A 46,710-nucleotide genomic window follows, 5' to 3' on the forward strand; every position below is an offset into this window, starting at 1 on the left:
TTCGGGCGTTCCTGGAGTATGGCAATGCCTTGGCCCAAGAGCCGCGTTGGTATCACACGCTCTGGACCAATTGCACGACGATGCCTTATCGGCTTGTGCGGCGGGCGTCTGATCAGGTGGTGTTTGATCCACGTGTCATTCTATCGGGCCGTCTGCCGGGGTATTTGTATGACTTGGGTGTCCTGCCTGGTGCAGGCACCGAGCCGCTGGACGTGCTGAAAGAGCGCGCTGCCGTTCCACGCCGTCCGGTGACCGGGCTGAGTGGCGTGGAATATTCGCGACTGCTGCGTGAGGGGTGGCGCGATTAGAGCTGCGCGATGCCTCACATGGTGACATTGCGTAACTCTTTGTTTCTGACGTGTTAGTTCAACACCGCTGCTGCTGCACCGATCAGGTCCAGAACCTCTCGGGTTTCGCGGTTGACGCGGTAAACCTCATCGCCGACGCGGTAGTAGGTGCTGTCACGGTCGAGGCCGTAACGCCCGGGATTGCGAATGATGATGTAGTCATCGCCGATCCGGTCGCCGACGCGATAGTAGCCCTGCTTTTTGGCCTGACCGGGGGGCTGGCAGCCATTGTGCTTTTTCGCAAGACCGGGCGGGCAGTCGCGGCCGCCGGCGATAACAGGCGTACCGCCCAACGTGATGCCCATCAGCAAAAGGGCTAATATTTGTTTCATGGCCTGTCCTTTCGTTTCACCGTAAGACATGGCCCTTGTCACGCCCGATGCCAAGGCCGGGCGTGACAGATGCGCGAAACGCCGCCGTTACTTCTTGAGCGGGCAGGTGGAGAGGCCAAGGATCGAATAGAGCGGGCAACTGGACATCAGGCCTGTCACCAGCGGGATCACACCGATCAGGTAGAGCCAGCTATAGGCACTGTCACGGTTGAAAAAGAAGCCAATCAGCAGGCCGAGGCCGAGGAGGATGCGCAGGGCGCGGTCGATGGAGCCGACGTTTTTCTTGAGCATGGGAACACCTTTGACATGAAGGGGCGGAATAGCCCGGGATCATGTGGTCAGTATGTCCTGCCTTCGGTCGCGTGGTCTGTGATCTGGTCACAGAGGCAGCCGTTATTTGAAGTTGCGGCTTTCCTTGATCTGCTCCCAGGCCCAAACGACCTGTTGCAGCTGCTCTTCCTGGCTGCGGTCGCCGCCGTTGATGTCGGGATGCAACACCTTGATCAGCGATTTGTAGGCCTTGCGCAGGTCCGCCTTGGTCCAGGTGTCTTCTGCCTCGAGGATCTCGATGGCGCGACGCTCGGTGGGGGGCAATTTCCGCGTGCCACCCTTTTTCTTGCCGGGGTTCTGAGTGGCATTGACGCCCAGAACCTGATGCGGGTCTTCGATGCCCAAGCGGGCCCAGGCGCGGGCCTCGGGATCGGTGATGCGGCGGGTTTCACGCTCCCACACCTTGTCCTTGGACATTTGCGCATTGAGTTCGGCCTCGGTGGTGCCGTCAAAGAAATTCCACTTGAGGTTATACTCGCGCACATGTTGCTGGCAGAACCAGAAATAGTCGTCGAGCACATCCGGGGCTTTGGGCGCGCGGTATTTTCCCGCTTCTTGGCAGCCGTCATGGTCGCAGAGCCGGGTCGAAGTTTCGGATGCACCGGACATCCCGCGCCGACCACGCGGATTTTTCTTTTTGGCCGAGGACACGGACATATCGAAACCGAAGGGATCTGATTTGGACATGGGGCAAACCTTTGCGAGTCGGAGACGAGAGTGTATGCCAAAACGCGGCAAATTGAAGGGGCGGGCGGAAAAATATTCCGGGTCAGGCGGGCAGGATCGGTCCTTGAAACTGGCCGTTGTCCTTGGGGTGGTCGATCCTCTGATTGTGCCGTCGGGTTAAGAGGTCTCGGAGAGATCAGCGTCCTGTTCCTCGGTCGGCACGGTCTCGCGGAGTGGTGCGGGCGGCCGTGAACCCTCGGGCAGCAGCACCTCGCGGCGAAAGACCGAGACCGAGCGATAGACAGTATGGGTTGACGTGAGCCCCTGACGTTCTTCGCTGGGCAGGATGTCGGTGCGTAGATACTCCCACCCTGCGCGGGCCATGTCATTGAGCAGATCCTCGACACCCAAGGCAAAGCGCGCCTCGGGGGTCTTGACGCCGGGGGCCTTGCGGCCGCGTGTGGGGGCGGGCAGGACCTTGTATTCGTAAAGGGGCATGAACGGCTCCGGTCTGGGGCAGGCGCCATATCCTACGCGACTGGGCCGGGGGTGCAAGCGAAAGACGAAACCCCGGACCACTGATCCGGGGTTTCCTGGTGTCTTTGGTCGTCGGAGCAGGTTATTTGGGGCCCGGTCCGATCACCATGATCATCTGACGCCCTTCCATCTTGGGCATATTCTCGATCCGACCGACGTCTTTGATATCTTCGGCGATGCGTTCAAGAAGCTGGCGGCCCAGATCCTGATGCGCCATCTCTCGGCCCCGGAAACGCAGGGTGATCTTGACCTTGTCGCCGCCTTGCAGGAATTTCACGACGCTGCGCATCTTGACGTCATAGTCATGCGTATCGGTGCCGGGGCGGAACTTGATTTCCTTGACCTCGATCACCTTCTGCTTTTTGCGCGCTTCGGCTTCGCGTTTCTGCTGTTCGTATTTATATTTGCCGAAATCCATGATCTTGCAGACCGGCGGCGTGGCGCTCGGTGAGATTTCGACCAGATCAAGTCCCGCCTCTTCGGCCATTTCGAGCGCACGTTGCGGGGTCACAACCCCGACGTTTTCGCCATCTGCGCCGATAAGGCGGATTTCATCACAGCGAATGCGGTCATTGATACGGGGGCCGGTTTCGCGCGTGGGAGGCGCGTTGTGGGGTCTGCGGGCTATGGCTTTGTTCCTTCGATCGTTTGTGGGTATGGGTGAATTCGACGCTGCAAGGTAAACGCGGGAAGGCGGGCTTTCAAGCTGCAAATCGGCCGATCTGAGCCGAAAGCCGGTCAATTTCCCCTTGCGCCTTTTGCTATAGACCTACATTTGAAGAGACGTTGACACGATGGGCCGTGCGGTGAGCGTGCGTGTCCGACAGTTTTGGAGAGACGGTTATGAAAAACCTGATTTGGATTTTGGTCGCGGCCGTTGTTCTGGGTGGCGGATATTTGCTGTTCAGCGGCAAATCGGTGACAGAGGTCGTGGACAGCGTGAGCGAGAGCACGCAAGAGGTCGAGGCCCCGGCGGCATTGGAAGATGCCGCAGCTGCGGTTGGTGAGGCCGCTGAGGCCGCTGCCGAGACGGCGAGCGATGCCGCAGCCGCAGTTGCCGAGACCGCAACCGAGGCGGTTGAGGCCGTCAGCGACACCGTGACAGGGACGGTTGACGCAGCCACGGAGACTGCGACAGAGGCGACGGATGCTGCGCAGGATGCGGCAGCGGCGGCGACGGACGCGGCTACGGAGACCGCGACAGAGGCGGCGGACGCTGCGCAGGATGCGGCAGCAGAGGCGGCGGACGCGGCTACGGAGACCGCGACAGAGGCGGCGGACGCTGCGCAGGATGCGGCAGCGGCGGCGACGGACACGGCTACAGAGACCGCGACGGAGGCGGCGGACGCAGCGCAGGATTCGGCAGCAGAGGCGACGGACACGGCGACGGAGACCGCGACAGAGGCGGCAACGGATGCTGTGTCCGCGACGGCGGATCAACCGGCAACGGCACCCGAAGTGGCGCCCGAGGCATTGACGGTTGAGGGGTTCGACATGAGCGAAGTCGAGACCTTGATTGAAGAGTCCGATCTTGGGGCGTTGCAAAAGACAATGCTGGTTGAAGGCGTCCGGGTGGCGCAGGACAATCCCGAGTTGCTGCAGGCGGCGCTTGAAGCGGCCCGCGCGGCGCTTGGATACTGAGCTATATCTTTACATGAAGAAACCCGCGCACGGCTTTGGCTTTGCGCGGGTTTTTTATGTCAGTTGTTCTGATTTCTCAGTCCAGAAACGCCTTTTCGACGACGTATTCCTTGGGGTCGGAATTGGCCCCTTCGCGCAGGCCGTAACCTTCGAGCATATCCTTGATTTCAAGGTTGAAGGCGAGATTGCCGCAGACCATGGCGCGGTCGGTTTCGGGGCTGAGCGGGGCCACGCCCAGATCGGCAAAGACCTCGCCCGAGCGCATGAGATCGGTGATGCGGCCCATCTTGGGGCTCTCTTCGCGCGTGGTCGTGGGATAATAGCGCAGCTTGTCGGCAAAGCCCTCGCCGATCAGTTCGGCCAACATTTCGTCGTTGCGGATGCTCTCGATCAGGTCGGCCCCATATTGCAACTCGCCCAGTTCGCGGCAGGTGTGGGTGATGATCACCTCGTCATAATCGCTATAGGTCTGCGGGTCGCGCAGGAGCGAGGCGAAGGGCGCAAAGCCGGTGCCGGTGGCAAAAAACCAGATGCGTTTGCCGGGAAGCAGCGCGTCATGCACCAGCGTGCCCACGGGTTTGGGGCGCAGAATGATCTCATCGCCCACCTCGATATGTTGCAGGCGCGAGGTCAGCGGGCCGTCCTGTACCTTGATCGAGTAGAATTCCAACTCGTCATCCCAAGAGGGCGAGGCGATGGAATAGGCGCGCAGGAGCGGCTTTTCCTTGCCGGTTTTCTCGTCGGTCTGCATCAGGCCGATCATCACGAATTCGCCCGAGCGAAAGCGCAACGAGGCGGGCCGGGTCACGCGGAAGGAAAACAGCCGGTCCGTCCAATGCGTGACCTGCGTCACGATCTGCGCATCGGGAATCGCAAGGGTTTTAGGTGCTTTCGCGGTCGCTTGGGTCACGGCGGTCATCTCATTCATGGGGCCATCTGCCGGTGAGTTAAACCGACATCCTCTTCTAATCTTTGATTCAGGTCAGGTGAAGGTAATAATCAGCCGCGCAGCCGCGCCTGATAATCATGCGCCTGCCAATCGGCCCGAAAGAGCCAATCGGATTCAGGCTGACGGGTGGCGAGGGCGTCAGAGATTTCCACCTCATCAAAGCCCGAACGCCGGGCCATCGCATATTGATCAGCGATGACATGGCCGCGCGCGCGCAGCCGTCCGGTAAAGCCCATCAAGCGCAATTGCCGTGCGATGGAAAAGCCGCGCCCATCAGCGGCAGAGGGGAAATCGACGCGGATCATCTCAAGTGCGTCCAGCCGCCCGGCCAGCGTGGCGGCGTTGGTGTCATTGGGCAGATCGAGCGCATTTGCCTCGGTGCCCGCCTCGGCCAAGGGCGTGATGGGGGTGGTCCAATCGTCGGGGCCAAAGCCCCGGTCGGTGACGAGTACGGTCATGCGGAAACTCCTCTTCGCACCATCTTGCCGTTGACAAAATGGATGCCACATTCGGTTTTGTCCTGATCGCGCCAGCGGCCCGATCGGGGATCTTCGCCCGGTTTGACGGGCGTGGTGCAGGGCATGCAGCCGATGGACGGATAGCCACGCGCCACCAGCGGATGCCGGGGCAGGCGGTTTTCGTCCATATAGGTGCGGATATCCTCGGGCGTCCAATGCGCCAGCGGATTGACCTTGATCCGGCCAGTATCGTCCTCGACCTCGAAGAAATCGAGGGCGGCACGCGTGCCCGCCTGATAGCGTTTGCGCCCCGTTATCCAGCCGTCAAAGCCCGTGAGCGCGCGTTGCAGCGGCGCGGATTTGCGCAGGGCGCAACAGGCATCGGTGTCGCGCTGATGCAGGGTGGCGTCCGGGTCTTGGGCCCTGAGATCGCCCGCATCCGCGCGGATGATCCGCAGGTCGCTCAGGTTGAGGCGCTCTGCCAGTTCCTGTTGGTAGACCAGCGTTTCGGCAAAGAGCATTTGAGTGTCGATGAAGATCACCGGCGTGTCGCGGCGGGTGACTGAGACCATGTGCAAGAGCACGACGGATTCCGCGCCAAAGCTCGAGACAAGCGCCAGCTTGCCCGCCTGTGGATCGCGCAACGCATGCTCGAGCACCGACACCGCCGAATGATGGCGGTATCGGTCATTGAGCGCGTGAACCCGTGGTATCAGGTCACTCTGCGGCATGGGCGCGGGCCTCTTGGTCGTAGAGCGCGGATTTGAAGGGGGCCATGCCGAGGCGATTATAGGCTTCAAGGAAGGTCTCCTCCGGTCCGTCGCGCAGGTCGAGATAGGCGAAGATCAGGCGCTCTATCGCGGGCACAATTTCGTCATAGGCAAAGCCCGGCCCGGTGCGGGTTCCGATGGCTGTGCGCTCAGAGGGATCGCCACCAAGGGTGATCTGGTAGTTCTCCACCCCGGCGCGGTCGAGGCCAAGGATGCCGATATGGCCGACATGGTGATGCCCACAGGCGTTGATGCAGCCCGAAATCTTGATCTGAAGATGGCCGACCTCATGCTCGATCTTGAGCTCTTCGAGGCGGGTGGCGATGCCTTGGGCCACGGGAATCGAGCGGGCGGTTGCCAGCGCGCAGTAATCCATGCCGGGGCAGGCGATGATATCCGAGGCAAGGCCGATGTTGGCAGTGGCAAGCCCGGCGGTTTTAAGCGCTGCGTGCACTGCGGGAATGTCCGCCAGAGCCACATGCGGCAGCACGAGGTTCTGCGCGTGCGTGGCGCGGATATCATCATGGCCATAGCGCTCTGCCAGATCCGCCACGAGGCGCATTTGGTCGGCGGAGGCGTCGCCGGGAGTTTCGCCATGCGCCTTGAGGCTGATGGTGACGATGCCGTGATCGGCGTGTTTATGCGGCGTCACGTTGGTATCGGCCCAGGCGCGGAACACCGGATCGGCATCGCGGGCGGCATAGTAGGCGGCGGCGTCCCGCTCGGAGAGCTTGGGCGTGACAAAGGCCGCGTTGATACGCGCAAGCCAGTCCTGATCGACACCGGTGAAGGCGGCACGGCGGCGGGGGAATTCCTCCTCGACCAAGGCGCGGATCTCATCAAGACCGTTCTCATGCACGGTGATCTTGATGCGCGCCTTGTATTTGTTGTCGCGCCGTCCGATGCGGTTGTAGGTGGCGAGCACAGACTCGAGATAGGGCAAAAGGTCGGCGCGCGGCAGGAAGTCGCGCAAGAGCTTGGCCACCATCGGCGTGCGGCCCATGCCCCCGCCAACCCAGACCTCAAAGCCGCGCACGCCGTCGCGCTCGACGATCTTGAGGCCGATGTCGTGGCTCTTCATCACCGCGCGGTCGGCGTCGGAGGCGATGACGGCGATCTTGAATTTACGCGGCAGGAATTGGAATTCGGGGTGATCGGTGGACCATTGCCGGACCAGTTCGGCCACCGGGCGCGGGTCTTCGATCTCATCCGCCGCGGCGCCTGCGAAATGGTCCGAAGTCACGTTGCGGATGGTGTTGCCGGAGGTCTGGATGGCGTGCATCCCCACCTCTGCCAGTGCATCGAGCATGTCGGGCACGTCGCGCAGCTGCGGCCAGTTGTATTGGATATTGGTGCGGGTGGTGAAATGGCCATAGCCTTTGTCCCACCGCTCTGCCAGATAGGCCAGTCGGCGCAGCTTGGCAGGGTCGAGCGAGCCGTAAGGGATCGCCACGCGCAGCATATAGGCATGCAGTTGCAGGTAGAGCCCGTTCATCAGGCGCAACGGCTTGAACTCGTCCTCGGTCAGGTTTCCGTTGATGCGACGGTCCACCTGAGCCCGAAACTGTTGGTTGCGTTCCGCAATGAAAGCGGCGTCGAAGTCGTTGTATTGATACATTTTAGTCTCCTGCGCGTGTCGCGTGGGTCAGGCGTGGTTCAGGCCATCAGCCTGTTTGCCGTGAAAGAGGTTCGAGGGGCCCTTGCGGCGAAAATCCTCGCGGAAATGGGTGGGCTCGGGGCCGTTCTGGCCGGGATTGACCTCGGCCAGATAGGCACCGACGATTTCGCCCACGCGGGCCTGTGCCTGCAGGAGCCGATAATCGGCATCGGCCTCGTCGGTCAGCACCTCGGCCTCAGCCAGATCGCGCGCCCATGTGTCGGCGGCGGTGAGGTAGACGACATCGCCCTCGATCAGGGCATTGGCGGTGACGACCTTGGGGGTAAATTCGCGGGCCATATCAGGCAAGCTCCTGTTTCGATTGGTCAATCTGGGCCTCTGCCGCGCGGGGCGCGAGACCGAGGAAGGTGAGTGCGGGGCCGGTGATCGCGGCCTGGGCCAGATCGGCGGGCAGGCGGTCCAGCGTCGTAGCCACGATGCGTTGATCGGGGCGGCTGGCGTTTTCGATCACGGTCACGGGGGTGGCGCGGTCGGCCCCGTGCATGATCAGGCGACCTTGGATGAAGCGGGCAGATTTCTTGCCCATGTAGATCGCCGCCACTTCGCCCGGACGAGCCAGCGCGTGCCAGTCGTGATCGGCAAAGCCCTTCATGTCATGGCCAGTGAGAAAGCGTACCGAGGCGTTGCGGCCGCGTTTTGTGAGGCTCTGACCGATGCTGGCGACCGAGGCGGAGGCAGCGGTGATGCCGGGGACCACATGCCACGAGATACCGGCGGCGGTGACGGCCTCGATTTCCTCGTCCAGGCGGCCAAAGACGGTGGGATCGCCACCCTTGAGGCGCACGACCTGCGCGCCGGTGGCGGCATTTTCGACGATCAGCGCGTTGATGGCGTCTTGCGACATCGAGGCACCGAAGCCCTCTTTGCCCGCGTCAATCAGGATCGCTTCGCGGCGGGCGAGTTCGAGGATTTCGGGCGTCACGAGCCGGTCGTGGATCACCACATCGGCGGTGTCGAGCGCCTTGCGGGCCTTGAGAGTCAAGAGTTCCGGATCACCGGGACCGGCACCGACAAAGGCCACATGCCCCTCGCGTTCTTTCTCATTTTTGTGTTTTTCAAGAATGGCTTGAAGCGCGACTTTAACGTGCTCCTCACCCCCCTGATCCATCGCGCGGGGACCGGCGTTGAAATAGTAGTCGGCCCAGAACTCGCGGCGGCGGCGGCCCATCGGCAGCACATCGGCGGCCTTGCGGAAGGCCTTGCCGAGGCGGGCAAGGGGGCCGAGGGTGGCGGGCAGGCGCGCCTCGAGATCGGATTTGATCGCGCGGGCGAGCACCGGCGCCGCGCCTTCGGTCCCGATGGCGATCGTGACCGGGTCGCGGTCGACAATGGCGGGGGTGATGAACTGACTATCCATCAGATTATCAACGATATTCACCAAGGCACCATCTGCGCGGGCGAGGGCGGAGGTGCGGGCATCCTCGACGGCATCCTCATCCGCGGCGTAAAACAGAACGGCGCAGAGGGTATCGCCGGGCTGCATGGCGCGTCGGATCAGGTGCAGACGCCCCTCGGATGCCCATTGCTCGATCTCGGGTGCAGGATTTGGTGTGAGAACGGTCAGATGCGCCTCGGTCTTGAGCAGGAGGCGCAGTTTCGCCAGCGCTGCCTCGCCGCCACCCGACAGGACGATGCGGCGGCCCTCTACGGCGAGAAAGATCGGAAAATGTTTCATCTGACGGGTCCCGAGATCGGTTTGACTTCACCTGTAATATAGGAAATATTCCCACCTGAGCGCCATATGCTGGCGTCAATAAGGACATGCGTTCCATTCTGTATCAGAGTTGGATGGAATGTTTCGACATAAGGAAGAAATGAGAATGGCTGTTCGCCTTGATGATCTGGATCGGAAAATCCTCATTCAGTTGCAGGAGGATGGCGGGCAGTCGCTGGACGACATCGCCAAGAATGTGGGCAGTTCCAAGACGCCGGTGTGGAACCGGATTCGAAAGATGCGTGAGGCGGGGGTGATCCGACAGCAGACCTATCTGCTCGATCCCGAAGCGCTTGGGTTTGAGGCCTGTTTTTTCGTGCTGATCCGCACATCAGAGCATGATGCAGGCTGGCAGGCGGCGTTTCTGAAGGCACTCAAGGAGCGACCCGAGGTGCAGGAGGCGCATCGGTTGGCAGGGGATATCGACTATATCCTCAAGGTGCGAGTGGCCAATGCGCGGGCCTATGACGTGTTCTATCAGGCCCTGATTTCAGAGGTGAAGGTGCATAATGTGACAGCACTCTTGTCGATGGAAGAGATCAAGTCGACCACCATGTTGCCGCTCTGAGCGGGGTGTTATGGGACGGCTACCGTCTATGTTTCATGGGGTCAACGGCCGCGATTTAGTGATATGAATAAAAGGGTTACACGGCGTTCTCAAGCGCTGTGATGATTGGCGAGAAGTCGTGAGCGGTCAGGCTTGCGCCGCCGACGAGCGCGCCATCGACATTGGGAATGGCAAAGATGTCGGCGGCATTGCCGGGTTTGACCGATCCGCCATAGAGCAGGCGAAATCCCATGGCAGCATCGCGGCCGAAACGGTCGCCAAGTTGCGCGCGCAGGAAGGCGTGCACTTCGGCGATCTGAGCGGTGCTCGGGGTGAGGCCGGTTCCGATGGCCCAAATCGGCTCATAGGCGATGACGGTATTGGCGGCGGTGGCGGTGTCGGGCAGCGACTGGCGGAGTTGGTCCGCGATCACATCAAGGGTTTGAGCCGCCTCGCGTTGAGCCAAGGATTCGCCAAGACACAGGATGGCGATGAGGCGGGCGGCATGCGCAGCGGACACCTTATTTGCAACCAAGCCATTGGATTCGTTGTGATCCTGGCGACGCTCAGAATGTCCCAAGAGGACGGCGGTGGCCCCTGCATCGGCGAGCATTGGGGCAGAGAGATCACCGGTATGGGCACCGGAGGCGGCGCTGTGACAGTCTTGCGCGCCAATCTGGAGGGGGCTGTCGGCAGAGAGGCCGGCAGCCTGCACAATCAAGGTGGCGGGGGGGCAGATCAGGATGTCGATCTGAGGGGCGGGATGAGCGGAAATGAGAGTTTGAAGCTCTGTCAGGCTGGCGTTGGTCCCGTTCATCTTCCAATTGCCAGCGGCAAGCTTGCGTCTCATGCGTGTATTATCCAGTAATATCAGATTCTAGTGAGGCAAAGCTCACGTGTCCGCAAACTTGATCGACTCGCCACAGCCGCAGGCTTCGGTCACGTTGGGATTGTTGAAGACAAAGCCGGATTCGAGCAAGGAGGTCTTGTAATCAATCTCGGTGCCGAAGAGGAACATCTGGGCCATGGGCGCAATCATCACGCGCGCGCCCTCCTGTTCGACGACTTCATCATGGGGGTCGATGTTCTTGACGTACTCCATCGTGTATTCCATGCCCGCGCAACCCCCTTTCTTGATGCCAATCCGCAGCCCCTCGTGGGCGTCGCGTTGCATCAGGAGCATGATCTGTTCCGCGGCGGCGGGAGTCATGGTGACGGCTTGTTTTCCGGGAATGCCAAACATTAAGTTTGCCTTTCAATCGGTTGATTTGGTTACATGAAACCAAGTTCGAGCTTGGCTTCGTCGCTCATCATGTCCATGCCCCATGGCGGCTCCCATACGAGAGCGACATCGACCTGCTTGATCCCGGCCAAGGGTTCAATTGCCTCGGCCACCCAACCGGGCATCTCGCCGGCGACAGGACATCCGGGAGCGGTCAGGGTCATGGTGATTGAGACCGTGTTTTCGGTATCAATATCAATGGTATAGATCAGTCCGAGGTCGTAGATGTTCACCGGAATCTCGGGGTCATAGACCGTGCGGCACGCCTCTACGATCTGATCGTAGAGCGGGTGATCGGTGCTTGAGGGGGCGATCAGGGGTGCCCCCTCGAACGGCTCTGAACTGTTCATCATATCGTTTCCTGCCGGTTATCCTGACCAAACATATAGGATTTATAATGGCCCGCGTCCAGAGGGGAGCGGGAGAGGGCATAGGGATCTGCGGGTATACCGTAGGGGCATGCAGTGACTATCTGCTTAGTCGCTGGATGTGTTGGATTTGCGCCGTCTGACTGGAACCGGGCGGACGCGGGTTTCGATCATCTCGTAGAGCGCGCCGGTGATATTCTTGCCGGTCGACCCTTCGATACCCTCAAAGCCGGGGGAGGAATTGACCTCGAGCACCTTGGGGCCATTGTCGGACCGCAGCAGGTCCACGCCTGCCATGTTGAGATCAAAAACACGGGCCGCGCGAATGGCGGTGTCGCGTTCATCCTTGGTGATGCGGATGGTCTTGGCGGTGCCGCCCCGGTGCAGGTTGGAGCGGAAGTCGCCCTCGGCACCGGTCCGCTTCATGGACGCCACGACCTTGCCGCCAATCACGAGGCAACGGATGTCTTCACCGGCGGCTTCCTTGACGAAATCCTGCACGAGGAAATTGGCCTTGAGGCCGCGAAAGGCGTCGATCACCGATTCGGCGGCCTTTTTGGTCTCGGCCAGAACCACGCCTTTGCCTTGGGTGGATTCGAGCAGTTTCACGATCAACGGTGCTGTGCCAACGAGGCCCATCAGGTTGGCGGTGTCCTTGGGCGAGGCGGCGAAGGCGGTGTTGGGCATGCCGACCTGCGCGCGTGCCATCAGTTGGTGGGCATAGAGCTTATCACGGCTGGCGATGATGCCTGCGGAGGTGTTGACGCAGAACGTGCCGATGGTTTCAAATTGGCGGATCACGGCGGCACCGTAGGCGGTGACGGATGCGCCGATGCGCGGGATCACCGCGTCATAGCGCGGCAAGCGTTTGCCGTCGTAATGCACCTCGGGGGCAAGGGCGTTGATCGCCATGTAACAGCGGGTGGTGTCGATCACCTCGACGGTGTGGCCGCGCGCCTCGCCTTCTTCGACAATGCGACGGGTGGAATAATTATCTTCGCGGCTGAGCACGGCGATACGCAGGGCACGCTTGGGTTGGGCCGTGCGCATTTTCGAGGTGTGATAGACGTCATAGCTGAGTTCGGGTTGCAAAAAGCGGTCGGTGGCGACGATCGAGATGTGATCCTTGAGCGCCTGACGGCCCAAGAGCATGCGCGAGGCCATGGTGGAGCGATTGGTCAGGGTGATCTCAATCGGCCATGTGTCGCCATTCACCGAAAGTTTGGAGGCGATGACATAGCGCAGTTCGCGCTCGCCATTGGACGAGGTGACATCGCGCCGGTCGATGATCGGGGCAGAGCAGGGGATGATCAGATCGTCGCGACCAGGGATCGGGTGGACGGTAAAGCGGACCTTGGGGCGGGCCGAGGGGCCAAAGGTTTCGATGTCAAAGGCATGCAGGGCAGAGGTACGCGCGCCGGTATCGACCTTGGCCTTGATCGCAGGCACGCCGAGATCGGGCAGAGCCACCCATTCCTCCCAGCCGAATTGCAGGGGCTGGGGCATTTTGGGGTGGTCGTCGGTCATCGAGGCGGGCTCCTTGTCTTGGGCGCGGTGGGTCGGTGGTGTCGTGTCGGACCGTATGGGGGAAGTATGACAGCATTATTCAACCTGAATCTCAAGCACACGGGCGGAATGCCGCGCGCCGGAGTGGCTATCTGGCTTGGTGCTAGTCTACTACTTGTTGATGTCGTCGTGGATCACGCGGGTCTGATCATCAGTGGATTTGAAGAGCCTGCGCAGGATCACCCAAGTGACCAGCGACAGGCCCGCAAAGACCGCGAGCAAAGCGGTTAGCCCCAACTGGAGTGGTAGAAGGACCAGAAGCGCGGTCACGGCGGCCCCGATGGCGAAGCCGAGAAAAATGAAGCCGGGCACGAGCACTTCAAGGATGGCAAGGCAGAGGGCGGCGGCCAGCCAGACCCACCAGAGACCCCAAATCGCAAGGCCCGCCATCAGCCGCGCCCTTTGAGCATGTTGAAGGCATTGCCAAAGGCCTCGAGCGCATGGGCTGGCACGAGGATGGTGTTGGAGGAGGGGCTGTTGCCAAGGGTGTTGAGGGCCTCGACCTGTTTCAGCGCGACCTGATATTGCGCGGCCTCCAACCCGTTGGCGGCGATGGCGGCGGCGACGACGCCGGTGGCATAGGCCTCGGCGTCGGCCTCGATGCGGCGGGCCTTGGCGGCCTGTTCGGCGGCGTAAAGCTCGGCGTCGGCCTGAAGTTCGACGGCGCGCTTGTGGCCTTCGGCCTCGGTCACCTGCGCGCGGCGGGCGCGTTCGGCGTTGAGCTGTTGCAGCATGGCCGATCGGGTCGCCTGATCAAGGTTGACATCAAGGATCTCGGCGCGGGTCACTTCTATACCCCAGTCATCGACTGCGTCTTCGACCAGTGATTTGATGGTGGTAATGAGCTGCGAGCGGTTGGATTGCACCTCGTCGAGGTCCATCTTGCCGATTTCGGCGCGCACGATACCGGCCACGGTGGTGGCAATCGCACCGTCGACCTCGCGGATGCGGTAGACGGTCTTTTCGGGATAAAGGATGCGGTAGAACACCGAGGTTTCGACCTGCACCAGCACGTTGTCGCGGGTGATGGCATCCTGGCTCGCGTTGGGCAACTGGCGCTCAAGAATTGAAATCTTGTGCCGGACCACATCGAGAAAGGGCACGATCAGGTTGATGCCGGGGCCAAGCACCTTGTGCAGCTTGCCAAAGCGTTCGACGACATATTGCTCGGACTGGGGCACGATCTTGACCCCGCGAAAGATAACGATGATCCCCAGAAGCGCGATGAGGAGCCAGACGATATTTGCGGAAATCAGGTTTAGGATCATGTCTTCGGTCATGGGAAGTCTCACAATGGGTCAGCAATGGGGCGGCCAAGACGGCATTTTACAAGGCAGGGTAAACCGCTTTAAAGGGGGGCAAAAGGGCTAAAGCGATGGGAAGCAGGGGCATGCGGTTCGGGTTCGAGAAACTGGCACAGGATGGGGCGGCGCGGGCGGGGGTGATCCACACGCCGCGCGGCGAGATCCGCACGCCGGCCTTCATGCCGGTGGGTACGGCGGCGACCGTCAAGGCGATGATGCCTGAAAGCGTGCGCGCCACGGGGGCGGATATCCTCTTGGGCAATACCTATCATCTGATGCTGCGACCGGGGGCCGAGCGGATTGATCGGCTGGGCGGGTTGCACCGGTTCATGAACTGGGAGCGGCCGATATTGACGGATTCGGGCGGGTTTCAGGTGATGAGCCTTGCCGGGTTGCGCAAGCTGACGGAGCAGGGTGTGACCTTCAAGAGCCATATCGACGGGTCCAAGCATGAGCTGACGCCGGAGCGGTCGATGGACATACAGCGGCTGCTTGGGTCTGACATCGTGATGTGTTTTGACGAATGCCCCGCCTTGCCCGCGAGTGACAAGGCCGTGGCCGAAAGTATGCGGCTGAGCATGCGGTGGGCGGCGCGGTCCAAAGACGCGTTTGGCGACCGTCCCGGTCATGCGCTCTTTGGTATCATGCAGGGGGGTGTCACGCCGGAGTTGCGCGAAGAGAGTGCCGAGGCGCTGAAGGCCATCGGCTTTGATGGGTATGCCGTGGGCGGTCTGGCCGTAGGGGAAGGGCAGGAGGCGATGTTTGGCGTTTTGGATTACGCCACGGGGTTCTTGCCCGAGGATCGCCCGCGCTACCTGATGGGGGTGGGCAAGCCGGATGACATCGTTGGGGCCGTCAAGCGCGGCATCGACATGATGGATTGCGTTCTGCCCAGCCGGTCGGGGCGCACGGGGCAGGTGTTTACCCGGCATGGCGTGGTCAATATCAAGAACGCGCGGCATCAGGACGATCCGAGGCCATTGGACGAGGCCTGTGGCTGTCCGGCCTGCCGCAATTATTCCCGCGCCTATCTGCATCATGTGTTCCGCAGTCAGGAAATCATCAGCTCGATGCTGCTGACATGGCACAATCTGCATTATTTCCAAGTGATCATGGCGGAGATGCGCGCGGCAATTTCCGAGGGGCGGTTCTCCGCTTGGGAGGCGGCGTTTCACGCGGCGCGGGCCGAGGGGGATATTGAACCGCTGTGAAGACTGCGCGCCGGTGGTCAGGGCGTGGTGGTCTCGATCTTGTGCACGATGTTGCCGAGCCCGTCTGAGCCGGTGATCTCGACGAGATGCTTTCCAGCATACTGGCCTTCGGTGATGTATTCGATCTCGAATGCAGTGGTCTTGCCGTTGAACCCGTCGGGCAGGTCGATCTTGCCCCCGGCGCAGGTCGTCTGGAATTTCTGGAGCACCTGGCCGCGACGCTTGCGCGCCTTGCCGACATGGGCGAATTCTCCGATCTTTCCGCCCATGCAATATGCGCGCATCAGCGAAACGATTTGCGCGGGCGTGTAGCCGCCGACGAAATAGACCCCCTCGACATTGGCCGAGTCGCGCTTGAGCTGGAAGAAGAGACCCTTTTTCGGCTCTGCATGGGCAGGCGCGGCGGCAAGGAGGGGCGCGGCGAGGAGGGGGCGAAGATGAGGGGGCACATGATGACAAATCCCTTGTTACAGAGCCGCAGAGGCAGCCGCGCATTGCGCGGGCGTCAAGTGCGGGACGTATGGCGCGGGACGTCGCGCCACTCGGGGCCAGACTGTGCGTTCCTGCGGTATGGGCTGTGGAAAAAGCCATAGGTCGCAAGGCTTGGACAGGCCGGGGGTGGGGACTTAGGTACGAGAGGTACGGATTTACGGATGCACAAGGAGCGCACCCCATGAGTGACAAACTGTTTTCCCCCGCCAAGGCCGGTGATCTTGATCTGGCCAATCGGGTCGTCATGGCCCCGCTGACGCGCAACCGCGCGGATAATGAGACGGGCGAGGTCGGTGATCTGCACGTCACCTATTACGCGCAGCGCGCCGGGGCCGGGTTGATCATCACCGAGGCCACGCAGATCAGCCCTGAGGGCAAAGGCTATGTCGGGACGCCGGGAATCCACAGCCCCGAACAGGTGGCGGCGTGGAAGAAGGTGACGGACGCGGTGCATGCCAAGGGTGGCAAGATCGTCATTCAGCTTTGGCATGTGGGGCGGATCAGCCACACGTCCTTGCAGCCGGATGGGCAGGCCCCGGTCGCCCCCGTGGCCGTCGCGGCCAAGACGCAGACCTTTACGACCGCCGGGTTCGAGGACACATCGACGCCGCGCGCGCTGCGTGCTGATGAGATGTCGCGCGTGGTTGCGGATTATGTTCACGCGGCCAAAGCGGCCAAAGAGGCCGGGTTTGACGGGATCGAATTGCACGCTGCCAATGGCTATTTGCTGGATCAGTTCCTGAAGGATGGGCCGAATACGCGCGAGGATGCCTATGGCGGATCGGTCGGAAACCGCGCGCGATTGCTGTTCCAGGTGTTGGACGGGCTGGAAACGGTCTGGGCACCGGGGCGGATCGGCATTCGCCTGTCACCGTGGTCGGGGTTCAACGATGCGACGGACAGCGATCCCGATACCAGCTTTGGCTGGGTGGTGGAGCAGCTCAATCGGCGCGGTCTGGCCTATCTGCACCTGATCGAGGGCAGCACCGGTGGGGCGCGTGAGGGGGCGTTTGACGCGCTCCGCGCCAAATGGACCGGTGTCTACATGGCCAACAATGGCTATGACCGCAATCTGGCGCTGACCCGCGTCGAGGGGGGCAAGGTCGATCTTGTGGCCTTTGGCCGGCCCTATATCGCCAATCCCGATCTGGCCGAGCGGTTGGAGCAGGATGCGCCGCTCAATGACGGTGATCAGGCGACCTATTATGGTGGCGGGGCTGAAGGGTATATTGATTACTCGGCGCTTGAGACCGTCTGAGATCTGATGCCTGCGCGCGGTCCCACGGGCCGCGCGCAGAGTTGGCGCGATAAATGCAGTGTCGAAGCATGTCTCTTGGGACGACTGGGTCGTGGCGATGCGCGTGGAGTTCTGCGCGCGTCGGGGTGGCCCTAAAGTTGTAAGGCGCATGACCGTTGATACGAGAGCGCAGCCTGCTATCGCTGAGCTGTCGGTCCATGAAACGATGCTGCACGAGGTGGAAATGCACTCAAGCGTCCCAGATTCCGGCCCACGGGCCGATGCAATTGTGATTGATCAAGACGTTCCCTTTGGGATTGGTGAGTTATTCTTTTCGCGCACCGATACGCGCGGGGTGATTCAGGCGTTCAATCCTGTGTTCCTCCGGGTCGCGGGATATAGCGCGGCGCAGTTGACCCATGCCCCGCATAAGGTGATCCGGCATCCGGACATGCCCAAGGGCGTGTTCTGGTTGATGTGGGACGGGTTGAAGCGTGGGCATTCCGTCGGGGCCTATGTCAAGAACCGGGCCAAGGATGGCCGGTTCTATTGGGTCTTCGCCGTGGTGTCGCCGGTTGCGGGGGGCTATTTGTCGGTGCGGTTGAAGCCGACGAGCCCGCTCTTTGCCACTGTAAGAGAGGTCTACGCGCGCGCGTTGGAGCGGGAGCGGCTGGAGCGGTTGACGCCCGAGCAGAGCGCGCAGTCGATCGAGGCCGAGATCGTCGCGGCGGGGTTTGCCAATTACGGGGCGTTCCAGATTGATGCATTGCGGTCCGAGCATGGTGCGCGGGAGACGCAAAAGCACGCGGTCTGTGCCGATAATTTGCTGGCCTCTGGGCATCTTCTGGACGTCAAACGGCAGATTGACACGGAACTGCGGTCGCTTTGCCTCAATCTCAAAGAGGCCGAGTTGATCACCACGAATATGAAGATCCAAGCCTGCAAGCTGCGGTCGGACAGTGGGCCGATCAATGAGATTGCCAAGAACTACGAATTGATGATGCGCGAAATCCGCAGTCATCCGCGCGTGGTCTACACGCTGCGCGAGGATCGCGGCACCTGGGAGGTGAATGACGAGGCGCGGTCTGTGTTTCTGATTGTCGTGGCCGATCTCATGGCGGAAATGTTCGAGTTCTTCAGTGTGGAAGACACCGGGTGCGCGCGCGACGGCGAGACCAGTGAGGTTGCTGTGATTGCCGAGTTGAGGGATCGGTATCGGCGCGAGGCGGACCGAGCCACGCAAGAGAGCTACCGCGCGGTGCGGCAACTGGCGGCGGATGCCGAAATGATCCGGCGTATGGTGACAGGGCTGGCCATGGTGCGTGTGGTTTTGCGGGTCGAGGCAGGGATTCTGCGTGAACGTCTGGCCGGGTTGCAATCCATTCTGGGTCAGTTGGACCGCTTTCACGATCAGGTGGGCGAGGCGCTGGAGCGGATACAGGACGCCGTGACGGTCCTGTTGCGGGATCGGGGCTTCGTTGCGTGAGGCGGATCGGCTGTGAAAGATCGACCGGGCTGTGATGCGCTCTTGTGCCCGCGCGGATCAACAGGCAAACTTTGCCGAATCTGTTGAAACCTGACGGGCCGCGCCCCAAGTTAGGCTTAACGAAACGGAGAGGGCTGTGGTTGCCGCCGCGCGGGACCGATGCTCTCTTGCCAAGAACAGGAAAACGAGCATGCAAGATACCCTCAACGCCTCTTACCCGGTTCTGCCGCTCCGCGATATCGTGGTATTCCCGCATATGATCGTGCCGCTCTTTGTGGGCCGCGAGAAATCGGTGCGCGCGCTGGAAGAGGTCATGTCTGATGACAAGCAAATTCTGCTGTCGAGCCAGATCGACCCGTCTGATGATGATCCGAATGAAGCCGGCATTTACCGCGTCGGCGTCTTGGCCAATGTGCTGCAACTGCTGAAATTGCCCGATGGCACCGTCAAGGTGCTGGTCGAGGGCGTGGCGCGGGTGCGGATCACGGACTATTTGGCCAACTCCGATTTCTTTGAGGCGAAGGCCGAGTATCTGAGCGAGATACCGGGTGATGCCACCACCATCGCGGCGCTGTTGCGCACGGTGGGGGATGAGTTCGCGCGTTATGCCAAGGTGAAAAAGAACATTCCCGATGAGGCGATGGCGGCTGTCACCGATTCCGAGGAACCCGCCAAGCTGGCCGATCTGGTGGCGGGTCATCTGGGAATCGAGGTGGGCCGCAAGCAGGAGTTGCTTGAGACGCTGAGCGTGAGCGAGCGGCTGGAGAAGGTGTATGGCCTCATGCAGGGCGAAATGAGCGTCTTGCAGGTCGAGAAGAAGATCAAGACTCGCGTCAAGAGCCAGATGGAACGGACGCAGCGCGAATATTATCTGAATGAGCAGATGAAGGCCATTCAGAAGGAATTGGGCGATGGCGAGGATGGCGCGGGCGAGATTGCCGAGTTGGAAGAGCGGATCGCGGCCACCAAGCTGAGCAAGGAGGCCGCCGAAAAGGCGCAGGCCGAGCTGAAAAAGCTCAAGAACATGAGCCCGATGAGCGCCGAGGCCACGGTGGTGCGCAACTATCTCGATTGGATGCTGAGCATTCCGTGGGGTGTGAAGAGCCGCACCAAGAAGGATCTGCACAAGGCGCAAGACGTGCTGGATGACGATCACTATGGTCTGGAGAAGGTCAAGGAACGGATCGTTGAATATCTGGCCGTGCAGCAGCGCAGCCAGAAGCTGAAAGGCCCGATCATGTGCCTTGTCGGCCCGCCGGGTGTGGGCAAGACAAGCCTTGGCAAGTCTGTGGCACGGGCCACGGGGCGCGAATTCATCCGGATTTCGCTGGGTGGGGTGCGCGACGAATCCGAGATCCGGGGCCATCGTCGGACCTATATCGGGTCGATGCCCGGCAAGATCATTCAGGCGTTGAAGAAGGCCAAGACCACCAACCCGCTGATCCTCTTGGATGAGATTGACAAGATGGGGCAGGATTTCCGGGGTGATCCGGCGTCGGCGATGCTCGAGGTGCTCGATCCCGAGCAGAATTCGACCTTTGTCGATCACTATCTTGAGGTGGAATACGACCTGAGTAACGTGATGTTCCTGACCACCGCCAACAGCTATAACATGCCGGGACCGCTTTTGGACCGGATGGAGATCATTCCGCTGGCGGGCTATACCGAGGATGAAAAGCGCGAGATCGCCAAGCAGCATCTGCTGGACAAGCAGGTCAAGAACAACGGTCTCAAGAAGGGTGAGTTCACCCTGACGGACGGCGCTTTGACGGACATCATCCGCTATTACACCCGTGAAGCCGGGGTGCGGAGCCTTGAGCGTGAGATTGCCAAGCTGGCCCGCAAGGCGGTGACGCGGATCATCAAGGGTGCGGAAAAGACGATAACGGTCACGTCAGAGAATATTGATGATTTCCTTGGCGTGCGGAAATACAAATTCGGTCTGGCCGAAGAGAGCGATCAGGTCGGTGTTGTCACCGGGCTTGCCTATACGAGTGTGGGCGGCGAGTTGCTCAACATCGAGGCGCTGCGCCTGCCGGGCAAGGGCCGGATGAAGACCACCGGCAAGCTGGGCGATGTGATGAAGGAGTCGATTGATGCGGCGTCAAGCTATGTCCGCTCTGTCGCACCCGAATTGGGGATCAAGCCGCCCAAGTTCGAGAAATGGGACATTCACGTCCACGTTCCCGAAGGGGCGACGCCCAAGGATGGTCCGTCGGCAGGCCTTGCGATGGTGACATCCATCGTGTCGGTGCTGACCGGGATTCCCATTCGCAAGGACATCGCCATGACGGGCGAGGTCACGCTGCGCGGCAATGCGCTGCCCATCGGCGGCCTCAAGGAAAAGCTGCTGGCGGCGCTGCGTGGCGGGATCAAGACCGTGATCATTCCGCGTGAGAACGAAAAGGATCTGGTCGAGATTCCGGACAATGTGAAAGCGGGGCTCAAGATCATTCCCGTCGATCATGTGCGGGACGTGCTCAAGCTGGCGCTGGTGCGCGCACCCGAGCCGGTGGAGTGGGATGAAGAGGCCGAAGAGGCCGCCGCCGCCGAGGCCGCGCTGAAATCCGGCGAAGAGGGCAGGGGTGCGGTGGCGCACTAAGGGCGCAGGTCCTTTCTGATCAGACAAGACAAAACGCCCCCGGTTCATCGCCGGGGGCGTTTTTCTGTTGGTGTTTGTGTCAAAAGAAATACCGGCCCCGGTGTTGAACGGGGCCGGTGAAGGTTTTGTATACGGAAGGGTTTAGCCGAAGACGAAGTTGTCGACAGTAAGGTCTGCCGCCAGAACCGCCTCGAAGGTGATGGATTGGCCGTCCACTGTCACCACCGCACCAGCGACCGTATCGGCGATCTCGAGCGCGTCGAAATTGGCGACGCTGCGCAGGATCACGGTCTCGGCAGCGCTGTCGAAATCGGTGATGATGTCGGCCTCGCCGCTGATGAGCGTGTTGAAGACGAAAGTATCGACCCCCTCGCCGCCGGTCATCAGGTCATTGCCGTCACCGCCGTTGAGCGTGTCATTGCCCGCGCCGCCATCGAGCACGTCATCGCGACCGCCGCCAGCCAGGAAGTCATCGCCTGCGCCACCCAGAACAGTGTCGTCGCCGAAACCGCCGCCGAGGCTGTCGTTGCCCTCGCCGCCGTCGAGCAGGTCGGTGCCTGCGCCGCCGCCGAGGTTGTCGTCGCCGGTGCCGCCCTCGATCGTGTCAACACCCTGACCGCCGCCGAGGCGGTCGTTGTCGCCCTCGCCCTGCACCAGATCGTTGCCGAAGCCGCCGTTGGCCACGTCATTGCCGGCGCCGCCGTTGATCTGATCGTCGCCGAAACCGCCGCCGATGGTGTCATTGCCGAGGCCGCCGTTGACGGTATCGTCGCCCAAGCCGCCGCCGAGATTGTCATTGCCGGCGCCACCGCTGACCAGATCGTTGCCCAAACCTGCGCCAAGACCATCGTCGCCGTCGCCGCCGATCAAGATGTCGTCGCCATCGCTGCGTGCGGACGAGCTGTTGTCCACGCCGAGGTTGTCGAGGTTGTAGATCACCGTATTGCCGTCGCCCTCATGGGCGATGGCGATCTGGGCAAAGCCCGTTGCACTCTGCTCTGCGGGGATGAAGGCGATGGTTTCGGGGCTGATGTTGGCGTTGACTTCGCTGTCGATGTAGCTGTCGAACACCGGGTTGGCAGGGTCCGAGATGTCGAACACCATGATACCGCTGTCGCGTTCGAGCCCGATGAAGACATAGGGCTTGCCTTCGACCACGCCGACGGCGATGGCCTCGGGCTCAACGCCTTTGTCGTCAGAGCGACCATCGAATTCACCCTCGTCCTGATTGAAAAGCTCGGGGCGGATTTCGGCGATGAGCTGCGAAAAGAGCGATCCGCTGTCATAGACGATCTCGCCCGCCGCATTGTAGATGGTGAAGGAGCGCGAGCCATAATGGAAAAGCTGGTCGTAATCACCGTCGCCATCGGTATCGCCCAGATCGCTGCGGACATTGAGACGGCCAAGGTTCTCATTCAGTTGCAGGATATCGGCATTGGGGAAGGCCGTGGGATCGAGCGTGAGGCTGCCGATCCGGGCCTCGGTCGCATCGCGTGCGTCGCCTTCGTTGGCGGTGAAGATATAGGTCTCACCGCCGATTTCGATCGAGGTGATCGAGTCGGGCTGGCGCATGCCGAAGAGATTGTCGTAGTTTTGCAGGTTGATCGCATTGTCGCGGTTGGAGGCGTCGATCTCATTACCGGCAAGCGAACGGTCCACGAGGCCGAAGCTGCGGATGTCTGTCACCGTGTTGGTCGCGAGGTCGATGACCGCATAGGCATTGGCCTCTTGCAGGCTGACCCATGCGGTGACGCCATCGGGCAGGACGGTGATGTATTCCGGCTCCAGATCCTGAGAGGCGACATTGCCCGGCTGGATCAGAACGCCCGCCTCGCGCAGCGCGTCCTCTTGACCGTCGAAGGCCGAGAAGTCGAGCGTGACGGCGGTGGCATTGGCCGCGCCGCCGCTCAGGTCGATGATCGAAACGGTTCCGAGCGGATCGGTTGCGTCCAGCGGTTCGCCTTCGTTGGCCACGAGGATGCGCGTGCCATCGGGGGTGAAGGTCACCATGTCCGGCAGGTTGCCCACCTCAACGGTGTTGAGCAGATTGCCCTCAAGATCGAAGAGCGCCACAACGCCATTGGCCTCGGCCGGTGTGACCGAGAGGGCGGCGGCGACAAGGCCGTTCTTGGCTGCGACGGATTGCACGCTGGCAAAGCCCTGAACTTGACCGAGATCGAATTCGCCGAGTTTCGCGCCCGTGGCCGCATCGAACACGTCGATCCGGTTTTGCGCGCCGTTGGTGACATAGGCGCGGCCTGCGTCGACCGAAACCACCTCGGAGCCGCCGGTGAAAAGCTCGGTCTCGCCGCTCAGGAGTTCGGCCGCGATGGACACCTCAAGCGTTGAGGTGTTTTCGTCCAGCAGAATGCGGTCATTCCCGCCATTGCGCGCCAGTTGCACGATGCGCAGGTCGTTGGTCACATCGGTTTCGGCGTTGGCAAACGCATTGTCTTCGTCGGGGAAGTTCTCGGACATGAAATCGCCCAAGGCCTGCTGTTCACCAAGGCGGTCGGCCGCGGTGTCGGAGGTGATGGTCCCGTCAGGTGTCAGGAATTGCACGTCCGAAATCAGTTCCTGGAAGGGATAGCCATCGCCATTGCTCTGCATGAGGAAGTCGAGCGTGACCATGCGGATGGTTTCGGGAGCCTCAGCGGTAAAGGCGCCATCGCGGAAAATCACGATGTCATCGCCGGTTTCGGGGTCGATCAGAGCAACAGTCTTGACCCGGTCGCCCGCGACGGCCACTTGCGGCCGGTCGGTGGCCGGATCGACCACGTAATCGCCGTTCTCGTCGGTGACGAGTTCCTGGGCGGTGCCTGTCTCGTCAAAGCTGACACGGAAGCCGCCGATCTGGAAGAACCGACCGGGGGTGTTGCCTGCCTCGGTGTCCGTATCGGCCACGCCATGCTCGAGCAGCATGAGAAAGCCCTCTTTGGTCACAGTGGCGACGGCCAAGCCGTTGTTGAACCGCAACGAGTTTTGCAGGTCGAGCTGCGAGAGCACGCCGTCGCCTGCATCAGTGCCGGTGTTGGTGGCTGAGCCGATTTCGGCGCGGATGCCGCCGCCGTTCTTGAAAGAGACGTTGACGGTGTTATCGGCATCGCGGGCCGCCGCGAGATTGGCATCGGCGGTCAGGTTGCCAAGGTTGCTCTCCTCGGTACGCACGGTTTCGCGGCGTCCGTCGAGGAACACGTCATGGTTGCCAAAGGCGATGGCGTCGGCCTCGTCCACAATGACCTGCACCGCGTCGGTCAGGTCCTGCACGATGCTGGCCTTGGCCGAGGTGGTGAGCGCCTCATCGAGGCTGGCCGCCCCGGTCACGTCGAGCACGCCTTGAGTATCCGTGGCGAAGGTGCCGGATACGGTGTCGTCGATGGAGGAAGCAATCAGGTTGCCGGCATCGTCGAATTCCACCACGAGGCGGCCCAGATAGCTGTATTCGCCATCGGTCGAGACGATGGCCACGGCGTTGCCACTCGCGTCTTCGGTCAGGAAGGGATAGCCTTCGGCGGCTTCATCGCCGTCGCGCAGGCGGTCATTGGCATCGGCCTGCAACGTGTTGGAGCCGCCCGCGATGATGATGTCGACCCCGTCGAGCAGGCCCGCCAATTCCTTTTCCAGCGAAATCTGCTGGAGATGCGAGGTGAGGATGATCTTGTTGGCCCCCGCTGCGATCAGCGCGTCGATCTGCGGCTGGATGACTGCGGCAAGGGCGGCCATGTTGTTGGTCCCGCCGGTGATCTCATTGGTGCCGCCGGTCGAGGAAATGGTCTCGATGATCTGGGTGGTGGCTCCCACGACGCCGATCAACTCGCCGCCCTCTTCGATCAGGGTTGCCGGAGCGATGGCCGGGCCGATGTTGCGCGCGGCCAGATCGGCCAGCGATTCCGCAAAGATATCCGAGGTCAGGATTTCGTCGGTAAAGAGGCGACCAAGGCTGTTGTCGCCGGAAAAGTCGATGTTGGACGAGAGGTAGGGGAAGAGCGCACCGACCCAGTCGATCGTGCCATCGCCGCCGGCAGCATTGATGATGCCCGCGAAAGCATTGGTGCCGGGATCGAATTCGTGATTGCCAACCGCCGAGGCGTCAAAGCCCAGAATGTTCATGATGGTGATGTCGACGCGGCCCGGACCTTCGGTGATGTCGAGCGTCACGCCGGTCAGGTCCTGCCCGAGGACTTCGGTGTAGAACCGCTCATAAGCGGCGGTCAGTGTGGCCCCCATCGAGAAATCTGCTGCGGTCGAAAAGAACGGGCCGGGGATGTAATTGTCTCCGGCGGAAAGCAGGATCGTGTTCTCGAACGTATCTTCGAACGTGTCGACGATCGCGGCAAAGTTCGGCGCGTTGTCCAGAGCGGCAACGCCGCCCTCGAGATCGTTGGCATGCAGAAGTTGAAGCGTATAGGCCATAGGAGGGTCCACCCGGGTTTAGGAATATTGCCCGGAACCGATAGAGGCCGTTTGTGACGTGGGTTTGTGGGATTTGTAACGGGGGTGTAACGTGGGGGGTGTTGGCGGTGTGAAGACGCGCCGCATGCCACAGATCGCTTGACCACCGCATCTTGAGCCCCTGCGACGAGGCTCCATGTGGGGTCAAGGATCGGGCGATAATCGCTCAGACTGCCGGTCGGCGATGTGATGGTTTGGCAAGGCCTGACGGATCAGGAAAGGCCAAGTTGGCGGAGAGACAGCCCGCCATAATCGTCTTTTTATCATTTGTAATCAGATGGATAAATAACGTCTAAGCCTTGTTTATTTGGGCATTACCCCACATCGTGCCTATGCAGCCTTGCGCAATCGTATGCACCCGGTTACAGTTTTTATGTGGGGCTTTATGATGGGTATATGAAATGCCGAAGGTTGCGGAAGAACTTAGCGCGTTGGACGTAAAGCGGCTGGCCCATCCGGGCGGCAAGCGGAATGTCTTGTGTTCGGTCGGTGGTGTGCCGGGGCTTTACATGCAGTTGACGCCAAACGGTGGCCGGTCTTGGGTCTTGCGCATAAAGGTCGGCACATTGCGCCGCGATATCGGATTGGGTGGCTTTCCCGGCGTGACACTATCTCAGGCCCGCGACAAGGCCCGTGAGGCGCGCGACAAGATTGAAAGGGGTGTCGACCCTGTAGAGGAACGAAGGGCCGCCAAGGCTGCACTGGTGGCCGCCCAGCGCCGTGGTCTGACCTTTGCCGATGCGGTGGACAAGGCCCTTACCGCCAAGCTCGACGCCTTCAAGAATGCCAAGCATCGCCAGCAATGGGAAAACACGCTTGCCACCTATGCCACGCCCGACTTGGGCAAGATGCTGGTGCAGGACATCACGACGCAGGACGTCTTGCGCGTGCTGCACCCCCTCTGGATGGACAAGACCGAAACCGCGTCACGCCTGCGGGGGCGGATCGAGGCCGTTTTGAGTTGGGCGACGGTTGCAGGGCATCGGACAGGCGACAACCCGGCGCGCTGGGCTGGTAACTTGAAAGAGCTTTTGCCGCCCCCGTCCAAGGTTGCAAATGAGGGCAATCACCCCGCGTTGGCGCTGGAGGATGCGCCGCGCTGGTTTGCGGCATTGCAGGCGCGTGAGGGGTTTGGGGCGCGTGCGCTGGAATTGGCCGCCCTGACCGCAACCCGGTCGCAAGAGGTGCGGGGCGCGCTTTGGGATGAAATCGACTTGAAGGCTGCGCTCTGGATCATCCCCGGCGCGCGCATGAAGATGGGCAAAGAACACCGCGTGCCCCTGTCTGCCCGTGCGGTGGCGATGCTGGAGGCCCTTCCCCGGCTTAAGGATAACCCGTTGGTGTTCCCAGCGGCGCGAGGCGGGCAACTGTCCGATATGACGCTATCGGCCACCATGAAGCGGATGCACGAGGCAGAGATTGCCGAAGGCGGCGCGGGTTTCATTGACCGCACGTCTAAGCGTCCAGCGGTGCCACATGGATTGCGCTCGACGTTTCGGGATTGGGTGGGGGAAAAGACCGCCTATCCCGGTGATATGGCTGAGGTTGCCTTAGCTCACAAAATCAGCAACGCGGTCGAGGCCAGCTATCGGCGTGGCGACATGATAGAGAAACGGCGGAGAATGATGGGGGATTGGGCAAGCTTTCTGCTAGGCTGCGAATCGCGAGCTAGTGTTGTTGCCATGGCTACCAAGCGGTGACTACGCCACGCTGATTTTCGATTGCAAATCCCGCTTTGATTGCATTCCATCCACAAAAAAAGCGTTTTTGCTCAAGTGTTAGCTTTCGCAAGGATGCGACACGACGCATAATAGTCTTATTGGATGCGACCCAAAGCTCACGTGTCTAATGCCCTGCGCGGTCCGCAAAAACCGACGCAGGGCGGGGTTGTCTTGGTAAGACCCCTCCTTTGAGCACCAAAAAAACGCCCGAAGCAACACCTTTTTGTTGCAAGGGACAGAGCCTTAGGAGCGATAATGGCTGACATTTTTTTAACTGACCGACAAATCGCGGAGCGATATGGAGTGCATCATCTGACGCCACGTCGCTGGCTGCGGAGTGACCCAAACTTTCCAAGGCCGGTAAAACTTTCACCCGGCTGCACCCGATGGAAATTATCCGAGATAGAGGCTTGGGAAGCGTCCAAATTCGACGCAGCCTAATGGTCTATAAAGCTTGGACAAGTGATGCGCAAAGCCCGTGGGGTAAAACCTGCGGGCGGCGTTTCCATGTCCTAGGGCAATTCAGCAGTTAGAGGCATCAACCGATGACCAAACCAAACGAGACGGCTTTTGGCCGAATGATTTTTCATGTCCTAACGACTGAGGGCAAAGGCGGTGGCGTATGATTGGAAGGCCAAAGGGTAAAAAACGTGGCGGGCGTCATGTGCAGATCATGGAATACATGCAAGCGACTGAGGCATGGGCCACAATGAAGCCGGGGCCACGGGCGTTATACATCGCGCTTAAACGTTTATACAACGGAGGGAACAATGGCGAAATCTTTCTTTCCCATCGCGAGGCGGCGAAAGCATTGAATGTGCATCGGAACTCAATTGGTTCATACTTCGCAGAGCTTCAAGATCGTGGTTTCATCCGCTTAGCAACGCCGCCTTATCTTGGCCCCTCAGGAATTGGAGTAGCCTCAAAATGGATTCTTGAAGAACTACCCACTAAGGACAAAAAGCCCGCTGGAAAAGCATTCATGCGGTGGAGAAAAAAACAAAAACCCCGCACAAAAAGTGAGCCACCCCGGCACAATCACTGTGCCAAAGAGGCCGAAACGCCCTGTAAAAAGGCGTTATCCGGCACAACGAATGTGACGCAAAGTGCAAATAGCTTCAAATCTGCGGCACAATGAGTGTGGCATATATAGATTGTAGCCATAGGCTATGGTGTTTCCATACATCACGAGGCGTGCGGAACGCTTGGTGCAAGAATTGGGCGATGCGAGGTAAGGACCGAGGAAAGACTTGAGCCATTGTGTCTTTGCCCGCTATCCCTAAGAGTGAACGCATTGCGCAAAGTTTCGCGCTTTTATGATCGGTGTTAGGTGGAATATCGAAGATTTCATTACACGCTGGAAAGGCTCAGGGGGCAGCGAACGCGCGAACTTCCAAACCTTCGCAAATGAGCTTTGCGATTTCCTCGGCCTTCCCAAGCCTGCCCCGGCAACGGATGACCCGGCAACCGATGGATACCGATTTGAACGGCCCGTAACCTTCATTCACACGGGCAGCCAAACGCGGGGCTTCATAGACCTTTACCGCGCTGGGCATTTTGTCATGGAAGCCAAGCAAGGGGTAGGGGGCGCGACGCCCGAGGATGATACCCAGCTTGCGCTTTTGCCTGACCCGCCCAGCGCGACCCGCAAAGGCCACGGCACACGCGGCACGCGGCGCTGGGATGACACCATGTCGCGGGCGCGTAATCAGGCGGATGGATATGCGCGCGCCGTGTCACGCCATGACGGATGGCCGCCGTTTCTAATGGTGGTAGACGTTGGTCACGTCATAGAAATTTATGCGGATTTCTCAGGCCAAGGGCAGGGCTATACACAATACCCCGATGGCAACCGTTACCGCATCACCCTAGATGATCTGCGCGACCCCATGGACCTAGGCCCCAAGGATACCACCGCCAAAGACCCGTGGCCCAAATCCCTGCCCGAACAAATCGCCGCCGTGCGAGCCGCCCTATCCGATCTGGGCGAGGCGACGCCGGAACAGGTGGCCCGCCAATTCCAACGGGGGCGGGCAGGAACAGTGCAACCGCTCTTGGAAAGCCTGACCGCCTTGGGCCAAGCGCGACTGACCGAGGGCGGGCGTTTTGCGGTGTGAGCAATGCTCGAATGTCCATAGTTAGCTTTTCAATTCACTTGCTGGGAAATGCCCTGCGAATTGCCGAGTTAATCATATCCTGAAGTGATTCATGAGAGTCCCTTGCAATTTCACTAGCTTGGAAAAGCAAAGTCTCATCCCCAAACATCGGATTATAGGGATTGGGGGGTAGTGTCGCAACTGATAGCAAGAACATCGCTGCGGCGTCGTGCGGTGAGCGGTTTCTACGAAGTGCTTCGTCACACATTTCAAATAGATGGTTGTTGAGAGACTTGCCTAGCGACGAACATGGAACATCGTGCCGCTCAAGAATTTCTGTCGCTTCGGTTCTGAACTTTGTTTTTTTAAAGAATGCCATGATTTTGCCCTTGGCGCTTTCTTTCCAAGTGTTTCCGATTGGTCTGAATACGGGTTTAATCAACGTCAGTGATTTCTGTCCAAGGGTCAAGCACGCCTGATCGAAGATGCGCGGTTGGCCGTCTAAGCCTATGCGCTAGGCCCCTTTGATGGTATATTTGCAAAGCGTGTTTGCTAATTTGCAGGGGCGCACTTGTAATGATGCGGAAAGGCGAGCGGCATGGCGCAAATCGAGAAAGCCGGGGTGGATGATCTAGGGGTCAAGGTGAGCGGATCGCCTGAAGCTGGGCAAACGGTTGAACTCGCCCGAGAGAACGCCCTATGTAAGATTTTCGGAACCTCTGACGACATGCAGGCCGAATTGCTATTGAGCCATTGTCTTAAGGCGCTCAAGGCAAACGAGGCCAGCGACAACCACCCCGGCAATGATGAACGGATTTTCATGCTGTCGATGATCCGTGACATGGCCCCGCGAGATGCGGTCGAGAGAATGTTGGCGGTGCAGATGGCCGCAACCCATGTTGCGACGATCCGGTCGGCACGATGGCTTGCCCATACCGAGAACATTTCCCAAGCGCAGGCGCATTACACCGGGTTTAACAAGCTGGCCCGCACTTTCGCGGCGCAGGTCGAGGCGTTGCGCAAGCATCGCACCGGCGGCAAACAAACGGTGGTGGTGCAACACATGAACGTTTCGGATGGAGGACAGGCTATCGTGGGCAATGTGCAGCACGGGGGGAGGGCAAGCGATGAAAGATGACGACAACCCCATGTGCAGGGCGCACGCGGCCCCAAGATGCGCTGCCAAGTCCAAGCGCACCGGGCAACCCTGCAAAGGCCCTGCGGTCAAAGGCTGGTCAGTCTGTCGCTTTCATGGGGCAGGCGGTGGGCACGGTGCGGGCGCGGATCACCCATCCTATCGCCACGGTATGCGGGCGCGGGCATGGATCGAAGCCCGACGCGAGATTAACGATCTGGTGCGAGAGGCGAAGAAGGCGAAGCGCATGCCTTCTGGCTAACAGCACAGGTACTGATTTTCAGCCCTCACCACGACTACCTACTCCAGCGCAATCAGTCGCAGTCCTGATAGTCTGAATTGAGACACACGCGGGCCAGACGCTGCGCCTCGGATATGTCGGCAGCAGACATCCGTTTGGACAGGTTGTCTCGATTATTGCTAGCTTGTGAATGTCCGTTTGCGGCAGCGATGTTGAGCCACATATGCGAGGTGGTATAGTTTTGAATAATCCCTTCGCCAATTTCATACATGAGGCCGAGGTTGTATTGCGCATGGGCATTGCCCTGCTCAGCGGCCATCCGATACCACCGAAGGGCCTCGGCGTAGTCTGGCGGAACCCCTTGGCCGTTGTAATACATTGAGCCGAGGTTGCTTTGCGCATAGTCATCGCCCTTCTCAGCAGCTAGCCGATACCACCGAACGGCCTCGGCGTAGTCCTGCGGCACCCCTTGGCCAATTGCATACATGACGCCGAGGTTGTTTTGCGCATAGGCATTGCCCTGCTCAGCGGCCATCCGATACCACCGAAGGGCCTCGGTATAGTCCTGCGGCACCCCTTGGCCAAGCGCATACATATCGCCGAGGCTGGATCGCGCAACGGAACTGCCCTGCTCAGCAGCCATCCGATACCAGCGAAGGGCTTCGGCGTAGTCCTGCGTCACCCCTTGGCCGTTGTTATACATCCCGCCGAGTCTGTATTGCGCACTGACATTGCCCTGCTCGGCGGCCATCCGATACCACCGAAGGGCCTCGGCGTAGTCCTGCGTCACCCCTTGGCCGTTGTCATACATACCGCCGAGTCTGTATTGCGCACTGACATCACCCTGTTCAGCAAGTGGTCGCAACTCCTTCAACACCGTGGCATAGTCACTTGCCTGTGCTGCGGGCGTAAGCATCAGCGCCGTAATGCCGCACCGGATACATTTCATCATGGCCTTTTCCTTTCTAACAACGGCCCCCTTTGGCTTGGCATCGGTCGGTGGCGACACATGCCTCATACCATCGGGGGGGCGACGCCGAACGTCAACTTCAATAAGTTGGGCAAGTGTCGTAAAGGCCTCGTGGCTACACGTCGGTCAGTCTGTCGCTTTCATGGCGCGGGCGGTGGGCATGAAGCGGGCAAGGCCCACCCATCCTTTCGCCACGGCATGCGGTCACGGGAATTCATAGGGACACGGCGCGCGATCAATGAACTGGTGCGAGAGACTAGGGAGTTTGAGCAGACCCTTTTCAAGGGCAAGCTTTGAAATATCAAACCTCTTTTCCATTTGTTTGAAAATGGTGGCCCGTGGATTTTACGGACGCGTTAAAGGAATTGCATGGATTGTTCTAAATAGGTGGTTGTTCTCGTCCTCAGGTTTGCAGATTAGGTTGCCTTTCGTCGCCTTTGGGCTGCGCGGGATGTGATCTTTGCAAGTCACCAGGCTTGATGCACTGCCCAATCTATCCAATTATGAACTAATATTATTAGCGTGGTGGCAATCTTGGAAGATTTAGACTCAAAGCCAGTTTCATGGCACGCAATGCGCGATAGGTTGATTGAATCCGCGAAACAACTTCCCGATGAAGCTTCAGAGGAGGCCCAGCGCGCTGAGATTCGCTCACAATCTATGGAACTGATGTGTGCGTTCTTTGATGAAGGTATACGGATTGCAAAAGAGCGTGGTTTAGAGCCGGGATCAGCAGATGCATGGGAAATCCTCGAAACAGCGTATGACGTTGCTAAAGACATTGAACTATGCGGGACCTTGATAAGATTGCCGTTTAGTATCGAAGAGCGAGCTAAACTAAATTCCGATGAAGTAAGAAGAATATTTCGCGTTACCCATGACGCCCACCCTCGCAATCTAATATCAGATGCGATGAGAGGCCAGAAAATGAATGTCGACAAGGCGGGGCTAGAGAATTCTGTTGGCCGTTACTTGCGCAGTGAGTTTCGGCCTAGGTTTGCGGATCGCGCGCTTTTGGTGGCGCTGATAGACATGGAGGTTACGGCGTTTCTTACGGAAATTTATGAAAAAAACATCGTAACTGGTCGAAGCGCGGCTTCGACAATGAACCGTAAACCAGTCGTCATGTGGCTAATTGGGCGATGCTGGGCAACTCTTAGCTTGGTTATTGTCGTTGCTGCGATAATTGGCATTCATGCTATTGGGTGGATAGGAGAAGAAACAGCACTTCTTTTGATTGTAGGTGCCGGGTTTCTCTTTGCGATAAGCACCGTGTGGTCGTTCATTGCCTACCTGTCCTTTCGGCAACGATGGAAAGGTCTTCACCCAAAGTTAGTAAGTTTGCCCTGCGAGATGATTAATCTTTACAAGGAACTTCATAGCGATGGGCCGTTGAGCGTAAAACGTGTGCGTCAAGAAATCGAGAGGATCGCAGTGATGGGAGCCGTTTGGTCGGGAGCCGTGTGGGCGCTATTGGACGACATGGAGGCGCGTGGTGTTATCACTATAACAGAATAGCGCTTATTCCTGTTTATTATTCGGGTGTTCAATCTGTCGAACCAGCAAGTGGCGATGGATAAACTTTTACGTGGCTGCTTCATGTAAGCCCTGCCCAGCACATTTCCTTATTTGCGCTATGCCAATTTTAAGTAGCTATGCACTTGTTAAGGCGCGTGTATAAGCATTTTTGGCATGTGGGGTCTTATGTGGGGTGGGCGGGTAATACCCCTTATTTTGTCAATAAAATCAATGGGTAATGGCGGAGAGACAGGGATTCGAACCCTGGGAGGACTTGCATCCTCAACGGTTTTCGAGACCGCCCCGTTCGACCACTCCGGCACCTCTCCGCGGGGGTCTGGTGGAGGAAGCGTTTATTTGCCTTTGGCGGGGGGAGCAAGGGGGATTTGCATTGTTTCGCTGGATAATTTGCCTAGGTTGGAGACACGGCGGATCGGATGGTTTCTGAAAGGACGGCTTGTGATGATGGGGAGGCCCTTGCGGTCATATGCGCGTGGTATCGCGGTAGGGTGTCTGGCCATGATGGCTGTGACGCTGGCCGCGGGGTCGCTGCGCGCGGCGGAGCGGGAGCGGCTCGAGGCGTTTCTGGAGGTGACGGGCTTTGGCGTGGCGCTGGACAGTATCGCGCTCTCGGCCTCTGGGGCACCGGCGATGCTGGGGCTGTCGGCCAGTGATTTCGGGCAGAGCTGGACGGATATTGCCGACGAGGTGTTTGACACGGCCCGGATGCGCGAGATGGGGCTTGGCATTCTCGAGCAGGCGATGGACGACGAGATGTTGGGTCATGCTGCTGAATTCTATGCCTCGGATCTGGGACAGCGTCTGGTCGCGGTCGAGAATGCCTCGCACCTGCAAGAGGACGATGATGCCAAACGGGCCGAGGGCGAGGCGCTCTTGGCGCAGATGGAGCCCGACCGCGTCGAGGTTCTGAGCGAGATGAATGCCGCTGTGGATAGTGCCGGCACAGGCGTGCGCGCCGTGCAGGAGATTCAGGTGCGGTTCCTCCTCGCCGCCTCTTATGCCGGGGTGCTGGAGAGCGAAATTGACGAAAGCATGTTGCGGGCGGTTTTGGCCGAGGGTGAGGAGGAGTTGCGTGAGAGCTTGCGTGCCTCGGCTCTGGCCAATGCGGCCTATACCTATCAGGATCTGACAACGACGGATCTGCGCGCCTATGTGGAGGCGTTGCAGCAGCCGACAATGGCGCGGGTCTATGAGCTGATGAATGCTGTGCAATACGAAATCATGGCGAACCGGTTCGAGGTTCTGGCGGCGCGGATGCGGGGCCTGACACCAGCGCAGGAGTTGTAGCGGTGCGGGCGTTTCTCGTCGCCTGTGCTGCGTTGATCCTGCTCGCGGTGCCACTGCGGGCGGGCGAGGTGGATCGCCTGATGGGCGCGTTGCATTTTGAAGAGACCGTTGAGATCATGCGCGCTGAGGGGCTGCGCTATGGCGGTGATGTGGGAGAGGAGATGCTGAGCCCGGCCGAGCGCGCGCGGTGGGACCGGGTGGTGGCCGGGGTTTATGACGCCGAGCAGATGCTGAAACAGGTTCAGACCAATTTCGCCAAGGCGATGGAGGGGGCTGATACCGGGCCCTTGCTCGCGTTCTTCGAGGGGCAGGGGGCTGAGATCGTCAGCTTGGAAATCGCCGGGCGTCGGGCCCTGCTCGACGATGGCACCGAGGCCGCCGCTGAGGTGCGCTATGCCGAACTGGCCGCTGCGGGCGCCCCGATCGTCGAAAAGGTCACGACGCTGATCACGGACAGTGACCTGATCGAGCGCAATGTCGCGGGGGCGCTCAACGCCAATCTGGTGTTCTATCGCGGCTTGGCCGACGGGGGCGGTCTGGACCTGAGCGAGGACGAGATGCTGGCCGAAATCTGGGCGCAGGAATCCGAGATGCGGGAGGAAACGCGCGACTGGATGCAGGCCTATCTGACCATGGCCTATCAACCGCTGTCGCAAGAGGTGATGGACGCCTATATCGCCCTCTACCAGAGCCCCGAGGGCAAGCATCTCAATCGTGCGCTTTTCGCTGCTTTTGACGCGATGTATGAAGAGCTGTCGTATCAGTTGGGGCTGGCCACCGCCTTGCAGATGGATGGCGAGGATTTATAGGCTCGTTTGATCGGTTTTGCCGGGGCGGCCCTTGACTCTGGGGCTGGAGTTTGGCAATAGCGCGCAACCCGGCGGGATGATCTTGCCGGGTTTGTCTTTGATATACACCCCTGAGGGGTGCGCCGTTCGAGGTGGCCTGAGGGCCAACAACGCCCGGATTGTCCGGGGACCACAGAGCGCGGAGAGAAAAGGAAGAGCCCATGTTTGCGGTCCTCAAGACCGGTGGCAAGCAATACAAGGTGTCGTCAGGCGACATGCTTCGTGTTGAGAAACTTGCAGCGGATGCCGGTGAGAAAGTTCAATTCAACGAGATTCTGATGCTGGGCGGCGACGCACCGGTCATCGGTGCGCCCTTCGTGGCCGGTGCTGCGGTACAGGCCGAGGTCGTCGATCAGGTCAAGGGTGACAAGGTCATCAACTTTGTCAAACGTCGCCGTAAGCATGGCTCGCAGCGCACCAAGGGCCACCGCCAGCAGTTGACGCTGTTGCGGGTGACAGAGATCCTCGAGAGCGGTGCGGATGCCACAGGCATCAAAGCGGCGATTGGGACCGGATCGGCTCCGGCTGTGGCCGTGGCCAAGCCCGCCAAGAAATCCAGCGCGAAACCCGCTGCCGGTGGCGATGATCTCAAGCGTTTGTCGGGCGTTGGTCCCGCTCTTGAGAAGAAGCTGCTTGAAGCCGGTGTGACCACCTTTGCCCAAGTCGCGGCATGGACGGATGCCGATGTAGCTGCTATGGACGAGAAACTGTCGTTCAAAGGCCGCATCGAGCGTGAAGGCTGGATCGAACAGGCCAAAGAATTGGCCAAAGGCTAAGGAGAGACCAAATGGCACATAAAAAAGCAGGCGGTTCATCCCGTAACGGGCGCGACTCTGATGGTCGCCGTCTTGGCGTCAAGAAATACGGCGGCGAAGCCGTGATTTCCGGCAATATCCTCGTGCGTCAGCGTGGCAACAAGTTCTGGCCGGGTCTGAACGTGGGCGAAGGCAAGGATCACACCCTTTTCGCCGTCGCCGAAGGCGCTGTGAAGTTTCACAAAGGCCTCAAGGGCCGCACCTTTATTTCGGTTCTGCCAGTGGCGGAGGCCGCTGAATAAGCCGTCCTTAGGGTTTTGATACAATAAGGGGATCGGCGACACCGCCGGTCCCTTTTCGATTTTGGGACCAAGAGATGATGTTTCCCCGGCGGGGAGCTGCACAATCGCGCGAGTGAGCCGTTGTGCTTTGGCAGAGGAAGCCCATCTCCTTGCTATGACTTGGGCGCTGATCGGAGGAGTAAGCGCATGAAAGACGAGACAATCCTGAACCAACCGGTGATCGCGGCGGAGCGGTTCGATCTGCGCCCGCTGCGTGGTTCGGATGCCGGGCTGATCGGCCTGAATGCCGGGGATGAGCGCGTGGCGCGCTTTACCCGCAGCATTCCCCATCCTCTGCCGCCGGGTGCGACAGAGGCGATGATTGAGCGTGCGCGTGCCGAGGACCGATCCGAGGATATCTGGGCGATAGACGGCACCAAAGCCGGTGGCTCTGAGGTCATGGGTCTGATCAGCCTCGAACGGGTCGATGACGGTCAATCCGAGATTGCCTATTGGGTGGCCCCGGCCTATTGGAACACCGGCGTCGCCTCGGCGGCAGTCGAGGTGCTGCTGGCGGCCAATCCGCACCATGCGCGCACGATCTTTGCCTCGGTGTTTCAGGACAATGCGGCCTCGGCCCGGGTCTTGACGAATTGCGGGTTTCAGTATCTTGGGGATGCCGAGGCGTTCAGCGTCGCGCGTGGCTCCAAGGTGCTGACCTGGACCTATAGCAAAAAGATGATCTGAGGTCCGACAGGGCCTTTGCGGTAAGGACGGCATATGAAATTTCTCGATCTCGCAAAGGTCTATATCCGCTCCGGCGGCGGCGGTAGCGGCTGTGTCAGCTTTCGCCGGGAGAAGTTCATCGAATACGGTGGGCCCGACGGCGGCGACGGTGGCAATGGTGGGTCGGTCTGGGCGGAAACCGTCGATGGGCTGAACACGTTGATTGATTTCCGGTATCAGCAGCATTTCTTTGCCCATAGCGGCACGCCCGGCATGGGCCGTCAGCGCACGGGGGCCAGCGGCGATGACATCGTTCTGCGCGTGCCGGTGGGCACCGAGATCCTCGACGAGGATATGGAAACGGTGATCGCCGACATGACCCAACTGGGACAGCGTGTGCTCTTGGCGCAGGGCGGCAATGGTGGCTGGGGCAACCTGCACTTCAAGACATCGACCAATCAGGCGCCGCGTCGTGCCAATCCGGGGCAAGAGGGCGTCGAACGCACAATCTGGCTGCGGTTGAAGCTGATTGCCGATGTGGGCCTCCTGGGTCTGCCCAATGCCGGGAAATCGACATTCCTTGCGGCCACGTCCAATGCGCGTCCCAAGATTGCCGATTATCCCTTTACCACCCTGCATCCCAATCTGGGAGTCGTGGGCGTGGACAATGTGGAGTTTGTGGTGGCCGATATTCCGGGCCTGATCGAGGGAGCATCCGAAGGCCGCGGCCTTGGCGACCTCTTTCTAGGCCATGTCGAGCGCTGTGCGGTGCTGCTGCATCTGGTGGATGGCAGTTCCGGTGATATTGTTGGCGATTATCAGACCATCATCACCGAGCTGGAAGCCTATGGTGGCGGGCTTGCCGACAAACCGCGCGTGACCGTGCTCAACAAGGTCGACACGCTGGATGAGGAAGAGCGCGAATTCCTGCGCGAAGAACTGGAAGCGGCCTGTGGCACGCCTGTCATGCTCATGTCGGGCGTATCGGGCGAAGGGGTGACAGAAGTGCTGCGCGCGCTGAGGGCGCGAATCGACGCCGACCGTCTGCGCCACAAGGTGGTGGACGAGGACGAAGAAGATGCACCGTGGCAACCGTAACTGACGCGAAACGGTTGGTGATCAAGATCGGCTCGGCGCTTTTGGTGGACCGGGTGACGGGGGCCTTGCGGGCCGAATGGCTGACGGCTCTGATCGAGGACGTGGTGAGGCTGCGCCAACGCGGCACGGATGTGATCCTTGTCTCGTCCGGGTCCATCGCGCTAGGACGGCGGGTGCTGAACCTGCCGCAGAGCGTTCTGACGCTGGAGCAATCGCAGGCTGCCGCCGCCGTGGGGCAAATCAGGCTGGCGGGGGCCTATGATGCGGCACTGGCCGCGCATGGGCTGACGGCGGCGCAGGTTCTGGTGACGCTGGAGGACAGCACCGACCGGCGGCGTTACCTGAATTCCCGCGCCACGCTGGAACAGCTTTTGCGGCTGGGGGCGGTGCCCATCGTCAATGAGAATGACACTGTGGCCACCGATGAAATCCGCTATGGCGACAATGACCGGCTGGCGGCGCAGGTGGCGGTCACGGCGGGGGCGGATCAATTGATCCTGCTCAGTGACGTGGATGGGTTCTATTCCGCCAATCCGGCACAGGATCCCTCAGCGCGTCGGTTCGACGTGGTGGTGGCAATCACGCCCGAGATCGAGGCGATGGCGGGCGATGCTGTGTCGGGCCTGAGCAAGGGCGGGATGAAGACCAAGTTGATGGCGGCCAAAACCGCCACAGCGGGCGGCTGTGTGATGGCAATCACGCAAGGGGATGTGCTGCATCCGATCCGGGCGCTGGAGGATGGCGCGGCGGCAACGTGGTTCTTGGCCCAAGGCGATCCGCAGCAAAAGCGCAAGGCCTGGATTGCGGCGATGAAGCCCAAGGGCCGGGTCATCGTTGATGCCGGTGCGGCGCGTGCCTTGTCGGCGGGCAGCAGCCTGCTTGCCGCCGGGGTGACGGAGGTCGCGGGCCGGTTTGGCCGGGGTGATCCGGTCGAAGTGGCTGATGAGGCCGGGCGCGTTCTGGGGCAGGGCCTCACGCGGTACGACGCTGCGGATGCGGAGCGGATCAAACGGTTGCGTTCCGATCAGATCGAGGCGGTGCTGGGCTATCCGGCGCGCGGACCTTTGATGCATCGTGACGATATGGCATTCTGAGGCGGATTTCGGAGGGCGGGATATGAAAGACCAGACAGAGATTGTCGCGCTGATGGCCGAGATCGGCGCGCGCGCCCGAGTGGCCTCGGCTGAACTGGCGATTGCCGATGCGGCGACAAAGCGCGCGGCGCTGGAGGCGGCAGCCGATGCGGTCTGGACCGGGCGGGCCGAGATCATGGAGGCCAATGCCCGTGATCTGGCCTATGGTCGCGACAAGGGTTTGTCAGAGGCAATGATGGACCGTCTGGCGCTCGATGAGGCGCGAATTCAGGGAATCGTGGACGGGTTGCGCGCTGTGGCGGCGCAGGATGATCCGGTGGGAGAGGTTCTGGCGGAATGGGACAGGCCGAGCGGCCTGCATATCCGTCGGGTGCGCACGCCTTTGGGCGTGGTGGGCGTGATCTATGAGAGCCGCCCGAATGTGACGGCGGATGCCGGCGCGCTTTGCGTGAAATCCGGCAATGCGGTGATCCTGCGTGGCGGATCAGAAAGTTTTCATTCCTCGGGCGCAATCCATGCCTGTCTGGTGGCGGGGTTGCGGGCGGCGGGCCTGCCGGAGGATGCGATTCAACTGGTGCCGACGCGGGACCGGGCGGCGGTTGAGGCGATGCTGACCATGACCGACACGATTGACGTGATCATTCCGCGTGGCGGCAAGGGGCTTGTGGGCCTCGTGCAGCGCGAGGCGCGGGTCCCGGTTTTTGCCCATCTTGAGGGAATTGTTCATATTTATCTGGATGTTGAGGCGGACCCGGCCAAGGCGCTCCGGGTCGTGGTCAACGCCAAGACCCGGCGCACGGGGATTTGCGGGGCGGCGGAATGTCTGCTGATCCATCGCGATATTGTCGAGACCATCGGTCAGGGCGTGATCCGCGCGCTCTTGGAGTCTGGGGTTGAGGTGCGCACCGATGCGGCTTTGCTGGGGATTGCAGGCACCGTTCCGGCCACAGAGGAAGATTGGGGGCGCGAGTATCTCGACAGCATCATCGCCGTGAAAGTCGTTGAAAACATTGACGAAGCCATTGCGCATATCCGGCATTTCGGGTCCAATCACACCGATTGCATCGTGACCGAGGATGATGCGGCCGCGGCGCGGTTCTTTGCCCGGCTCGATAGCGCGATTCTGATGCGTAATGCGTCGACCCAGTTCGCGGATGGCGGCGAATTCGGCATGGGGGCGGAAATTGGCATTGCCACGGGGAAGATGCATGCGCGCGGTCCGGTTGGGGCGGCCCAACTGACGAGTTTCAAGTATCTGGTTGAAGGCGATGGCGCAATCAGAGGCTGACGCGGAATTCAGTGTCTGACAGCGTCGTATCAATGTGTGAGCTTTGGTTTTCAAGGCATTGAAACAAGAGTAAAAAGTGTACCTGTGACGCACTAATGTCCGGCCATTTTGCGGAACCCGACAGGGCTGCCCAGAGTGTGAGATCGGGAGTGAGGCGCCCAGATGTCGCTGTGATGTGCCAGCGGTCATTCAGTCGAGACACATGCAACAACCCGCCATAGGGCATCGCCTGTTCAACGCAAAGAATGGTTAATAAAAGCGCCTGCGCCATCGGATGTGGGATGTCATCCGAGAGGCGCAGATCAAGCGTGATGCGTCCCTCGACATGCACCGCCGTGAGAATATCACACAGATCCTTTGCATGGATGCTCTGACCTTTGTCCGCCTGTCCGAAGGCCAGCCGAAAGAAGCGGATTCGTGCCGTGGCATTCGTGGCGCTTGAGGTGATCAGTGTCAACTCAGGGCTCTGGGGCACCCCAGAAAGATGCAGCAATTCCAGTCCGTTGGAAATCGCTCCCAAGGGGCTGACAAGATCGTGGCAGATACGCGAGGCTATCAATGCGGCCAAGGGTTGGCTATGCTGCGGCATGGGACTCTCCGGGGCGGGATGCGGCATGACGGATATGAATTCGATACTGGAGCCGGGAATGCTGGTGCTGCATCCGCAGAGGCCGGATTGGGGAACGGGGCAGGTGCAATCGAATATCGGGGGCCGGATCACCGTTAACTTTCGTGAGGAAGGCAAGGTGGTGATTGATGGCAACCGCGTGGAACTGATACCCCTCCTTGATCCCTGATCCGGGTTAGCAAAAGGTTAACAGCCGCAAGAGGCTGCGACCAGTCGGATCGTTGCACTCGGAGGCGGTCTTGCATAAAACGCGTTCAGAGCACAGAGACGAGGCCGATGACCGCAAGCCCCCCAATATTTCGTGTGAAACTGGCCGAGTCACCTGAAGAGCTGCGGGCTGCGCAGCGGTTGCGCTATGAGGTTTTTGTCACGGAACTGGGGGGCGACGGGCCTTTGGTCGATCATGTGGCACGGCTGGAATGTGACCGGTTTGATCCGTTCTTTGATCACCTGCTGTTGCTCGATGATTCTAAAAATGGTTATGTGGCAGGGGTTTACCGGCTGCTTCGCGATGATCAGGCGGCGCGGGCCGGGCAGTTTTATTCAGAGGATGAGTATGACCTGACCGCCCTCAAGACCAGCGGGCGGCGGTTGATGGAGTTGGGGCGCTCTTGCCTTGCGAAATCCTATCGTGGCGGGCCGGGAATGTATCACCTCTGGAATGGTTTAGGCCGCTATGTCACGGATCATAAAATAGAAATCCTGTTTGGCGTGGCGAGTTTCCATGGCACCGACATCGCGGAACTGGCGCAGCCGCTGAGCCTCTTGCATGCGCGACATCTGGTGCCGGAAGCGTTGCGTGTGCGCGCACGAGCCGAGCACTTTCAGAGAATGGATTTGATTTCAGAGGATAATCTTGATCGTCGTATGGCGATGCGGCAGGTGCCTGCGCTGATCAAAGCCTATCTGCGGCTGGGCGGGTTTGTGGGCGACGGTGCCTTTGTCGACCATCAATTCAACACAACCGATGTGTGTTTAATTCTTGATACGGACCGGATGACGGAAACACATAAATCCATTTACCAGCAGGACCTTATAAGTTGAAATTAAGGTGGCAATCAGAGGTGCCGCCGCCGGCGTTCACGCTGTCGATGGCAGGGGTGGTTCGCGCCGGGTGGCGTGGCGCTTTGATTTTTCTCGTTATATTTGGGGGGGTTATCGTATCGGTTGGGCTGCGATTGATCGAGCGCCCGTTCTATGGGCTGCACAGACCGTGGAGTCCCTATGTGACGCAGTGGGTCTCTGCGACGGTGTTTCGGGTGCTGGGGATGCGGCATGAGGTGGTGGGAGCGCCCATGCGCGCCGCTGGAGCTGTGGTCGCTAACCATTCGTCATGGTTAGATATTTTCGCACTCAACGCCCGCAAGCGTGTGTATTTTGTGTCAAAATCCGAGGTGGCAAAATGGCCTGGGATTGGTGGATTGGCCAAGTTGGTTGGTACGGTTTTCATCACGCGCGACCCGAAAGAGGCGAAGGCGCAGACCGAAATCTTTGAGGCGCGGTTGCTGGCGGGGCATAAGCTCTTGTTCTTTCCCGAAGGAAGTTCGACCGATGGAATGCGCGTTTTACCTTTTAAATCAACGCTTTTTCAGGCGTTCTTTAGCAAGAAACTACAGCGTGAAATCCACATTCAACCGGTGAGTGTCATCTATGAAGCCCCAAATGGGGGGGATCCGCGATTCTATGGGTGGTGGGGGGATATGGAGTTTGGCGAGCATCTGCTGCGGGTTCTGGCGGTCCGGCGCAATGGCAAGGTGAGAGTCGTCTACCATCCCTTTGTAAAGGTAGATGAATTTGAGAGTCGTAAGGCATTGGCCGCTTGGGCGGAGGATCAGGTCAGGGCGGGCATGCCCGAGGATCGCCGGGGCCGGTGAGTGTGTACAGGGCGTACAATTTGGACGCCTGTTATGTACACAGCCCGGCCCCGCGACATCAGCCCATCGCGGCGATGAACCGGCCCAAGGCGGCGGCGGCGTCCTCGTCGCGCCAGATTTCGTCACCGAAGGCAAAAAAATCGGTCATCGGAGCGAGTTGGGCGACGAGCGCCTCGTTCAGCGCGCCTTCGGCCACGACGGGCAGTTCGATCACCTTTGACCACCAGTCGAACACGTCGAGATCAACGCAAGCGCCGGTATCCAGAGCGGTCGCGCCGATCGGGCCAAAGCTGATGTAATCCGCGCCCGCCTCGCCTGCGGACATGCCGTCATGACGGGAGGTGCCGCAGAAACTGCCGACGATGGCATCCTCGCCAAGCGCTTTGCGCGCGGCGCGCACAGAGCGGGCCGCGTCGGGCAGGTGGACACCGTCGAGCCCGTGCCGTTCGACGAGCATCAGGTGGCTGTCGATCACGAGCGCCACGTCGCGGGCATGCGTCACCTCGCGGCAGGCATCGGCGGCACGCGCGATGCGGTCCTCGTCGCGGGTGGCGAGGCCAAGGCGCACGCAGGCGACCGGGTGACTGTCCAGCACGCGGGCCAGCGTATCGGGAAAGACGCTGAGTTCAAAGTCTGGCGGGGTTATGAGGTAGATCTGAGGCTGCTCGGTCTCGGCCATTGGGGCTCTCCTGATGGATTTTGACCCTATAGCGCGGAAAATCGGCTTTGACCATCGGGGAGGCCAAGGTTCCGGTCAGGGAGAACGCCAGAATCCGCCGCGACGTCAGAGGCCTAGAGGGAAAGGGGACGGACAAATGGCCCCTAGCAACCCGGGTGGCGGGTCTCTATCTTGAGGGCAACGGGAAAAGGGGCGGTTCTTGGCGATAGCAGGCATGGCAGAGGGCGTGGTGCGCGGCATCGAGGGCTTGGGCGACCGCGTGAGCCAAACCTTCTTCGAGCCGGTGATCCGGGTCGGGGTGACGGGCCTCGCGCGGGCGGGCAAGACGGTGTTCATCACCTCGCTCATCGCCAATTTGATGGATCGGGGGCGGATGCCCGGCCTCTTGGCGCAGGCGGAGGGGCGGATTCTGGCGGCCTATCTGCAACCCCAGCCCGATGTGACCCTGCCGCGATTCGATTATGAGGCGCATCTGGCGGCCTTGACGGGCCCCGAGCCGCATTGGCCCGAGAGCACGCGCACGGTGTCGGAATTGCGCCTGTCGCTCCGCGTGCGGCCTGCTGGGCTCTTGGCGGGCCTGACGGGGCCACGGGTGATCCATCTTGATATCGTGGATTATCCCGGAGAATGGCTGCTGGATCTGGCGCTGTTGGACAAGAGTTATGATCATTGGGCGGCCGACGTTTTGATGCGGATCAGCGCGCGCACCGAGGCGGCGCCCTATCTGGCGCAGGTGGGGCAGGTGGATGCGACTGCGCGGCTGGACGAGCCCGTGGCGCAGGCACTGGCCGCGGGCTTCACGGGCTATTTGCAGGCCGCGCGTGCCGCCGGGTTCTATGATTGCACGCCGGGGCGGTTCATCCTGCCGGGGGATCTGGCGGGATCGCCGGTGGTGACCTTTGCGCCCCTGCCGGAGGGCAAGGCGGGGCGGGGCAGCCTGCGGGCTGAGATGGCGCGGCGCTATGACGCCTACAAGCGCGAGGTGGTCAAACCGTTCTTTCGCGATCATTTCGCCAAGATTGACCGGCAGGTGGTCTTGGTTGACGCGCTGGATGCGATCCACAAGGGGCCGCAGGCGGTCGAGGATATGCGCCGGGCGATGGCGGATATTCTGGGTGCGTTTCGACCGGGCCGCAATGCGTTCCTGACGCAATTGCTGTTGGGGCGGCGGGTCGAGCGTATCCTCTTTGCCGCGACCAAGGCGGATCACCTGCATCATGCGCAGCATGGGCGGCTGACGGGGATCATGGCCGCCCTCTTGCGTGAGGCGCGGGACCGGGCGGAATTCGCCGGGGCCACGACGGAGTCGATGGCGCTGGCCGCTCTGCGCGCCACGGTCGAGGAGCGGGTCAGTCACAACGGCGAGATGCTTGATTGTGTGCGCGGGCGGTTGCTCGAGACAGGCCGACAGGCGGCGTTCTATGCGGGCGATCTGCCGGACGATCCGGGGCAATTGCTGGCCCCGGCGCGGGCCGGGGCGACCGACTGGCTGGGTCAGGATTACCGGGTGATGCGCTTTGCGCCCGCCCCGCTCAACCTGCGCCCCGGCGAGGGGCCGCCGCATATCCGGCTGGACCGCGCCGCGCAATTCCTGATCGGGGACAAGCTATGAGAACGGCGCGGGCCCAAATCTGGCATCTGCCGCGTCTGGCGGTGATCCTCTGGGGGTTCACCCGCGCAACGCCATGGTTGCCGCAGGTGCGCAGCCATTGGGACGACCTGCGCGCGCTGAGGTCGGTGATCCGCTGGGGGTGGGTCCGGGTGATCCGCGAGCAGGGCCGTGTCGCGGGTTTTTTAGTCCGAGACGGTGACATTCTGCACGCGCTTTATGTGCATCCGATGCGGCGCGGGCGGGGTCTTGGCCGGGCGCTCTTGGCTGAGGCCAAGGCGGAGGCGGGCGTTCTGCGGCTCTGGGTGGTTGAGGCCAATGCGGCGGCGCGGAGCTTTTATGCGCGACAAGGGTTTGTCGAGGCGGCGCGCAGCGCGGGCCTTGGCAATGATGAAGGTCTGCCGGATATCCTGATGGTCTGGCGCGGTGAAGGAGAAGGCGCGTGAGCAGCAACAAGGCCAAGGGGCCGGTTCTGATCGACATGGAAGAGCGCGCCGCCGAAGGGCCGGACCGCGCGCCGCCGGTCCCGGACCTGGCCGATGCGCCTGAGGGACGGGCGATGCGCGCGGTGATCGCACGCGGCGCTGCGCGACCCTCTTGGCTGGGGCGGCTCTTTTGGGGGCTGGCGCTTGGGCTGATGGGCGCTGCGGTCTCGGTGGCGGCGTGGGATTTTGCGGTTGGCTTGATCGCACGAGTGCCGGTGCTCGGCTACGGCGTGGCGGCGATGGGCGTGGGCCTCTTGCTGGTGGCGGTGATGATCGGTTTGCGCGAGTTGGCGGGGTTTGCCCGTTTGGGGCGGCTCGATGCCCTGCGCGGACACGCCGGGGTGGCGCTGGCGGAGGGGGATCTGGAGGCGGCACGGGCGGTTGTGA

Annotated in this window: 49 protein-coding genes, 1 tRNA gene and 1 pseudogene (1 of these 51 running past the window's edge); 27 read left to right on the forward strand and 24 right to left on the reverse strand. The window is 60.6% G+C overall.

Features of this window, described 5'->3' with window-relative positions; genetic code table 11:
* On the forward strand, positions 1-308 hold the 3' end of the coding sequence (locus tag VR71_RS02820) for a DUF4105 domain-containing protein (protein WP_296429772.1). It extends 691 nt beyond the left edge of the window; 308 of the gene's 999 nt are visible here — the last part of the coding sequence; its start codon lies beyond the left edge, outside the window; it ends in the stop codon at positions 306-308.
* 53 nt (positions 309-361) lie between these two features.
* Here the strand turns inward: VR71_RS02820 and VR71_RS02825 are convergent, their stop codons facing one another.
* The 5 genes from VR71_RS02825 to infC form a co-directional block, all read right to left on the reverse strand.
* Positions 362-679, reverse strand: a complete 318-nt coding sequence (locus tag VR71_RS02825; RefSeq protein WP_040651547.1) for a hypothetical protein — start codon at positions 677-679, stop codon at positions 362-364.
* A gap of 87 nt (positions 680-766) precedes the next feature.
* Positions 767-970, reverse strand: a complete 204-nt coding sequence (locus VR71_RS02830) for a DUF2892 domain-containing protein (protein WP_045680965.1) — start codon at positions 968-970, stop codon at positions 767-769.
* A 102-nt stretch (positions 971-1,072) separates the two neighbouring features.
* Complete coding sequence (locus tag VR71_RS02835) at positions 1,073-1,696, reverse strand: J domain-containing protein (protein WP_009818643.1); 624 nt, start codon at positions 1,694-1,696, stop codon at positions 1,073-1,075.
* A gap of 156 nt (positions 1,697-1,852) precedes the next feature.
* Complete coding sequence (locus VR71_RS02840) at positions 1,853-2,173, reverse strand: hypothetical protein (RefSeq protein ID WP_045680967.1); 321 nt, start codon at positions 2,171-2,173, stop codon at positions 1,853-1,855.
* 121 nt (positions 2,174-2,294) lie between these two features.
* Positions 2,295-2,840, reverse strand: a complete 546-nt coding sequence (gene infC, locus VR71_RS02845) for a translation initiation factor IF-3 (protein ID WP_040651548.1) — start codon at positions 2,838-2,840, stop codon at positions 2,295-2,297.
* Positions 2,841-3,055: 215 nt separating this feature from the next.
* Here infC and VR71_RS02850 point away from each other — a divergent pair, with 215 nt between their 5' ends.
* Positions 3,056-3,853 (forward strand): hypothetical protein, encoded by a 798-nt coding sequence (locus tag VR71_RS02850; RefSeq protein ID WP_045680969.1) that lies wholly within the window; start codon positions 3,056-3,058, stop codon positions 3,851-3,853.
* A 76-nt stretch (positions 3,854-3,929) separates the two neighbouring features.
* On the opposite strand, the gene VR71_RS02855 is transcribed toward VR71_RS02850, so the two are convergent.
* The 6 genes from VR71_RS02855 to cysG all read right to left on the reverse strand — a co-directional run bounded on the left by VR71_RS02855 (position 3,930) and on the right by cysG (position 9,383).
* Positions 3,930-4,781, reverse strand: a complete 852-nt coding sequence (locus VR71_RS02855) for a ferredoxin--NADP reductase (protein ID WP_009818648.1) — start codon at positions 4,779-4,781, stop codon at positions 3,930-3,932.
* 71 nt (positions 4,782-4,852) lie between these two features.
* Positions 4,853-5,260: a DUF934 domain-containing protein gene (locus tag VR71_RS02860; protein WP_045680971.1), complete on the reverse strand. Its 408-nt coding sequence runs from the start codon at positions 5,258-5,260 to the stop codon at positions 4,853-4,855.
* On the reverse strand, positions 5,257-5,991 hold the full coding sequence (locus VR71_RS02865; protein ID WP_009818650.1) for a phosphoadenylyl-sulfate reductase: 735 nt from the start codon (positions 5,989-5,991) through the stop codon (positions 5,257-5,259). Before VR71_RS02865 ends, VR71_RS02860 begins: the two co-directional genes overlap by 4 nt.
* Positions 5,978-7,648 (reverse strand): nitrite/sulfite reductase, encoded by a 1,671-nt coding sequence (locus VR71_RS02870; RefSeq protein ID WP_045680973.1) that lies wholly within the window; start codon positions 7,646-7,648, stop codon positions 5,978-5,980. Before VR71_RS02870 ends, VR71_RS02865 begins: the two co-directional genes overlap by 14 nt.
* Before the next feature lie 27 nt (positions 7,649-7,675).
* Entirely contained in the window at positions 7,676-7,987 is a 312-nt protein-coding gene (locus VR71_RS02875) for a DUF2849 domain-containing protein (RefSeq protein ID WP_045680976.1), read from the reverse strand.
* Between the two features lies 1 nt (position 7,988).
* Complete coding sequence (gene cysG, locus VR71_RS02880; RefSeq protein WP_045680978.1) at positions 7,989-9,383, reverse strand: siroheme synthase CysG; 1,395 nt, start codon at positions 9,381-9,383, stop codon at positions 7,989-7,991.
* Positions 9,384-9,528: 145 nt separating this feature from the next.
* On the opposite strand from cysG, the gene VR71_RS02885 reads away from it, so the two are divergent.
* Complete coding sequence (locus VR71_RS02885) at positions 9,529-9,990, forward strand: Lrp/AsnC family transcriptional regulator (RefSeq protein ID WP_009818654.1); 462 nt, start codon at positions 9,529-9,531, stop codon at positions 9,988-9,990.
* 76 nt (positions 9,991-10,066) lie between these two features.
* Here the strand turns inward: VR71_RS02885 and tpiA are convergent, their stop codons facing one another.
* The 6 genes from tpiA to VR71_RS02915 form a co-directional block, all read right to left on the reverse strand.
* Positions 10,067-10,819: a triose-phosphate isomerase gene (gene tpiA / locus VR71_RS02890; RefSeq protein WP_045680979.1), complete on the reverse strand. Its 753-nt coding sequence runs from the start codon at positions 10,817-10,819 to the stop codon at positions 10,067-10,069.
* A gap of 42 nt (positions 10,820-10,861) precedes the next feature.
* Positions 10,862-11,212, reverse strand: a complete 351-nt coding sequence (locus VR71_RS02895; protein ID WP_045680980.1) for an iron-sulfur cluster assembly accessory protein — start codon at positions 11,210-11,212, stop codon at positions 10,862-10,864.
* 29 nt (positions 11,213-11,241) lie between these two features.
* A complete protein-coding gene (locus tag VR71_RS02900) occupies positions 11,242-11,604 on the reverse strand; it encodes an SUF system Fe-S cluster assembly protein (protein ID WP_009818657.1) in 363 nt (120 codons plus the stop codon).
* Between the two features lie 123 nt (positions 11,605-11,727).
* The gene (gene rimK, locus VR71_RS02905) at positions 11,728-13,146 is read right to left on the reverse strand and encodes a 30S ribosomal protein S6--L-glutamate ligase (RefSeq protein ID WP_009818658.1); all 1,419 of its coding nucleotides are present in this window, start codon (positions 13,144-13,146) and stop codon (positions 11,728-11,730) included.
* A gap of 150 nt (positions 13,147-13,296) precedes the next feature.
* On the reverse strand, positions 13,297-13,575 hold the full coding sequence (locus VR71_RS02910) for an NfeD family protein (RefSeq protein WP_045680985.1): 279 nt from the start codon (positions 13,573-13,575) through the stop codon (positions 13,297-13,299).
* A complete protein-coding gene (locus tag VR71_RS02915) occupies positions 13,575-14,465 on the reverse strand; it encodes an SPFH domain-containing protein (RefSeq protein WP_009818660.1) in 891 nt (296 codons plus the stop codon). Before VR71_RS02915 ends, VR71_RS02910 begins: the two co-directional genes overlap by 1 nt.
* A 110-nt stretch (positions 14,466-14,575) precedes the next feature.
* Here VR71_RS02915 and tgt point away from each other — a divergent pair, with 110 nt between their 5' ends.
* Positions 14,576-15,700 carry a tRNA guanosine(34) transglycosylase Tgt gene (gene tgt / locus VR71_RS02920; RefSeq protein ID WP_045680988.1) on the forward strand — a complete coding sequence of 375 codons (1,125 nt, stop codon included), beginning with the start codon at positions 14,576-14,578 and terminating at the stop codon, positions 15,698-15,700.
* Between the two features lie 17 nt (positions 15,701-15,717).
* Here tgt and VR71_RS02925 read toward each other — a convergent pair whose 3' ends face one another.
* The gene (locus tag VR71_RS02925) at positions 15,718-16,149 is read right to left on the reverse strand and encodes a hypothetical protein (RefSeq protein ID WP_045680989.1); all 432 of its coding nucleotides are present in this window, start codon (positions 16,147-16,149) and stop codon (positions 15,718-15,720) included.
* A 224-nt stretch (positions 16,150-16,373) separates the two neighbouring features.
* Here VR71_RS02925 and VR71_RS02930 point away from each other — a divergent pair, with 224 nt between their 5' ends.
* The 3 genes from VR71_RS02930 (at position 16,374) to lon (ending at position 21,517) form a co-directional block, all read left to right on the forward strand.
* A complete protein-coding gene (locus VR71_RS02930; RefSeq protein ID WP_045680991.1) occupies positions 16,374-17,450 on the forward strand; it encodes an alkene reductase in 1,077 nt (358 codons plus the stop codon).
* 148 nt (positions 17,451-17,598) lie between these two features.
* Positions 17,599-18,915, forward strand: a complete 1,317-nt coding sequence (locus VR71_RS02935; protein WP_045680993.1) for a PAS domain-containing protein — start codon at positions 17,599-17,601, stop codon at positions 18,913-18,915.
* A 190-nt stretch (positions 18,916-19,105) separates the two neighbouring features.
* On the forward strand, positions 19,106-21,517 hold the full coding sequence (lon, locus tag VR71_RS02940; protein ID WP_009818665.1) for an endopeptidase La: 2,412 nt from the start codon (positions 19,106-19,108) through the stop codon (positions 21,515-21,517).
* A 141-nt stretch (positions 21,518-21,658) separates the two neighbouring features.
* On the opposite strand, the gene VR71_RS02945 is transcribed toward lon, so the two are convergent.
* Positions 21,659-25,930 (reverse strand): choice-of-anchor I family protein, encoded by a 4,272-nt coding sequence (locus VR71_RS02945; protein ID WP_045680996.1) that lies wholly within the window; start codon positions 25,928-25,930, stop codon positions 21,659-21,661.
* A gap of 440 nt (positions 25,931-26,370) precedes the next feature.
* Here VR71_RS02945 and VR71_RS02950 point away from each other — a divergent pair, with 440 nt between their 5' ends.
* The 4 genes from VR71_RS02950 (at position 26,371) to VR71_RS02955 (ending at position 29,807) form a co-directional block, all read left to right on the forward strand.
* Entirely contained in the window at positions 26,371-27,669 is a 1,299-nt protein-coding gene (locus tag VR71_RS02950) for a site-specific integrase (RefSeq protein WP_045680998.1), read from the forward strand.
* Between the two features lie 276 nt (positions 27,670-27,945).
* Positions 27,946-28,131, forward strand: coding sequence for a helix-turn-helix transcriptional regulator (locus tag VR71_RS25520; RefSeq protein WP_367118638.1), 186 nt, complete (start codon positions 27,946-27,948; stop codon positions 28,129-28,131).
* 181 nt (positions 28,132-28,312) lie between these two features.
* The gene (locus tag VR71_RS24555; protein WP_296429775.1) at positions 28,313-28,828 is read left to right on the forward strand and encodes a hypothetical protein; all 516 of its coding nucleotides are present in this window, start codon (positions 28,313-28,315) and stop codon (positions 28,826-28,828) included.
* Positions 28,829-29,006: 178 nt separating this feature from the next.
* Entirely contained in the window at positions 29,007-29,807 is an 801-nt protein-coding gene (locus tag VR71_RS02955; RefSeq protein WP_045681000.1) for a type IIL restriction-modification enzyme MmeI, read from the forward strand.
* A gap of 34 nt (positions 29,808-29,841) precedes the next feature.
* Here VR71_RS02955 and VR71_RS24560 read toward each other — a convergent pair whose 3' ends face one another.
* A complete protein-coding gene (locus tag VR71_RS24560) occupies positions 29,842-30,165 on the reverse strand; it encodes a hypothetical protein (protein ID WP_296429781.1) in 324 nt (107 codons plus the stop codon).
* Between the two features lie 219 nt (positions 30,166-30,384).
* Between VR71_RS24560 and VR71_RS02960 the strand changes: the two genes are divergently transcribed.
* Entirely contained in the window at positions 30,385-30,924 is a 540-nt protein-coding gene (locus tag VR71_RS02960; RefSeq protein ID WP_296429784.1) for a hypothetical protein, read from the forward strand.
* 311 nt (positions 30,925-31,235) lie between these two features.
* On the opposite strand, the gene VR71_RS02965 is transcribed toward VR71_RS02960, so the two are convergent.
* On the reverse strand, positions 31,236-32,114 hold the full coding sequence (locus tag VR71_RS02965) for an SEL1-like repeat protein (RefSeq protein ID WP_296429787.1): 879 nt from the start codon (positions 32,112-32,114) through the stop codon (positions 31,236-31,238).
* Positions 32,115-32,666: 552 nt separating this feature from the next.
* On the opposite strand from VR71_RS02965, the gene VR71_RS02970 reads away from it, so the two are divergent.
* Complete coding sequence (locus VR71_RS02970; RefSeq protein WP_296429789.1) at positions 32,667-33,650, forward strand: hypothetical protein; 984 nt, start codon at positions 32,667-32,669, stop codon at positions 33,648-33,650.
* 239 nt (positions 33,651-33,889) lie between these two features.
* Here VR71_RS02970 and VR71_RS02975 read toward each other — a convergent pair.
* Positions 33,890-33,979: transfer RNA gene (locus tag VR71_RS02975), tRNA-Ser, on the reverse strand.
* Between the two features lie 133 nt (positions 33,980-34,112).
* On the opposite strand from VR71_RS02975, the gene VR71_RS02980 reads away from it, so the two are divergent.
* The 8 genes from VR71_RS02980 (at position 34,113) to VR71_RS03015 (ending at position 41,048) form a co-directional block, all read left to right on the forward strand.
* Complete coding sequence (locus VR71_RS02980) at positions 34,113-34,958, forward strand: DUF2059 domain-containing protein (protein WP_296429791.1); 846 nt, start codon at positions 34,113-34,115, stop codon at positions 34,956-34,958.
* Positions 34,959-34,960: 2 nt separating this feature from the next.
* Positions 34,961-35,767, forward strand: coding sequence for a hypothetical protein (locus VR71_RS02985; RefSeq protein WP_045681004.1), 807 nt, complete (start codon positions 34,961-34,963; stop codon positions 35,765-35,767).
* A gap of 200 nt (positions 35,768-35,967) precedes the next feature.
* Complete coding sequence (locus VR71_RS02990) at positions 35,968-36,582, forward strand: 50S ribosomal protein L21 (protein WP_045681006.1); 615 nt, start codon at positions 35,968-35,970, stop codon at positions 36,580-36,582.
* Between the two features lie 11 nt (positions 36,583-36,593).
* On the forward strand, positions 36,594-36,863 hold the full coding sequence (rpmA, locus tag VR71_RS02995) for a 50S ribosomal protein L27 (RefSeq protein ID WP_009818684.1): 270 nt from the start codon (positions 36,594-36,596) through the stop codon (positions 36,861-36,863).
* A gap of 186 nt (positions 36,864-37,049) precedes the next feature.
* Positions 37,050-37,589: a GNAT family N-acetyltransferase gene (locus tag VR71_RS03000; protein WP_009818685.1), complete on the forward strand. Its 540-nt coding sequence runs from the start codon at positions 37,050-37,052 to the stop codon at positions 37,587-37,589.
* Between the two features lie 33 nt (positions 37,590-37,622).
* Positions 37,623-38,666 (forward strand): GTPase ObgE, encoded by a 1,044-nt coding sequence (gene obgE / locus VR71_RS03005; RefSeq protein ID WP_009818686.1) that lies wholly within the window; start codon positions 37,623-37,625, stop codon positions 38,664-38,666.
* The gene (gene proB, locus VR71_RS03010; protein WP_045681009.1) at positions 38,654-39,760 is read left to right on the forward strand and encodes a glutamate 5-kinase; all 1,107 of its coding nucleotides are present in this window, start codon (positions 38,654-38,656) and stop codon (positions 39,758-39,760) included. Before obgE ends, proB begins: the two co-directional genes overlap by 13 nt.
* A gap of 22 nt (positions 39,761-39,782) precedes the next feature.
* Complete coding sequence (locus VR71_RS03015) at positions 39,783-41,048, forward strand: glutamate-5-semialdehyde dehydrogenase (protein ID WP_045681011.1); 1,266 nt, start codon at positions 39,783-39,785, stop codon at positions 41,046-41,048.
* On the opposite strand, the gene VR71_RS03020 is transcribed toward VR71_RS03015, so the two are convergent.
* On the reverse strand, positions 41,038-41,637 hold the full coding sequence (locus VR71_RS03020) for a histidine phosphotransferase family protein (RefSeq protein ID WP_045681013.1): 600 nt from the start codon (positions 41,635-41,637) through the stop codon (positions 41,038-41,040). The genes VR71_RS03015 and VR71_RS03020 overlap by 11 nt on opposite strands.
* Positions 41,638-41,662: 25 nt before the next feature.
* Between VR71_RS03020 and VR71_RS03025 the strand changes: the two genes are divergently transcribed.
* From VR71_RS03025 to VR71_RS03035, 3 genes are all read left to right on the forward strand, one after another.
* Positions 41,663-41,845, forward strand: a complete 183-nt coding sequence (locus VR71_RS03025) for a DUF3553 domain-containing protein (protein WP_040651557.1) — start codon at positions 41,663-41,665, stop codon at positions 41,843-41,845.
* Between the two features lie 107 nt (positions 41,846-41,952).
* Positions 41,953-42,720: a GNAT family N-acyltransferase gene (locus VR71_RS03030; RefSeq protein ID WP_009818691.1), complete on the forward strand. Its 768-nt coding sequence runs from the start codon at positions 41,953-41,955 to the stop codon at positions 42,718-42,720.
* Between the two features lie 251 nt (positions 42,721-42,971).
* The gene (locus VR71_RS03035; RefSeq protein WP_367118639.1) at positions 42,972-43,550 is read left to right on the forward strand and encodes a lysophospholipid acyltransferase family protein; all 579 of its coding nucleotides are present in this window, start codon (positions 42,972-42,974) and stop codon (positions 43,548-43,550) included.
* A 58-nt stretch (positions 43,551-43,608) separates the two neighbouring features.
* On the opposite strand, the gene VR71_RS03040 is transcribed toward VR71_RS03035, so the two are convergent.
* Entirely contained in the window at positions 43,609-44,229 is a 621-nt protein-coding gene (locus VR71_RS03040; protein WP_045681015.1) for a thiamine phosphate synthase, read from the reverse strand.
* A 199-nt stretch (positions 44,230-44,428) separates the two neighbouring features.
* Between VR71_RS03040 and VR71_RS03045 the strand changes: the two genes are divergently transcribed.
* The 3 genes and pseudogenes from VR71_RS03045 to VR71_RS03055 all read left to right on the forward strand — a co-directional run.
* Positions 44,429-45,841 (forward strand): YcjX family protein, encoded by a 1,413-nt coding sequence (locus tag VR71_RS03045; protein WP_045681017.1) that lies wholly within the window; start codon positions 44,429-44,431, stop codon positions 45,839-45,841.
* Complete coding sequence (locus VR71_RS03050) at positions 45,838-46,284, forward strand: N-acetyltransferase (RefSeq protein WP_296429794.1); 447 nt, start codon at positions 45,838-45,840, stop codon at positions 46,282-46,284. Before VR71_RS03045 ends, VR71_RS03050 begins: the two co-directional genes overlap by 4 nt.
* Positions 46,281-46,710 (forward strand): annotated as a pseudogene (locus VR71_RS03055) (TIGR01620 family protein); the annotation flags it as partial. The gene VR71_RS03050 and the pseudogene VR71_RS03055, both read left to right, overlap by 4 nt.

It is taken from the genome of Roseovarius sp. BRH_c41 (genome assembly GCF_000961715.1).
Classification (GTDB): Bacteria; Pseudomonadota; Alphaproteobacteria; order Rhodobacterales; family Rhodobacteraceae; genus Roseovarius.

Coding starts and splice junctions, on each gene's coding strand:
- VR71_RS03020 (WP_045681013.1), bottom strand. CDS start 41,637: ATGCCGCAGCATAGCCAACCCTTGGCCGCATTGATAGCCTCGCGTATC.
- rimK (WP_009818658.1), bottom strand. CDS start 13,146: ATGACCGACGACCACCCCAAAATGCCCCAGCCCCTGCAATTCGGCTGG.
- VR71_RS03015 (WP_045681011.1), top strand. CDS start 39,783: ATGAAAGACCAGACAGAGATTGTCGCGCTGATGGCCGAGATCGGCGCG.
- VR71_RS03025 (WP_040651557.1), top strand. CDS start 41,663: ATGACGGATATGAATTCGATACTGGAGCCGGGAATGCTGGTGCTGCAT.
- VR71_RS02835 (WP_009818643.1), bottom strand. CDS start 1,696: ATGTCCAAATCAGATCCCTTCGGTTTCGATATGTCCGTGTCCTCGGCC.
- VR71_RS02865 (WP_009818650.1), bottom strand. CDS start 5,991: ATGCCGCAGAGTGACCTGATACCACGGGTTCACGCGCTCAATGACCGA.
- VR71_RS02860 (WP_045680971.1), bottom strand. CDS start 5,260: ATGACCGTACTCGTCACCGACCGGGGCTTTGGCCCCGACGATTGGACC.
- tpiA (WP_045680979.1), bottom strand. CDS start 10,819: ATGAGACGCAAGCTTGCCGCTGGCAATTGGAAGATGAACGGGACCAAC.
- VR71_RS02915 (WP_009818660.1), bottom strand. CDS start 14,465: ATGACCGAAGACATGATCCTAAACCTGATTTCCGCAAATATCGTCTGG.
- VR71_RS02830 (WP_045680965.1), bottom strand. CDS start 970: ATGCTCAAGAAAAACGTCGGCTCCATCGACCGCGCCCTGCGCATCCTC.
- lon (WP_009818665.1), top strand. CDS start 19,106: ATGCAAGATACCCTCAACGCCTCTTACCCGGTTCTGCCGCTCCGCGAT.
- VR71_RS24555 (WP_296429775.1), top strand. CDS start 28,313: ATGATTGGAAGGCCAAAGGGTAAAAAACGTGGCGGGCGTCATGTGCAG.
- obgE (WP_009818686.1), top strand. CDS start 37,623: ATGAAATTTCTCGATCTCGCAAAGGTCTATATCCGCTCCGGCGGCGGC.
- VR71_RS02875 (WP_045680976.1), bottom strand. CDS start 7,987: ATGGCCCGCGAATTTACCCCCAAGGTCGTCACCGCCAATGCCCTGATC.
- rpmA (WP_009818684.1), top strand. CDS start 36,594: ATGGCACATAAAAAAGCAGGCGGTTCATCCCGTAACGGGCGCGACTCT.
- VR71_RS02885 (WP_009818654.1), top strand. CDS start 9,529: ATGGCTGTTCGCCTTGATGATCTGGATCGGAAAATCCTCATTCAGTTG.
- VR71_RS02850 (WP_045680969.1), top strand. CDS start 3,056: ATGAAAAACCTGATTTGGATTTTGGTCGCGGCCGTTGTTCTGGGTGGC.
- VR71_RS03000 (WP_009818685.1), top strand. CDS start 37,050: ATGAAAGACGAGACAATCCTGAACCAACCGGTGATCGCGGCGGAGCGG.
- VR71_RS02960 (WP_296429784.1), top strand. CDS start 30,385: ATGGCGCAAATCGAGAAAGCCGGGGTGGATGATCTAGGGGTCAAGGTG.
- VR71_RS02980 (WP_296429791.1), top strand. CDS start 34,113: ATGATGGGGAGGCCCTTGCGGTCATATGCGCGTGGTATCGCGGTAGGG.
- VR71_RS03030 (WP_009818691.1), top strand. CDS start 41,953: ATGACCGCAAGCCCCCCAATATTTCGTGTGAAACTGGCCGAGTCACCT.
- cysG (WP_045680978.1), bottom strand. CDS start 9,383: ATGAAACATTTTCCGATCTTTCTCGCCGTAGAGGGCCGCCGCATCGTC.
- VR71_RS24560 (WP_296429781.1), bottom strand. CDS start 30,165: ATGGCATTCTTTAAAAAAACAAAGTTCAGAACCGAAGCGACAGAAATT.
- VR71_RS03035 (WP_367118639.1), top strand. CDS start 42,972: ATGCGCGCCGCTGGAGCTGTGGTCGCTAACCATTCGTCATGGTTAGAT.
- VR71_RS02930 (WP_045680991.1), top strand. CDS start 16,374: ATGAGTGACAAACTGTTTTCCCCCGCCAAGGCCGGTGATCTTGATCTG.
- VR71_RS02825 (WP_040651547.1), bottom strand. CDS start 679: ATGAAACAAATATTAGCCCTTTTGCTGATGGGCATCACGTTGGGCGGT.
- VR71_RS03040 (WP_045681015.1), bottom strand. CDS start 44,229: ATGGCCGAGACCGAGCAGCCTCAGATCTACCTCATAACCCCGCCAGAC.
- VR71_RS02950 (WP_045680998.1), top strand. CDS start 26,371: ATGCCGAAGGTTGCGGAAGAACTTAGCGCGTTGGACGTAAAGCGGCTG.
- tgt (WP_045680988.1), top strand. CDS start 14,576: ATGCGGTTCGGGTTCGAGAAACTGGCACAGGATGGGGCGGCGCGGGCG.
- VR71_RS02910 (WP_045680985.1), bottom strand. CDS start 13,575: ATGGCGGGCCTTGCGATTTGGGGTCTCTGGTGGGTCTGGCTGGCCGCC.
- VR71_RS02840 (WP_045680967.1), bottom strand. CDS start 2,173: ATGCCCCTTTACGAATACAAGGTCCTGCCCGCCCCCACACGCGGCCGC.
- VR71_RS02895 (WP_045680980.1), bottom strand. CDS start 11,212: ATGTTTGGCATTCCCGGAAAACAAGCCGTCACCATGACTCCCGCCGCC.
- VR71_RS02965 (WP_296429787.1), bottom strand. CDS start 32,114: ATGATGAAATGTATCCGGTGCGGCATTACGGCGCTGATGCTTACGCCC.
- VR71_RS25520 (WP_367118638.1), top strand. CDS start 27,946: ATGGCTGACATTTTTTTAACTGACCGACAAATCGCGGAGCGATATGGA.
- VR71_RS02955 (WP_045681000.1), top strand. CDS start 29,007: ATGATCGGTGTTAGGTGGAATATCGAAGATTTCATTACACGCTGGAAA.
- VR71_RS02855 (WP_009818648.1), bottom strand. CDS start 4,781: ATGAATGAGATGACCGCCGTGACCCAAGCGACCGCGAAAGCACCTAAA.
- VR71_RS03050 (WP_296429794.1), top strand. CDS start 45,838: ATGAGAACGGCGCGGGCCCAAATCTGGCATCTGCCGCGTCTGGCGGTG.
- VR71_RS02935 (WP_045680993.1), top strand. CDS start 17,599: ATGACCGTTGATACGAGAGCGCAGCCTGCTATCGCTGAGCTGTCGGTC.
- VR71_RS02990 (WP_045681006.1), top strand. CDS start 35,968: ATGTTTGCGGTCCTCAAGACCGGTGGCAAGCAATACAAGGTGTCGTCA.
- VR71_RS02870 (WP_045680973.1), bottom strand. CDS start 7,648: ATGTATCAATACAACGACTTCGACGCCGCTTTCATTGCGGAACGCAAC.
- VR71_RS02945 (WP_045680996.1), bottom strand. CDS start 25,930: ATGGCCTATACGCTTCAACTTCTGCATGCCAACGATCTCGAGGGCGGC.
- VR71_RS02900 (WP_009818657.1), bottom strand. CDS start 11,604: ATGATGAACAGTTCAGAGCCGTTCGAGGGGGCACCCCTGATCGCCCCC.